The following is a 53,006-nucleotide window of genomic DNA, read 5'->3' on the forward strand; positions in this document are numbered from 1 at the left end:
TCGAGTCTGGGATCAACAGGGCAAAGAGTATGTTGATTTCGCGGGCGGCATTGCAGTTACTGCACTAGGGCATTGCCATCCGGCCCTGGTGGAGGCGTTAAAAACCCAGGGTGAAACCCTGTGGCATACCAGCAACGTTTTCACCAACGAACCGGCGTTGCGCCTGGGCCGTAAAATCATTGATGCGACCTTCGCCGAGCGCGTGCTGTTCATGAATTCGGGTACCGAAGCTAACGAAACCGCCTTTAAGCTGGCGCGCCACTATGCCTGCGTGCGCCATAGCCCGTTCAAAACCAAAATCATTGCCTTCCATAATGCGTTTCACGGTCGTTCGCTGTTTACCGTGTCCGTCGGCGGGCAGCCGAAATACTCTGACGGCTTTGGACCAAAACCAGCGGATATCATCCATGTACCGTTTAACGATCTGCATGCGGTCAAAGCGGTGATGGACGATCACACCTGTGCGGTGGTGGTTGAGCCTATTCAGGGGGAAGGTGGCGTCACTGCGGCAACGCCGGAATTCCTGCAAGGTTTGCGTGAACTTTGCGACCAACACCAGGCGCTATTGGTATTGGATGAAGTGCAGAGCGGGATGGGCCGTACCGGCGATCTGTTTGCCTATATGCACTACGGCGTGACGCCGGATATCCTCACCAGCGCGAAGGCTCTCGGCGGCGGCTTCCCGGTGAGCGCGGTGCTGACCACCCAAGAGATTGCCTCCGCATTTCACGTGGGTTCGCATGGTTCCACTTACGGTGGCAATCCGCTGGCCTGCGCAGTTGCGGGGGCCGCGTTTGATATCATCAACACGCCGGAAGTGTTGGAAGGTATTCAGGCTAAACGTCAGACGTTTGTCCAACATTTGCACAAAATTGATCAACAGTTCGACATTTTCAGCGATATTCGCGGGATGGGGCTGCTGATTGGCGCCGAGCTGAAGCCGCAGTTTAAAGGCCGGGCGCGCGATTTCCTGTATGCTGCCGCGCACGAAGGGGTGATGGTACTCAACGCCGGACCGGACGTGATGCGTTTCGCGCCGTCGCTAGTAGTTGAGCAGGCGGATATCGATGAAGGGATGCAGCGTTTCGCACAAGCGGTAGCGAAAGTCGTTGCCTGATTACCTGTTGCCGGATAAGCACAGCGCATCCGGCAGTCGATCTTAACCTTTCATGTCCCGCAGACGGCGGCTCAGCCAGATTCCGTGGTGCGGTCGCTGACGCCATGCTACCGACGAAATGGTGTGCATGGTGTTCAGATGCCCCAGTATCCGTTGCAGATGCTGCTCAAGGGTGCTTAACGGACCGTGGGACAGCATCTCTGGCGCTTCGAGAATATTCACATCGCCTGAGCTTCCCGGTCCGTCATATTCCAGCCGCTGCTGACAGCGCTGGAGCGCAATTTCACAGGATTCCAGATACCGCTGCGCTAAATCCGGCGTCAGCATTGTGTGTTCCCTTGCCAGTGTGGTCATCGCGTTGATGTGCTCGACGATGAACTGGCTGTGCGTGACCCACAGTTTCATGTCCGCCAGGTAGTGCGAGTTGAATCCTGGCTCCTGCATCGCCTGGTTCAGTGAGTTGAACAACGTGTTATGCGCCTGATTGACCCGCATGCGTTGATACGCCAGCGGCGTGGCCTGCGGATCGTTGCTGAGGATCAGGCGAATGGCTTCCTGATCGGCTTCTAACGCATCATGGGCGTTCTTACGCAGCAGGCCGCTCTGCCACTGCGGCCACAGCCAGAGTGTACCGCCAAAGGCGATTAAGCAGCCAATAACCGTATCGACAAACCGCGGCACGATAAACTGTTCTCCGTTCAGCGTCAGCAGTTGCAGGGTGTATACCGCCGTGACCGTAAAGCCGACGGTAGCCCAGCCGTAGTTTTTGCGCATGATCAGATAGCTACCCAGGGTAATCAGCAGCATGCCTGCCAGCGTGTAACCTTCCTGAATATGAAAGTGCAGGGTGACCCCGGCAATGACCAGTCCAACGAGCGTTCCTGCTGAACGGTGTAAAATACGTACCCGGGTTGCTCCGTAGCCATTTTGCGTGACGAACAGGATCGTCATCAAAATCCAGTAAGGCTTTGGCAGGTGTAAAGCGCTGCCCATCAGGCTGGCGATACTCAGCATGACGCTGATGCGCCCGGCATTACGCAGCGCCGGTGATTTCAACGACAGATAGTTTTTCAGGGCCGGGATCAGCGGCAACCGACGCTGCTTGTCCGCCATTAAATCTCGGGCGTACAGCGGTCGCTGGGTGCGTAGCACGCGGGCAATACGGCTGAAGTGCCAGTAGCAAAATTGTCCCACCGGATTGTCCGGATGCTGGTTGGCGATTTTCTCCAGCGTGCCAATCTGCTTGTCCATCGAGAAACGGGTCGGCAAACGGTGATACAAAATATCATCGGCCAGTACCCGAAGGCGTTCGGCGACGGTGCGCGCATTCCAGCGAATCACCTGTTCGGCGTGGCTGCGTTCGACCAGCTTTTGCACCTCTTCCGGCTGGTGAAGGCTGACGGAAATATGCTCCTGCAAGTCCAGCGCCTCCTGAAAGGCACGCAGCAGGCGCTTGTAATCGTTGTTGCGATGCGCCGACAGCATATGCATTTGCTGGTAGCACTGGGTAATCAGATCCACCGCTTTCTGCTGGCGAACCAGCAGGGGAGGCAGCGCTTTTTCCGGATCGGCATGCTGGGTCAGCAGGCTGTACTTGGCCTCACAGTAATCGGCTAATTCACGGTACAACAAGCTGAGCGATTCACGGAGCGGCTGCTCGCGCCACATCCAGAACCAGAACCAGTTGAACAGGCCGTACCATAACGTGCCCAGCGCATAGATCAGCAACGGTTCCCAGACGGGCATGTTCCCGACCAGGCTTAGCGTGAAAATCGCGGCGATAAGTGAGGCCGGTAACAGTCGGGCATGCAGAGGGCTGAGCTCGGCGGTTACGCCAAGAATTAGCGTCAGTCCGGTGAGGATAAGCGGCAGCGGTATGGCCTGTGCCAGCAGCAACTGCATGATCAGACTGCAACCGGCAAACAAAGACGCGCCAATAGCTAAACGTTTGAAAAAGCGCTTGTGCGGGGTATCAAGGCCGGCAATGTTGCAACAGGCAGGGACCAGGGAGAAGAGGAGTCCCAAATGAAGCTGACCGATGATCAGACCAACAGCCACAGGTAAACATAGCACCAGCGTCTGCCGTAGTGCGTAGTTGATCTCTGGGTGGTATATCAGTCTTCGCCACATCGGTGTAAACAAAAGTGGCGCATCACTGAGTAACGCGCCACTTCGATGGGGTTAACGGGTGCCGTAGACGACGATGGTCTTACCGTGTGCGGAGATCAGGTTCTGATCTTCCAGCATCTTCAGAATACGACCAACGGTCTCACGGGAGCAGCCAACGATCTGGCCGATTTCCTGACGGGTGATTTTAATCTGCATGCCGTCCGGGTGGGTCATCGCATCAGGCTGTTTCGCCAGATTCAGCAGAGTCTGCGCGATACGACCCGTTACGTCGAGGAAGGCAAGGTTGCCGACTTTTTCAGACGTGACCTGCAGGCGACGAGCCATCTGTGAAGACAGGCGCATCAGAATATCCGGGTTGACCTGGATTAATTGGCGAAATTTTTTGTATGAAATTTCAGCGACTTCACATGCGGTTTTGGCACGTACCCAGGCGCTACGTTCCTGACCTTCTTCGAAGAGGCCTAATTCACCAATAAAATCGCCCTGATTCAGATAAGAAAGGATCATTTCTTTCCCTTCTTCATCTTTGATCAGCACTGCCACTGAGCCTTTAACGATGTAATACAACGTTTCCGCTTTTTCACCCTGGTGAATCAGCGTGCTCTTCGATGGGTACTTATGAATATGGCAATGAGACAAGAACCATTCGAGAGTCGGGTCTGTTTGCGGTTTGCCAAGCACCATGCGCGGTTATCCTCTGTTATAAGCTGTCTCCAGAGCCAGAAAACGACGCTGCCTCTGGGTTTGCAAAAATATGCTTCCCGCTACCTGGGAAAGGGGCTGTCAAAAATTAACTGCAGCCTGTAATGTGATGTCCTCTGCATACATGCAGTACGTCAATGTATTACTGTAGCATCCTGACTGTTTTAGCATAGCTTTCGCCGTGTGTCTCCTGGTGTCTCGCTTCAGCATGACGCAGGTCGCCTTCCGTTGCGAGAATTGTTATGTACGCGTAATCTGTCAGGAAAATTGAAACATTGGAGTTACGAAATATGCAAGCGCGTGTAAAGTGGGTTGAGGGGTTAACCTTCCTCGGTGAGTCCGCCTCTGGTCACCAAATTTTGATGGACGGTAACTCCGGTGATAAAGCGCCGAGTCCGATGGAAATGGTATTAATGGCTGCGGGCGGTTGCAGCGCAATTGATGTGGTTTCGATCCTGCAAAAAGGTCGTCAGGATGTGACCAACTGCGAAGTGAAACTGACCTCAGAGCGTCGTGATGAAGCGCCGCGCCTGTTTACCCACATTAACCTGCATTTCATCGTAACGGGTAACGATCTGAAAGATGCGTCCGTTTCGCGCGCAGTCGATCTCTCTGCGGAAAAATATTGCTCCGTGGCGCTGATGCTGGAAAAGGCGGTGAACATTACCCACTCCTATGAAGTGGTTGCTGCTTCGTGATGTGATGCCTGATGGCGTTTCACTTATCAGGCCTACAGGATATAAACGCGTAGGCCGGATAAGGCATCAGCCGCCATCCGGCAAAATAACACCCTACTCAATCTTTTTGCCTTCCATCAGTCGCTGGACCAGCGGCAGCATAATCAATTCCATCGCCAGACCCATTTTCCCGCCCGGAACAACCAACGTATTGATATGGGAAATGAATGATCCCTGCAGCATGGCCAGTAGCCACGGGAAGTCGATCCCTTCCAGGTTCCGAAAATGAATCACGACAAAGCTTTCATCCAGTGATGGAATACTTTTGGCGGCAAAGGGGTTGGAGGTATCAACGGTCGGTACGCGCTGGAAGTTAATATGCGTACGGGAAAACTGCGGCGTAATGTAATTGATGTAATCGTCCATTGAGCGCACCACCGAGTCCATCACCGCTTCGCGCGAGTGTCCCCGTTCGCTGGTATCGCGGGTCAGCTTCTGAATCCATTCCAGGTTCACGATCGGCACTACGCCAACCAGCAGATCGACATGCCGGGCCACGTTTTGCTGTGGGGTTACGACGCCGCCGTGCAGTCCTTCATAGAACAGGACATCCGTCGGTTCAGGCAGCGGCTGCCAGGGCGTAAATGTACCCGGAACCTGATTCCACGGTACGGCCTCATCGTAGGTGTGCAGATATTTTCGCGACTGACCTTTGCCCGTCTGGCCGTATTCGATGAAGGTTTGCTCCAGCAGACCGAAGTCATTAGCTTCGGGGCCGAAATAGCTGATATGCCGCCCGGCATCGCGCGCTTTGCGAATCGCCATGTCCATTTCCGGACGGGTATAACGATGAAAACTGTCACCTTCCACCTCGGCGGCGCGCAGATTTAACTGCGCGAAAATTTTACGAAACGCGAGGCTGGTGGTGGTGGTCCCCGCGCCGCTGGACCCTGTTACCGCAATCACCGGATGTTTGGCAGACATAACAACTCCATGAATAGGTTGAATTTTTATTATAGTCGGCCGTCGGTTACGGATTACTCGTGAATCTGCTTCCTCGGCATAATGTTGACCGTTTCATGCAGTTCGGACCATACCAGCACAGCTTCACCAGATTGTAGTTGGCGTTTGACGTCGGCGACTTTTTGTTCGAGTGAGCGTTCATGTTCACCATAATCGGTGCCTTCGCGCAAGACAAAGCTTTCAATCAGATTGTCCAGCGCGTCCGGGGAGAGATCTTGCCAGGGGATGATCATGATGATGCCTCCAGATACGTTGTCAGCCAGTCCGGGATTCTGGATTCCAGCCACATCTCAGGATGGCGCAGCGTGCCGCCAATGAATCCGACGTGGCCGCCGTGTTCCGTCAGTTGATACTCTACCTGTGAGGGCAGATTTTCCGGTTTAGGGATCACGTGATGATCCATAAACGGATCGTCCTTAGCATGGATAATCAGCGTGGGTTTGGCGATCTGATTGAGCAACGGCATGGCGCTACACTGACGGTAATAGTCTATAGCATCGGCGAAACCGTGGATTTTGGCGGTGATCAGATCGTCAAAGTCGCGAATGCGACGCAGAGATTTCAACTGGCCCAGACTCACCGGCAGCGAGCCCGGATACGCCTCTAGCTTACGCGAGGCATTGGCTTTCAACAGGTTTAGCAAGTAGCGCTGATAAACCCGGGAGAATCCCTTGTCCATATGGTAACTACAGGCTTCCAGCACGAAAGGCGCGGAAACGATAACCGCGGCATCAATTGGAATCTCAGTACCTTCTTTTGCCAGCAGACAGGCCAGCATGTTTCCACCGAGCGAATAGCCTACCGCCGCGGTCGGCACGCGACCGAACTCACGTGCCAGCCAGTGTAAAAACCAGGTGCCATCTTCAGTCTCACCGGAGTGATAAATACGGTTCAGACGATTGGGTTCGCCGCTGCAGCCGCGAAAATGCATCACCACGCCCAGCCAGCCGCGCTTTTGCGCTGCTTCAATCAGGCCATGTGCGTACGGGCTGTTCAGACTGCCTTCCAGACCGTGAAAAACCACCAGGCGCGGTTTATGTTTCGCCTGTTGCGGATCTTCACTCCATGCCAGATCGACAAAATCACCGTCGGGCAATTCAAGACGCTGCCAGTGGGCGTCGAACTTCACCTTGCGGCGAATTAAACGCGGCAGCATCGTCTGCAGATGGCGGTTACTGATACCGCGCATCGGACGGAATTCTCGAGAATCGTCGGTAGGTGGAGTTATTTCTGTGGACGTGATTTCAACCATAACACCAGAGCAATTAATAATCGGAAAGAATAACTATACCGCGCACAGCGCGTGCGGGTTAGCCAATATGTGATTTTGTCGCGAGTCAGTCAGCAGGCAATCATCGGCTATAGTGCCGGATGGCGGCTTCGCCTTATCCGGCACTCATGATTACTCGGCCAGCATCTGCTCAAGCTGTTCCTGAGCCTCCAGCCAGGCCATCTCGCACTCTTCCAGTCCGGATTTCGCACTGGCCTGCTGCTGCAAGCATGCTGTGAGTTCGGCTTTGCGGCTTTGGTCGTACAGTTCGCTATCGCCGAGTTTTTCTTCCGCCTGCGCCAGCTGTGCGTGCAGTTTCTCCATCTCTTTTTCCAGACGGGTAATCTCTTTACGTAGCGGTTGCGTCAGGGTGCGTAGTTCAGCTTCGCGACGCTTCTGGTCTTTACGTGCCTGGGCGCTGTTAACGCTCTCTTTTACCGGTTCGTCGCTCTGGTTTTCCTGTTTTTGCACATCGCTCAGCCACTGCTGATAATCCTCAAGATCGCCATCAAACGGCTCGACTTTCTTGTCGTGCACCAGATAGAGGTCATCGGTAGTAGAGCGAATCAGGTGACGGTCGTGCGAGACCACAACCAGTGCGCCTTCGAAATCGATCAGCGCTTCGGTCAGCGCCTGACGCATATCCAAATCCAGGTGGTTGGTCGGTTCATCAAGCAGCAGCAGGTTCGGGCGCTGCCAGACGATCAATGCCAGCACCAGACGCGCTTTTTCACCTCCGGAGAAGCGGCGAGTCTCTTCGCTGACTTTATCGCCCTGGAAGCCGAATCCGCCGAGGTAGTCTCGCAGTTTCTGCTCCAGCTCCTGCGGCGCCATGCGCGCAAGGTGCTGAATCGGTGATTCATCGGCGCGTAAAAACTCCAGCTGGTGCTGTGCGAAGTAACCCAGCTTGATGCCTTTTGCCAGGCCAATCTCGCCGCTGATGGGAGCCAGTTCGCCGGCCAGCAGCTTAATCAGCGTAGATTTACCCGCGCCGTTGCGTCCGAGCAGGCCGATGCGAGACCCCGGCACCAGATTCAGTTTGATCGAATCGAGAATGACGCGGTCGCCGTAGCCGGCGCTGACCTTTTCCATCTTTAACAGCGGGTTCGGCAGGCTTTCCGGCTCGCGGAAGCTGAAGTGGAACGGGTTGTCCACGTGCGCAGGGGCAATCAGCTCCATGCGTTCCAGCATTTTGATACGGCTCTGCGCCTGCTTTGCTTTGGTGGCTTTAGCGCGGAAACGATCGATATAGCTTTGCAGATGCGCTACGCGCTCCTGCTGGCTTTCGTACATTGCCTGTTGCTGTGCGAGGCGGGTCGCTCGCTGGATTTCAAACGCGCTGTAGTTGCCGGTGTACTCGAACATCGTTTGCTGTTCGATATGAATAATTTTATCCACCACCGGGTCGAGGAAGTCGCGGTCGTGGGAGATCAAAATCAGCGTGCCCTGATAGCTTTTCAGCCATCTTTCCAGCCAGATCACCGCGTCGAGATCGAGGTGGTTGGTCGGTTCATCGAGCAGCAGCAGGTCTGAACGGCAAATCAGCGCCTGAGCCAGGTTGAGACGCATACGCCAGCCACCGGAGAAATCGCTGACGGGACGTTCAAGCTGTTCGTTGGAGAAGCCGAGGCCATGCAGCAGGCTGGCGGCGCGTGAGCGCACAGTCCAGGCGTCAATGGCATCCAGCTTGCCATGGACGGTGGCAATGGCATGTCCATCGTTACGTTCGTTGGCATCGTTCAACTGTGCTTCCAGTTGACGATACTCGCGGTCGCCGTCAATCACATACTCCAACGCCGGCTGTGGCAACGCAGGCGTTTCCTGATTAACCCACGCGAGCTGCCAGTTTCCCGGATAGGTAAATCCTCCGGCGTCGGCGCTGAGTTCATTTTTCAGCAATGCCAGCAGGGTAGATTTACCGCAGCCATTTTTACCTACCAGGCCAACTTTCTGCCCTGGATTAATGGTGGCCGTGGCATTTTCCAGCAAGACGCGCACGCCGCGACGAATTTGTAACGATGAGAAAACAATCATAAGGCGCCGTATGTTCAGACTATGTTAATTTATCATTATGATAATGTAATGTGTGGGCCATTTGCCGCACCGAGGCGCAATGGTAGCCCAAAACGTCGAAAATAGACAAAAGACAAAACCGGGAGGGGGATGATGTTCCAGCCAGCGAAAGTCTTGCTGCTGTATGCCCATCCGGAATCTCAGGACTCGGTCGCGAACCGGGTACTGCTTAAACCGGCCATGCAGCTCAGCAATGTTACCGTGCACGACCTGTACGCGCACTATCCTGACTTTTTTATCGACATTCCGCATGAGCAGGCGCTGCTGCGCGAGCATGATGTGATTGTTTTTCAGCATCCGCTCTACACCTATAGCTGCCCGGCGTTGTTAAAGGAGTGGCTTGACCGTGTACTGAGCCGAGGATTTGCCAGCGGCCCCGGGGGGAATCAACTGGCGGGAAAGTACTGGCGGAGCGTTATCACTACCGGCGAGCCGGAAAGCGCCTACCGCTATGACGCGCTAAACCGTTATCCAATGAGCGATGTACTGCGCCCTTTTGAGCTAACGGCCGGTATGTGCCGCATGCACTGGATGAGCCCTATCATTGTCTACTGGGCCAGACGGCAAACGAAGCAGGAGCTGGACAGCCATGCGAAAGCGTATGGTGACTGGCTGGCGAATCCGATCCCTGTGGGAGGCCGCTGATGGAAGGTTCTGATTTATTGACAGCCGGCGTGTTGTTCCTCTTCGCGGCGGTGGCTGCCGTTCCTCTGGCCTCAAAACTGGGTATCGGTCCGGTGCTGGGTTACTTGCTAGCGGGGATTGCTATTGGCCCATGGGGATTAGGGTTCATCAGCGATGTGGATGAAATCTTACACTTTTCCGAACTGGGCGTAGTTTTTCTGATGTTCATCATTGGGCTGGAACTTAATCCAGCCAAACTGTGGCAATTGCGGCGTTCAATTTTTGGCGTCGGCGCCGCGCAAGTGATGCTAAGCGCGGTCGTGCTGGCAGGGCTACTGATGCTTACAGCGTTCTCCTGGCAGGCAGCAGTGGTTGGCGGCATTGGTCTGGCGATGTCATCGACCGCTATGGCGCTACAGTTGATGCGCGAAAAAGGCATGAATCGCAGTGAATCCGGACAACTGGGCTTTTCGGTGCTGCTATTTCAGGATCTGGCGGTGATCCCCGCGTTGGCGCTGGTTCCGCTGCTGGCGGGGTCTGCTGACGAACATTTTGACTGGATCAAAGTGGGGATGAAGGTGCTGGCCTTTGCCGGCATGCTGATAGGTGGGCGTTATTTGCTGCGTCCGGTTTTCCGCTTTATTGCGGATTCTGGCGTGCGGGAAGTGTTCACCGCTGCCACGCTGCTGTTAGTGCTGGGTTCTGCTTTATTTATGGATGCGCTGGGTTTGTCGATGGCGCTGGGGACTTTTATCGCGGGCGTTCTGCTGGCGGAAAGCGAATACCGACATGAGCTGGAAACGGCAATCGATCCGTTTAAAGGCCTGTTGCTTGGCCTGTTTTTTATCTCCGTAGGTATGTCGCTTAACCTTGGCGTGCTCTATACCCATATTTTATGGGTAGCGGCGAGCGTGATGGTGCTGGTGGTCGTAAAAATGCTGGTGTTGTATGTACTGGCGCGTCTTAACGGCATGAGAAGCTCAGAACGGATGCAGTTTGCCGGGGTTTTAAGTCAGGGCGGTGAATTCGCTTTCGTGCTGTTTTCAACGGCCTCTTCCCAACGGCTGTTTCAGGGTGACCAAATGGCGCTGTTGTTGGTGACCGTCACGCTATCGATGATGACCACGCCGCTGGTGATGAAGTTGATTGATAAATGGCTCTCCCGCCAGTTTAACGGCACGGATGAAGAAGATGAAAAACCCTGGGTGGAAGATGATAAACCGCAGGTGATTGTGGTGGGTTTCGGGCGCTTTGGTCAGGTTATTGGTCGTCTGTTGATGGCCAATAAAATGCGTATTACCGTCCTGGAAAGAGATATCAGCGCAGTGAATTTAATGCGCAAATATGGCTATAAGGTCTATTACGGTGATGCCACGCAGGTGGATCTGTTGCGTTCCGCGGGTGCAGAAGCCGCACAGTCTATTGTTATTACCTGTAATGAACCTGAAGACACTATGAAGCTGGTGGAGCTATGCCAACAGTATTTTCCGCATTTGCATATTCTTGCGCGTGCGCGCGGACGTGTAGAGGCGCATGAGTTATTACAGGCTGGTGTGACGCAGTTTTCCCGCGAAACATTTTCCAGTGCGCTGGAGTTAGGGCGAAAAACGCTGGTTACGCTAGGGATGCATCCGCACCAGGCTCAGCGCGCTCAGCTGCATTTTCGGCGGCTGGATATGCGCATGTTGCGGGAACTGATCCCCATGCACACGGATACGGTACAAATCTCCCGAGCCAGGGAAGCCCGGCGCGAGCTTGAGGAGATTTTCCAACGAGAGATGCAGCAAGAGCGACGTCAGCTGGATGGCTGGGATGAATTTGAGTAGAGGTAACCATGGCAATTCGTAAACGTTTTATCGCAGGCGCAAAATGTCCGTCCTGCCAGGCGCAGGATACGCTAGCGATGTGGCGCGAAAATAATATCGATATTGTTGAGTGTGTTAAGTGCGGTCATCAGATGCGGGAAGCGGATAAAGAGGCGCGCGAGCACGTTCGCAAAGAAGAGCAAGTGATCGGGATTTTTCATCCGGACTAGCGATATGGCGCAGCTTTTTTTAAGCTAGAGGGTACACGGGTGCAGAATTCCGCTACAATCTGCGCCACTATTCTTTCCATGCTCAGGAGATATCATGAAAGTAGCAAAGGACCTGGTGGTCAGCCTGGCCTATCAGGTACGTACAGAAGACGGTGTGTTGGTTGATGAGTCTCCGGTGAGTGCACCGCTGGACTACCTGCATGGTCACGGTTCCCTGATTTCTGGCCTGGAAACAGCGCTGGACGGTCATGAAGTTGGCGACAAATTCGATGTTGCTGTTGGCGCAAACGACGCATACGGTCAGTACGACGAAAACCTGGTGCAGCGCGTTCCTAAAGACGTCTTCATGGGCGTTGACGAACTGCAGGTTGGCATGCGTTTCCTGGCTGAAACTGACCAGGGTCCAGTACCGGTAGAAATTACCGAAGTGGAAGACGACCACGTTGTGGTTGACGGTAACCACATGCTGGCTGGCCAGAACCTGAAATTCAACGTAGAAGTTGTCGCTATCCGCGAAGCGACCGAAGAAGAGCTGGCTCACGGCCACGTTCACGGTGCGCACGGTCACGACCACGATCATGACCACGGTCATGACGGTTGCTGCGGTGGTCACGGTCACGACCATGGTCACGAGCACGGTGGTGAAGGCTGCTGCGGCGGTGGCGGTAAAGGTAACGGCGGCGGTTGCGGTTGCCACTAATCGTTATACGGCATAAAAAAAAAGCGGGAATATCCCGCTTTTTTTATGTCTCAATAATGTGGCGGCGGGGTCTCTTCAGACTGCGACGCGATGTGGGACGGCTGCGTTGCCTTGAGCTTCTCCGTCAATAAACGCAGATGGTCGCGGAGTTTTGCCATTTCCAGTTCATGCGCGGTCACCGTCACGTTGAGCTCTTCAATGGTTATCTCCTGAAATGCCAGGCGACTTTCCAGTTCAGCCAGGCGAGTTTCCATTGTTGTATCCTGCATGATTCACCTCTTTCTTTTTTTCTCCGGCAGATCGCGGACTGCGGCGAATTCTACTTAACTTTGCCTGTTTGCACAGCACTCAATCTTCGGTCACGAAACTAATTTAAACAAAAAGAGTCTGAAAAGTGGTGATAATAGGGCGTGCCCGTATGTTGATTTGTTCTGCAACGCTTTATAGTACATTTTTATGTTAGCTAACCTTGGGGTGAGATGCCCCGGCCCTGGAGATATGGATGAAATCACTGTTTAAAGTAACGCTGCTGGCGACCACAATGGCTGTTGCTCTGTATGCCCCGATCACCTTCGCTGCTGACGCTGCGAAACCAGCCGCTACTGCTGACAGCAAAGCAGCATTCAAGAATGACGACCAAAAAGCCGCTTACGCGCTGGGCGCGTCCCTGGGTCGTTATATGGAAAACTCTCTGAAAGAGCAGGAAAAACTGGGCATCAAACTGGATAAAGATCAGCTGATCGCTGGCGTTCAGGATGCGTTTGCAGACAAGAGCAAACTGTCTGACCAGGAAATCGAACAAACTCTGCAGGCGTTTGAAGCACGCGTGAAGAGCTCCGCTCAGGCGAAAATGGAAAAAGACGCGGCTGACAATGAAGCCAAAGGTAAAGTTTACCGCGAGAAATTTGCTAAAGAGAAGGGCGTTAAAACCTCTTCTACTGGCCTGGTCTATAAAGTAGAGAAAGAAGGTACCGGCGCTGCACCGAAAGATAGCGATACCGTGGTAGTCAACTACAAAGGTACACTGATTGATGGTAAAGAGTTTGATAACTCTTATACCCGCGGTGAGCCGCTCTCTTTCCGTCTTGACGGTGTGATCCCTGGCTGGACCGAAGGCCTGAAAAACATCAAGAAAGGCGGCAAAATCCAGCTGGTTATCCCGCCGGATCTGGCTTACGGCAAAACCGGCGTACCGGGCATTCCGGCTAACTCTACGCTGGTCTTTGATGTTGAACTGTTAGACATCAAACCGGCACCGAAAGCCGATGCGCAGCCAGATGCTGCACCGGCAGCTAAAGCTGCGGACAGCAGCAAAAAGTAAGTAACCAGATACCGCCGCCCACAGGGCGGCGGTTTTTTATTATCGACAGGATATAATTAATACTGGAAAGCGCCTTGTGCGCTGTATTACTTTAGATGCCCCTATAATAGTGATGAGCCTGCCCTGACAACATAACGACAGGCTCCTGAAAAGGAGTGCTTTTTTTCATGTCCAGGTCGCTTTTAACCAACGAAACCAGTGAGCTAGATTTACTGGATCAACGTCCTTTCGATCAAACCGATTTCGATATCCTCAAATCCTACGAAGCGGTTGTGGACGGGTTGGCGATGCTCATTGGTTCCCATTGTGAAATCGTATTGCACTCTTTGCAGGATTTGAAATGCTCGGCCATCCGCATTGCTAACGGTGAACACACGGGCCGCAAAATTGGCTCGCCGATTACTGACCTTGCGTTGCGTATGCTGCATGATATGACGGGTGCGGATAGCAGCGTGTCGAAGTGTTACTTCACACGTGCGAAAAGCGGTGTCTTGATGAAGTCGGTGACGATTGCCATTCGTAACCGTGAGCATCGCGTGATTGGTCTGCTGTGCATCAACATGAACCTTGATGTTCCATTCTCGCAGATAATGAATACCTTTATCCCACCGGAAACCCCGGAAGTGGGTTCTGCCGTTAACTTCGCTTCTTCGGTGGAAGACCTGGTTACCCAAACGTTGGAATTCACGATTGAAGAAGTGAATGCCGATCGTAATGTTTCCAACAATGCCAAGAATCGCCAGATTGTCCTGAATCTGTATGAGAAAGGTATCTTCGATATTAAAGATGCCATTAACCAAGTCGCCGATCGGCTGAACATCTCCAAGCACACGGTTTACCTCTATATTCGTCAGTTCAAAAGCGGCGATTTCCAGGGGCAAGACAAGTAATGCGTTTTGCCATTATGGTGACGGGGCCAGCTTATGGCACGCAGCAGGCGAGCAGCGCGTTGCAATTTGCTCACGCGTTACTCAAAGAAGGGCATGAGCTATGCAGCGTCTTTTTCTATCGTGAAGGTGTGTATAACGCCAACTTCCTGACTTCACCAGCCAGTGATGAATATGATCTGGTGCGGGCCTGGCAACAGCTGAACCAGCTGCATGGCGTGACGCTGAATATCTGCGTAGCTGCGGCGCTGCGTCGCGGCGTCGTTGATGAAACAGAAGCGAAGCGACTGGGACTGGCAGGGGCTAATTTACAATCAGGTTTTAACCTCAGCGGGCTGGGTTCGCTGGCTGAGGCATCCCTGACCTGCGATCGCGTGGTGCAGTTTTAATGAAACGTGTTGCTTTTGTCTTTTCTACCGTGCCGCATGGCAGTTCGTCTGGCCGCGAAGGGTTAGATGCCTTACTGGCGACATCGGCGTTAACGGAAGACCTCGGCGTATTTTTTATCGGCGATGGCGTTTTTCAAATCCTCCAGGGACAACAACCGGATGTCGTGCTGGCTCGCGACTATATCGCAACCTTCAAGCTGTTAGGGTTGTACGATATCGATCAATGTTGGCTTTGTGCCGCCTCATTGCGCGAGCGAGGCCTCCAACAGGGGGATAATTTTGTGGTCGATGCGACAGCGTTGGAACCGGAAGATTTACGCCGTGAGCTAGGCAACTATGACGTCATTTTAAGGTTTTGAGATACTCATGCTGCACACATTACATCGTTCCGCGTGGCTTACCGATTTCTCCTCTCTTCTTCGCCTGATTGATAAAGACGATGAACTTTTATTGCTTCAGGATGGCGTGACCGCGGCAATAGAAGGAAGCCGTTTCCTTGAAAGTCTGCAAAATGCCTCCATTAAGGTCTATGTACTGGAAGAAGACATTAAAGCTCGCGGCTTAGGTGGTCAAATTTCAGACAGTGTCGTCAGGGTTAGCTATACTGACTTCGTCAGACTTACGGTGAAGCATCCCAGCCAGATGTCCTGGTAATTGTGGGATCGTTGTATATTTCTTGACACCTTTTCGACACCGACCTAAAATTCTGCGTCCTCATATTGTATGAGGTCGTTTTATTACGTGTTTACGAAGCGAAAGCTACAACCAGGAGCTATTTAATGGCAACAGTTAACCAGCTGGTACGCAAACCACGCGCACGCAAAGTTGCAAAGAGCAACGTGCCTGCACTGGAAGCATGCCCGCAGAAACGTGGCGTATGTACTCGTGTATATACTACCACTCCTAAAAAACCAAACTCCGCACTGCGTAAAGTATGCCGTGTGCGTTTGACTAACGGTTTTGAAGTGACTTCCTACATCGGTGGTGAAGGTCACAACCTGCAGGAGCACTCCGTGATCCTGATCCGTGGCGGTCGTGTAAAAGACCTCCCGGGTGTTCGTTACCACACCGTTCGCGGTGCGCTTGACTGCTCCGGCGTTAAAGACCGTAAGCAATCACGCTCCAAGTATGGCGTGAAACGTCCTAAGGCTTAATGGTTCTCCGTTAAGTAAGGCCAAACGTTTTATATTAATGTCAAACTAAACTCGTAGAGTTTTGGACAATCCTGAATTAACAACGGAGTATTCCCATGCCACGTCGTCGCGTCATTGGTCAGCGTAAAATTCTGCCGGATCCTAAGTTCGGATCAGAGCTGCTGGCTAAATTTGTAAATATCCTGATGGTAGATGGTAAAAAATCTACTGCAGAAACCATCGTATACAGCGCGCTGGAGACCCTGGCTCAGCGTTCTGGTAAAGATGGCCTGGAAGCTTTTGAAGTAGCCCTTGAAAACGTGCGTCCGACTGTCGAAGTTAAGTCTCGCCGCGTTGGTGGTTCTACTTATCAGGTTCCAGTTGAAGTCCGTCCGGTTCGCCGTAATGCCCTGGCAATGCGTTGGATCGTTGAAGCTGCTCGTAAACGCGGTGATAAATCCATGGCTCTGCGCCTGGCGAACGAACTTTCTGATGCTGCAGAAAACAAAGGTACTGCAGTTAAGAAACGTGAAGACGTTCACCGTATGGCAGAAGCCAACAAGGCGTTCGCACACTACCGTTGGTAATCCCTTCGGAGTTTTAGTCACCAGGCGGGCGCTTCTAGTAAGCAGCCCGCTTTGGGCTACTTAAATTGAACGCCTAAAAGATAAACGAGGAATCAAATGGCTCGTACAACACCCATCGCGCGCTACCGTAACATCGGTATCAGTGCGCACATCGACGCCGGTAAAACCACTACTACCGAACGTATTCTGTTCTACACCGGTGTAAACCATAAAATCGGTGAAGTTCACGACGGCGCAGCCACCATGGACTGGATGGAACAGGAGCAGGAGCGTGGTATTACTATCACCTCCGCAGCGACTACTGCATTCTGGTCTGGTATGGCTAAGCAGTATGAACCGCATCGCGTAAACATCATCGACACCCCGGGGCACGTTGACTTCACTATCGAAGTAGAACGTTCCATGCGTGTGCTTGATGGTGCAGTAATGGTTTACTGCGCAGTTGGTGGTGTTCAGCCTCAGTCTGAAACCGTATGGCGTCAGGCAAACAAATATAAAGTTCCACGCATTGCGTTCGTTAACAAAATGGACCGTATGGGTGCGAACTTCCTGAAAGTTGTTGGTCAGATCAAAACCCGTCTGGGCGCGAACCCTGTTCCGCTGCAGTTGGCGATTGGCGCTGAAGAAGCGTTCACCGGTGTTGTTGACCTGGTGAAAATGAAAGCCATCAACTGGAACGAAGAAGATGCAGGCGTAACCTTCACTTATGAAGATATCCCGGCTGACATGCAGGAACTGGCTGAAGAATGGCACCAGAACCTGATCGAGTCCGCTGCGGAAGCTTCAGAAGAGCTGATGGAGAAATACCTGGGTGGTGAAGAACTGACTGAAGAAGAGATCAAAAAAGCTCTGCGTCAGCGCGTTCTGAACAACGAAATCATCCTGGTAACCTGTGGTTCTGCGTTCAAGAACAAAGGTGTTCAGGCGATGCTGGATGCGGTAATTGATTACCTGCCATCCCCAGTCGACGTACCTGCGATCAACGGTATTCTGGACGACGGTAAAGATACTCCGGCTGAGCGTCATGCTAGCGATGAAGAGCCGTTTGCTGCTCTGGCATTCAAAATCGCTACCGACCCGTTCGTGGGTAACCTGACCTTCTTCCGCGTGTACTCTGGTGTGGTTAACTCCGGTGACACCATCCTGAACTCAGTGAAAACTGCACGCGAGCGTTTTGGCCGTATCGTACAGATGCACGCTAACAAACGTGAAGAGATCAAAGAAGTTCGCGCGGGCGATATCGCTGCTGCTATCGGTCTGAAAGACGTGACCACTGGTGACACTCTGTGTGACCCGGATCACCCGATCATTCTGGAGCGTATGGAATTCCCTGAGCCGGTAATCTCCATCGCGGTAGAACCGAAAACCAAAGCTGACCAGGAAAAAATGGGTCTGGCTCTGGGCCGTCTGGCTAAAGAAGACCCGTCATTCCGCGTTTGGACTGACGAAGAATCTAACCAGACCATTATCGCCGGTATGGGTGAGCTGCACCTCGACATCATCGTTGACCGTATGAAGCGTGAATTCAACGTTGAAGCGAACGTCGGTAAACCTCAGGTTGCTTACCGTGAAGCGATTCGCGCGAAAGTTACCGATATCGAAGGTAAACACGCTAAGCAGTCTGGTGGTCGCGGTCAGTACGGTCATGTTGTTATCGACATGTACCCGCTGGAGCCGGGTTCAAACCCGAAAGGCTACGAGTTCATCAACGACATCAAAGGTGGTGTAATTCCTGGCGAATACATCCCGGCCGTTGATAAAGGCATCCAGGAACAGCTGAAATCTGGCCCGCTGGCTGGTTACCCGGTTGTTGATCTGGGCGTGCGTCTGCACTTCGGTTCTTACCATGACGTTGACTCCTCTGAGCTGGCGTTTAAACTGGCCGCTTCTATCGCCTTCAAAGATGGCTTTAAGAAAGCGAAACCAGTTCTGCTTGAGCCTATCATGAAGGTTGAAGTAGAGACTCCGGAAGAGAACACCGGTGACGTAATCGGTGACTTGAGCCGCCGTCGTGGTATGCTTCGTGGTCAGGAATCCAACGTCACTGGCGTTGTTATCCATGCTGAAGTTCCGCTGTCTGAAATGTTCGGATATGCAACCCAGCTGCGTTCTCTGACCAAAGGCCGTGCTTCTTACTCCATGGAGTTCCTGAAGTACGACGATGCGCCGAACAACGTTGCTCAGGCCGTTATTGAAGCCCGTGGTAAATAAGCCACAGGATTAAAACCTAAGTCCCGTGCTCTCTCCCCAGGGGAGAGCACTATAGTAAGGAATATAGCCGTGTCTAAAGAAAAATTTGAACGTACAAAACCGCACGTTAACGTCGGCACCATCGGCCACGTTGACCACGGTAAAACTACCCTGACCGCTGCAATCACCACCGTACTGGCTAAAACCTACGGCGGTGCTGCTCGTGCATTCGACCAGATCGATAACGCGCCGGAAGAAAAAGCTCGTGGTATCACCATCAACACTTCTCACGTTGAATATGACACCCCGACTCGCCACTACGCACACGTAGACTGCCCGGGCCACGCCGACTATGTTAAAAACATGATCACCGGTGCTGCGCAGATGGACGGCGCGATCCTGGTTGTTGCTGCGACTGACGGCCCGATGCCGCAGACTCGTGAGCACATCCTGCTGGGTCGTCAGGTAGGCGTTCCGTACATCATCGTGTTCCTGAACAAATGCGACATGGTTGATGACGAAGAGCTGCTGGAACTGGTAGAAATGGAAGTTCGTGAACTTCTGTCTCAGTACGATTTCCCGGGCGACGACACCCCGATCGTTCGTGGTTCTGCTCTGAAAGCGCTGGAAGGCGAAGCAGAGTGGGAAGCGAAAATCATCGAACTGGCTGGTTTCCTGGATTCTTACATCCCAGAACCAGAGCGTGCGATTGACAAGCCGTTCCTGCTGCCTATCGAAGACGTATTCTCCATCTCCGGTCGTGGTACCGTTGTTACCGGTCGTGTAGAGCGCGGTATCATCAAAGTTGGTGAAGAAGTTGAAATCGTTGGTATCAAAGAGACTGCTAAGTCTACCTGTACTGGCGTTGAAATGTTCCGCAAACTGCTGGACGAAGGCCGTGCTGGTGAGAACGTTGGTGTTCTGCTGCGTGGTATCAAACGTGAAGAAATCGAACGTGGTCAGGTACTGGCTAAGCCGGGCTCTATCAAGCCGCACACCAAGTTCGAATCTGAAGTGTACATTCTGTCCAAAGACGAAGGCGGCCGTCATACTCCGTTCTTCAAAGGCTACCGTCCGCAGTTCTACTTCCGTACTACTGACGTGACTGGTACCATCGAACTGCCGGAAGGCGTTGAGATGGTAATGCCGGGCGACAACATCAAAATGGTTGTTACCCTGATCCACCCAATCGCGATGGACGACGGTCTGCGTTTCGCAATCCGTGAAGGCGGCCGTACTGTTGGTGCGGGCGTTGTTGCTAAAGTAATGAGCTAATTATTGATTAATTAGCTTTGAGCTTAAAAAGGGCGCTTCGGCGCCCTTTTTGCTGTCCGCGATTTAGCAGTTGTCATATTTATTCGCATTTTTCATTCATTCTCCCGCTGCGTAAATAGCGTTGTGCTATTGTAATCATAACTATTCTCATTTACACTTTGCGCAGAAATTGAACGGGAGCGATCATGTACGTTTGTTTGTGTAATGCGATAAGTGATAAAAAAATACGTCAGGCTGTTCGCCAGTTTCATCCTCAGTCCTTTCAGCAATTGCGTAAATTTATTCCTGTTGGAAATCAATGTGGTAAGTGCATTCGTGCTGCCCGCGAAGTCATGCAGGATGAATTAACGCAAATGCCAGAATTTAAAGAGATCGCCTAAGTCACACTCTTTTTTTTGACATCCCTGTAGCCCCATCTACGCTCTAAGAGTGGAAGCGGAGGGACTATAAAATGAAAGGTGATGTTAAAATCATAAATTATCTCAATAAACTATTGGGAAATGAGCTTGTCGCAATCAACCAGTATTTTCTCCATGCTCGTATGTTCAAAAACTGGGGACTGACTCGCCTCAATGATGTTGAGTACCATGAATCTATCGATGAGATGAAACACGCTGATAAATATATCGAGCGTATTTTATTCTTAGAAGGGCTCCCAAACTTACAGGATCTTGGTAAGTTGGGTATAGGCGAAGATGTTGAAGAGATGCTGCAATCCGATCTTCGACTCGAACTCGATGGGGCAAAAGATTTACGTGAAGCCATTGCCTATGCCGACAGCGTCCATGACTACGTTAGCCGGGATATGATGATCGAAATCCTTGCTGATGAAGAAGGTCACATTGACTGGCTGGAAACGGAACTGGATCTGCTCCAGAAGATGGGACTCCAGAACTATCTTCAGGCACAGATTCGCGAAGCGTAGACGCAAACTTTGCAGAGCGGCAGGCCTGCCGCTCCTTTCAGTACCCGATAACACCTGAACTTTGCGCGCTGAAAATCAACCAACCTGCCAGTCCAAGCCACGGACCGAACGCGATAAGCGGTATCGACGTCCTTCGGGTAAGGCGTAGGATCAGCCACCAGACAATGCCCAGCAATGATGCAGCGAGTAAAATGGGCGGTAGCGCTGGCCATCCACACCAGGCCCCCATCGCCGCCAGTAGCTTAGCGTCACCCAGGCCGATGCCCTCTTTTCCCGCGAGTATTTTGCATCCCCACCAGACCAGCCATAGCGTCAGATAGCCAGCGACAGCGCCGTACAGCGCGTCGGGTAACATCTCTCTGTCGTAAACGCTGTGATATAGCAGACCGAGCCAGAGCAGCGGCTGCGTCAGCACATCCGGCAGCAGGTACGTCCGGAGATCAATTTGCGCCAGGGCGAAAATAAACCAGAACAGCGTCATGATGGCAATCGCATCTGACATTGAAGAGACAAACGCGGTGCTAAGCGCAAAAACACAAGAACACGCCAGTTCAGTCAGTGGGTAACGCCATGAAATGGGCTGCGCGCAGTCCTGGCAACGCCCCCGCTGCCACAGCCAACTGAATAGTGGAATAGTGTTACGCACCGATAGCCTGTGCTGGCAGTGCGGACAGTGCGACGGAGGCCAGGCGATATTCCATGTTTCGCTGTGCCGATGCTCAATCATGATCGGCAGTCGATAAACCACTACATTCATAAAGCTGCCGACTATCAGCCCGACAAGCGCCATTGCTGCAATGTTAATGAGTTCCGTCATTTTCCCACCGGATAGAGTTCAAGGGCTTCCACCGCAATCTCCCCGGCGACCGGGCGGGCGCTAAACGTGAGTTGCGAAACCTGTATTCCCTCATTTTGTAGGGTATTAAGCCACGCAAATAATGGTTCGTTTTTGACAACGGGAAGCGAGATCGCAAAATGATCGGGAGTGGATGTCACAACGCTGATATTCAGACCTGCCTGCTGCGCGCTATGTTGTATCAGTGCCGGATCGGTCTTTGTGCCCGGTCTACTGGCAACTAATCCGCGACGCTGAATCGCCTCATTTACCCACAGGATCTCACTCCTGAGACGATCATTTTCCTGCCTCTGCTGTGCAATAGCGTTATCCAGGGGCTGAACCACGCCGTACCAGAATCCCGCCAGCAGACAGAAAACGGCGAGGAATATCAGACTGCGTTGCTCTCTGCCGTTTTTTTCGCTCCACCAGCTATTCATATTCATTTGCGCTCCTTCAGGGTCAGCCGGACGCTACCTGTAGTCCCTTCTGGCGGTTGAGTCAGGATAAATTCGTCGTTTATCTGCACCATAAAGCGGCGAAGATGTTCCGGATCGCGAACGTTGAGCGTCAAGGTAAAAAGGCGTTGTTCGAGCCGGTAGTTGACCTCGCGGATGGTAAGCCCCGGCAATGTGCTTAATCGGGTCTGAAGCTGAGTCAGTAACGTCAGCACATCCGGATAGCGATCCCTCGCAGACGATTCGAAGAAATATTTAAAATTGCTGTTGCGGTTATCACCTGGGAAATAGCGGTTCCACAGGATGGCACCTTCCGCTGAGAGCGCCTGTTTCTGTTGATGAAGCTGCCAGAGCATCACCCCTTTCAGCCCTGAGAAGAGCGCTATCGCCAGGGCAAATGTTGCTATGGCGGCATATTTCAGCAGACGTGGGGTCGGTTGTGTCGGGGGTAAAGGGCGGAAGCTGCCGTGTAATACGTTAATGTCCTGAATATTATCACCATTGCAGGCGCACGCCAGAGGTGGCTGCCAGTCAAGGTATTCGACATAAGCGTGAGGCACAGGAAGCGCGCTGGCGCTGATGATTTTCTGCTCTGTATGGCTGGCGAGTAAATGCATGAGCAGTGCCTCACTCAGCACGCCTGTTTTCCACGTGTCGTAACGGATTAACCATCGCTCATCTTGTTTTAGCAGACTCCAGCTATCCGTGACATACGGCAGCCAGAAACCATCCGGAACGATATACGTCAACGTCACGCCAGCTGTGCGGAAAGTCGTCAATAGATCGTTCAGCGTAGTCCTGGCGATCCCGGCCAGATGGAGCGTGTTTTCTTCTCTGGCGAGAACCGTCCAGTGCAGGCTATCTGTATCACCGACAACGGCGTCCTCCACCAGCCAGCCCAGCGTTTGTTCACTGATTTTGTAGTTTTCCGTCGGTAATTCGACGCGACGAAAACAGAAATAATCAGGTGACAGGAACAGGCAGGCGTTACCGGCATCCGGCAGGTCGGCCAGCGCGTTCGGCTGGAGGTAAGCCGCCTGTTCAACAATAACCGGAGGCTGTGCCTCGTTGGGGCAGCACCATTCCAGTTTTCCCGGCAGCGGACGTAGCAGTAATGTGTCTGGCATCATTTAGTTCCCTTTAATGGTCGCGCGCCACGCTTTTGCGGGCTGTAATAAACAGAGCCTTTCTTTTGGGATCGTATTCCAGCTGGCTGATGGTGCTCCCGGCGCTATCGCCCTGTTCGATAGTCGTTTCAAGGCGGAAGTAACGACTGGTCGCCACCGCAATGCTTTTGAATGTGGACTGCGACAGCTTATGAGCTGGATTATCCTTATCGAATGTCTTTAACAGCGTCTCAATGCTGATTTTTCGTCCTTTGCGCGGGGTATCAAAAAAGCGCTCAATCTCGCGTGGCGGGACAGCATTATTGAGCATCGCCGCAAGCAACGGTGCATCCCGGCGTGTCAGGGTGTTGATGTTGATTTTTAGCTCATCATCAGGCAGCGCGCAGAGTAGCGGGGAGATTTGCTGGTAAAGAGAAAGCGTCATCCCTTTGATTTGTTTGAGCTCACTGATTGACCAGATACGTCGTCCGCCAATGGTGTGGGGGGCGTTACTTGTTTGGTAATACTCATTTTCGGCACCGGAGGCGCGTGGGATATCGTCGTTATCGATGTAGTCGGCGATAGCATCAACCAGCGCCTCAGCCTGGGCATGGGTGACGCCAACGTTGTCCAGCAGCGCGAGAAAGACGCTCACACTGGCGGGCGGCTCTTTCATTCGATCGATCGGGGCGTTAATCAGCGCATTAATGTTGTAACAGGCCTGCTCGTCAGATATCTGCCAGCTAACAACATCGCCGCTGGCGAGCTGAATACGCTGCGGCTGCGCCCAGAGCTGCTCGTGACTGAGGTATTTCTCATTATCCCGCAGGTCCTGTTCAAGAATACGCATGGCCTGGCTTTCAGCCAGCTCTGCCAGCCAGTTTTGCTGTAGCCGCATCCGGGTGTAGCTGGTGCGTTTGAGGTTGATCTGGTAGCGCACGGTCATTTCGCTGGCCAGCGCCGCCATAATTGCCAGGATCATCAGCACTACCAGCAGCGCCACGCCCTTTTGCCGGGTCATTGCTGTTCTCCTGGCTGGCGGTTCTCTGGCAACAGCGTCAGACGAGTTATCGTGCCGGAATCAGCAAGTTTGAGAGTGACTTCCATCGCGCCAGGAGATGGAATTTTCGCCGTGTCCGTCCACGCTTTCTCTTTACCGTTGTAATAACGCAACGTGAAGGCGTTCACACCATTGAGCATCGGCTGAGTGATGGCCGGGGTTCTATCTTCCGGGTAGCGCCAGAGCGTGCGGTATAAAGTATGATCCTGCAGATACCACTGAACTCGCTGGATATCGGGCGCGCAGCAGGCGCCAGGATAACGGTTACTGCTGGCTGTCGTCAGCATCAGAGTCTCTTTTTCGCCCTGCAATTCGGTTACCGGCACCCGCTGTCGGATATCTTTATCCAGCAAATTGACGGTACGCACGATGGCGGAAAAACGCTGCTGATGCTTTTTGGTCTGCTCGTTACTGTCAATTGTCGTCGTCAGCATCTGCGCCGTCAGCAGGCTGAGCGTGGCGAACAGGGCAATAGCCAGTAAAACTTCCAGCAGGGTAAAGCCGCGCTGTTTCTCAGGGCGGGGAGACATTTTGCGGTCCTCCTTGCGGCGAGGGGATAAAGCGCTGCAGGCGGATCTGCTGTTTGTCCTCAAGAGCGACGTCTGCTGTCCAGGTGCTGAGGCCAGAAGCATCGGCGGGTGAGACTGTCAACGACCAGGCCCAGCGGCGTTTACCCATTATGCTGCTGCCCGTGGCGGTTTTAGCGGGGCTCTGCCCGGCCAGTTGATAGGTTTTGAGCACATTATCCGCTACCCAACCGGCAAGCACCTGTTCTTCCATTTTTGCGGTGGCGCTAACCTGACCGTGCAGGCTGTTGAGTAGCGCGAGGGAGCAGGTGGCGAAAATGAATATCGCCAGCAGCACTTCCAGAAGCGTCATTCCTGATTGCCTTTGGCTCATCGGCTTTCGCCTCGGGTGAGCACCAGCGGCAGCCCGCCGGTGCTGGCGAGCGTGAACAGCAGCCTGTTATTTTTACGGCTGCGGATGTGTAGCGTAAACGGCGTAATTTCACCGTCCGGGTGAATCAGAATTTGCGGCGTGCCGACGGATTGCCTGGCGAGCGACGCCGGGAACAGAGCCACCTGCCAGTCATTTTCCCACTTGCCCTCGGTCGCCAGGCGATAGAACCGGGTTGGCGTCTGCCAGCGATTGCCAATCGGTGTGACGATGCGCCAGCCTTGTTCGCGGATCTCAATACCGGTACTGCGGTCCTCCATCGTTGACCAGTCAGCGGCATATTCAGTCAGCGCCGCCAGCTGTTCGGCTGCAGTAATCGCTTTCGCGGTATCATTTTGTCGCCCGTAGGTCATCATCACCAGCGAGGCGCCAAGCGCGATAATCGTCAGCACCAGAATGACTTCCAGTAGCGTGAATCCCTTCTGCCTCATTCCGATTATTTCGCTTTACCCAGTTCCCAGTTAGTAATGTCGTCAGCGGTGCCGGGTTCACCGTCCTGACCTGCGGAGAGAATATCGTAATCGCCGTGTTCACCAGGGCTAACCAGCAGATACTCATTACCCCAGGGATCCTGTGGCAGACGCTTGATATATCCCTTTGCGTTGTAATTTTCCGGGATTGGGCTGGCGGTCGGTTTTTCGACCAGCGCCTTTAGCCCCTGCGCCGTCAGCGGATAGCGATAGTTATCCAGTTTGTACATATCCAGCGCATTCTCCAGCGCCACGATGTCGCTGACGGCTTTCTGGTGATCGGCTTTGTCTTTATTGCCCATTAAACTGGGGACGACCAGGCTTGCGAGGATGCCCAAAATAACCAGCACCACCATCATCTCGAGCAGCGTAAATCCTCGCTGCTTATGTGCATCACTATTCACGTTTTGTCCTTAACTTACCAATGAGTTGAGTTGCAAAATGGGTTGCAGAACCGAGACGATGATGAACAGCACAATCATCGCCATCGTAATAATCAGCGCGGGTTCAAACAGTGTCAGCGTCAGCGCAATGCGGTTTTGTAGCAGTGTTTCCTGCTGGTCGGCGGCGCGCGCCATCAGCTCGCTGAGCTGGCCGCTTTTTTCCCCGGAGGCAATCATGTAGAGCATCATCGGCGGGAAGAGATCGCATTTTTCCAGGGCGAGATGAAAGCCTGAACCCTGGCGCACGCGCTCTGCAGCCTGACCCAGCCGCTGACTAATTTCTCGGTTACCGATGCCTTCGGTTGCCAGCGTCATCCCTTCCAGCAGCGGAACGCCGCTGATATTGAGAATGCTCAGGGTGCGCAAATAACGGGCGCAGTGGATAGCGCGCAGCAGGGCGCGACTGAGTTTGAAATCAAGAAGCCAGCGGTCAAGCAGATGCCGTTTGCCGGAGCGGGTGAGCCAGTGGCGAAACAGGAAACAGGCAATCAGCAGCAATGCGATTACCCACAATCCGTAGTGGCGCATGGCACCACTGATTGCCAGCAACACGCGCGTGGACATCGGCAGCGCTTCTTTCATATGCAGAAACTGCTCTACGATTTTGGGCACTACGGTGGTGAGCAGGATAGCGACGACGGCGAGCGCCACGCTGGTCAGCAGGGAAGGATAAATCAGTGACTGGATGAGTTTACTGCGTGTTGCCTGTCGTAACTCATTGTAGTCAGCCAGCTGTTCCAGCACACAGCCGAGCTGTCCGCTTTTTTCGCCGGCTTTCACCAGCGTGCGGTAAACGGAATCGAAGATCCGCGGCCAGGCGGCCAGCGATTCGGAAAGCGTATGTCCGGCGAGGATCCGTTCGCGCAGGTCGTGTAGCACCAGCCCCAGTTTATTATTTTTGTTCTGCCGGCCAATAACGAACAGCGCCTCTTCAAGCGGTAGCGAAGCGTTGGCCAGTGTGGCGAGCTGGCGGGTGAACAGCGCCAGTTCACTGCCGCTAAGCCGTAAACGAGGCGTTTTTTTTACCGTCCGGAACAGCGAAATGACCTTTTTCTCATTTAACACCAGCGGGTGCAGACCCTGGGCGCGCAGCGCCTCGCGCGCCTCTTTGCTGCTGGCGGCATCCAGCATTCCATGGTGAGTCGTGCCGCTGTCATCCATTGCCTGCCACTGATATTTCATCGCGTATCCTCTTGCGCAGAGGTGACGCGCATGACTTCCTCAAGCGTGGTTTCGCCTGCCAGCACGCGCAGCAGGCCGTTCTCCTGCAGGCTCCGACTTTGCTGGCGCAGGCACTGTTCCAGGGCGTGTTCATCAGCGTCGCGATGGATGATGCTGCGCATAGTTTTATCCACCAGCATAATTTCATGAATCGCCAGTCGCCCCTGATAGCCTGTTCCCCGACATTCGCCGCATCCGCAAGCCTGCCAGATTGTCTGAGCGGTGGGATCGAGCGCGTGCAGGGGGGATTTCTGAGAGTCAGGAATGGGAGCATGCGCGCGGCAGGCCGGACAGAGGCGACGCACCAGGCGTTGGGCGATAACGCCGCTTAGCGATGATGAGAGCAGGAAAGGTTCAACGCCCATGTCCCGTAATCGGGTGATCGCACCGCAGGCGCTGTTAGTGTGCAGGGTGGAAAGCACCAGATGTCCGGTGAGCGATGCCTGAACCGCTATCTGCGCGGTTTCGGCGTCACGAATTTCGCCGACCATGACGATGTCCGGATCCTGGCGCAGGATGGCGCGCAGTCCCCTGGCGAAAGACATATCCACCCGGCTGTTTACCTGGGTTTGTCCGACGCCTTCCAGCTCGTACTCGATGGGATCTTCGACGGTCAGGATATTACGCTGGGGGGAATTCAGCTCGGCGAGAATCGCATACAGCGTGGTGCTTTTTCCCGAACCTGTCGGGCCGGTGACGAGAATGATGCCGTGTGGCTGCTGTACTAAACCCTTCAGCCGCAGGCTATCCACCGCCGATAGCCCCATATTCTCCAGCGTCAGGCGCAGACTGTTTTTATCCAGCAGACGCAATACAGCTCTTTCGCCGTACTGCGAGGGCAACGTCGAAACGCGGACGTCAATATTTTTGCGTCCAAGGCGCAGGGAAATACGCCCATCCTGCGGCAGTCGTTTTTCGGCAATATCCAGCCGCGCCATTACTTTGATACGTGAAATCAGCAGCGGCGCCAGTTTTTTAGCGGGCTGAAGGACTGGCTTGAGGACACCATCGATACGATAACGCACCACCAGCGATTTTTCGAAGGTTTCGATATGCACATCCGACGCGCCTTCCCTCACGGCTTCATGAAGAACCGCGTTGATCAGGCGGATAACCGGTGCGTCGTTTTCATCACTGAGCAGATCGGCGTTGTCGGGTAACTCCTCGCTCAGCGCCGTCAGGTCGATCTCCTGATCGATATCCAGGGCAATCTGCCGGGACTCTCCGGCGCCGTGCTGGAAAAGTTGCTCCAGGTGGTCGTCAAATTGCGCTGGCGTCAGGCGGCTGAAGCGCTGACAGGCAACGCTGGCCTCGAGCACGTTTTCCAGCGGCGTGTCGGTGCGGTAGAACAATTCATCCACCGCGACCGCGATACCAAATTTTTGCCCCTGTGCGTAATTAAGCGGCAGAGGATGCTGGGGAGGAATGCGCGTCCATAAGTCAGTCATGTTGGATCATTCCCGGAAGGGATTGCGCGATGGCTGGCTGTTGGGCGCGTCGGTCGGCACATCGAAATTCAGCTCTTTAAGCATCGGGCGTTCTTCGTCCTTCACGCCGACCAATCCACTGGATTGCTTATCAATACGCTGCTGCTGTAAATCACGAAATCGGGTGTACTTATCCTTTGAGAGCGAACGATAAACCTCGTCGTCGCGAATAATGGTCGGCCTGATAAAGACCATCAAATTACGCTTCGCATTTTCCGTTGAGGTGTAGCGGAATAGCTGTCCGAGAACAGGGATATCGCCCAGCAGCGGTACTTTGGAAACCTGCTCTTTGCTTGAATCATCCAGCAGGCCACCCAGCACCACGGTTTCGCCGCTTTTGACCAGCACGGCATTCTGGATAGTACGGGTGTTGAATGTCGGACCGAGATCGCTGGCGTTACCTGAAGCGGTATCGACGCTCGACACCTCCTGCTCGATCTCCATCAGCACCGCGTCGCCTTCGTTGATTTGCGGTGTGACCTTCAGTTTGGTGCCGACGGTTTTACGTTCGACCGTATTAAAAACGTTGTCGCCGGAGGTTGTTTGCGAGCCGGACAGCACTGGCACATCCTGGCCGACATTAAACGACGCTTCTTTGTTATCCAGCGTCACAATGCTGGGGGTGGCGAGGATATCGTTTTTGTTGTCGGAGGAGATCGCGGTGAGCAGGACGCTCCAGTCCCCCTCAAAGAAGCCCGTCGCCAGGCCGTTAAAACTGCTTAACGCGCTGGCGATAGGGTTGTCGCTGGTCATCGAACCATTTTTATCAAACTGGCGCGCGCCTCTTGATGCGTCGAAAATCGGCAGCCCCGTTTTGGTAAACTGCTGACCGCCGACGTTGCTGTTGGCCCACTGCACGCCAAGATTCAGGCCGTTGCCATCCTGGACTTCCACAATGATGGCTTCAACCAGTACCTGTGCGCGGCGAATATCCAGACGAGCGATGACTTTTTCCAGCTCCTGCATGGTGCTCTGGTCTGCGGTAATGACCACCGAGTTGGTTTGTTCATCGGCGTTAATCGAGACATCCCGGGAAGGGGTAGCCACGCTCTGCGAAGACGACTGCTTGTCTTCCGTCAGTTTGGTTGACACGCCGGTCAGCACTTCAACGATTTTAGTGGCTTTGGCGTATTTCAAATAGAACACGCGAGTATTGCCCTGCGTGGTCTGTTCGATATCCAGTTTAGCGATTAAAGATTTCATCCGCTGGCGCACATTGTCCGGCCCGCTGATAAGAAGGGCGTTGGTGCGCTTGTCGGCGACAATTTTAGGCAGCAGGATCTGCGTTGGGTTTTCCTTTGACTCTTCGCGAATCAGGCTGTTAATTACGTCAGATAAATCAACTGCCGAGGCGTAGCGCAGTTTGATAAGCTCACGTTCCTGAGTACCGATAACATCGACCTTTTTCACAACCTCAAGGATGCGATTGACTATATTGGCTTTACCGGTGATCAACAGCGCATTAGAAGGATCATAGTGTACGACGTTGCCAATGCCGCCGCTGTCCATCATCTGGCGTAATAGCGGAGCCAGATCGCGTACCGGGACATTTTTCAGCGCCACGACGCGGGTGATAAATTCATCGCCGACCGCCGGTTGCGACTGTGCCAATACTTTTCCTGGCGCGGTCTTAAGCGTTGCGGAGCGAACAACCTTCAGCAGGCCGTTATCCAGGGTGATAACCGAGTAGCCGTAGATATCGAGAACGCTGAGAAAAAACTGGTAGTATTCCTCCTCGTTGAAACTGTCAAAGCTGCGAACGGAGATTTTTCCCTGGACGGACGGATCGATCAGAATGGTTTTGCCCATTTGCTTACTGACCGAGGTAATAAACTCCCGGAGATCCGCATCCTGGAAGTTTGCCGAATATTGCGCTGACATGGTTTGAAATGGAAAGGAGCAAAACTGTAGCGCCAGTATCCATGCAGCCGTTTTTTTAATTCCTTTGCACAATTTTGTCGTCCTTAAGGTTAATCTTTCTCAGTAACGGATACATTCACCAGCGCTTCCTGACCGTTTCGTATTACGGTGAACTGGGCAGAGTTTAAGGTAACAAATTCCTGTAGTGCCGCTTTTGCTGATGCTTCCTGAGTTAGCGGATGGTTGTTCATTTTGATCGCAATATCGCCAGGCCGGAGTCCGGTTGCTATAAAACGTTTAATCGGACCACGGGCGTTTAATCTGACGCCCTGTAGCGCTTCCTGCTGATAGATAAAGTTAGTAATAATAATGTCGCTGAGGGAATGTGGCGCGCTGTCATGTGGCAGCGATGGTGCCGGTGCTCTGGAGGATATATCAGGCTCATCAATAAAAGCGATGCGTTGCCGGGAGCCATTGTTATCAATCGTCACGCTATTATTATCAATATCCGTAATTTTTACGTCAGGGAGATCGTCAAGCTTATCTCCGGTACTGTAAAATCTTGCTTTCTCATTAATGGTGATAATAGCCTGTGAACGTGTTTTTAGCGTGCTCGCAATAATGCCATTTAGCTGGAGATTGAGCATCGAATTTTTAATTGAAACATCTTCCTTATTGTTAGTCGCATTTTTCCTACTATTTTTTGGTAAATTCATTGGCAGCCTGAGGGCAGCGGACGTTATTGAGTGACTGGTTTTGTTTTTCGTATTGGTCGAATCAATAAATAATCTATAGGCATATAACGAATGAATAATAACAATGGCACCGACAAAAAACATAACGCAGTACAGCACATCGTTACGCTTTCTCTTAAATATAAAGGTAAATTGCTTTGCGATAACATCCATTGTTAATAGCATGCCTGTTCTTTTCGGGAGAAGCATGATATAGGCTTACTTTCAGGTTTTCAATTTAATCGTCGGAACATGTCGTTTAATTCAAATATAAAAAATTGATAATATTTACCTGACATATAATGAGTTAAATGCCCGCATCAATTACTGGAACTTATCGATGACTGAACGCGAATTACCGTATGCAATTTACTCTTTTTCGCAACATACCCTTATCAAGAATATCTTTATTCATGAGCTGGGCGCTGGCGATGTGGGCGTATTATGCGGCAAACCGGGGTGTGGTAAATCGACGCTTATTTATCAGTTAGGTAAGAATTTTCCCGGCAGGGTAGTGGTGTTTACCGCCACTGGTTTCTCTGGTTTCTGTCAATTGACACACACGGCGTGTACGCACGGAAAACTCCAGCCAGACTGGCGAGATGTGAGAATTAACCGTTTCTGGTCAACGCTGATGCCTGCCCTTAGTCCGGCAGCGCAACCAATAATAATTGTCATTGATAATGCTGACGCACTCGCCAGACACCTTCCGGCATTTGTCGATAATTTCCGTCATCTGGCGGCTTCATTTGACGCTGGCGCCAGCTTGCTACTGGTGGGGGGCGAAGCGCTCAGGCGTAACCGACGACTTAAACGGCGTGTTACGCTATCGGCGATCATCGCTGCGTCGACGGACGATGAATATCTTGATTTTATGCATCAACAGCAACTGTGTGAGGCGGATGGCGAGCCTGTGCGGATGCGTCATGAATTTGTGCGCAAAGCGGTTCGGGCAGTGCAGGGAAACCTGGCGTTGCTGAGGCGCATCGCCCGGGCGGCGAGAAAAATGGCAACGGACAGGCAAGCGGATGTGTTAACCGCTCAACAGGAAAAATTGTTGCTGGAAACATTTACTATCCGCTCTTGCGTATTGCGCAAGGGAATATTGCCCGGACTTTACGCTGCGCTGGCTTTGACGTTCGGCTGGCTGGCGGTCGATGTTTTTCCCCTTCAACTTCCTGTGCCTGCCGGGTTAACGGTGGCGATGACGCAAAAAAAGGAAAACCTGCCGGATATTAGCGATGCACGGGGAGGATTACGCGACGCCATGCAGCAATTATTCAGCGTCTGGGGATTCGACACAGCGCATGACGAGGCATGGTGTGACCAGGCCGATCGCGCTGAGTTGGTGTGCGAAAGCGGCAAGGAACGTTTAGATAACCTCATCAGGCGCGGGTTGCCGTGGATCGCGCATTTGAATATCGATAAACAACCGGTCTACGGTGTTGTGATGCGTGTATCAGGAAACGAGCTGGATCTTATCATTGATAATAAAACCTGGATCATCAGTCAGGAGTGGCTGGCGAAGCACTGGCAGGGAAATTATACCCTGATACTCAATTTAACGCCTGACAGGAAAATGCAGATCGGTGACAAGAGTCCGGCGGAAACCATCATCTGGTTTGATACGATGCTGAGCCGCGCGCTGGGTGTTCCCGGCGATAAATCAGGCTCATGGACGCCATGGTTAATCGAAAAGGTCAAAGCATTCCAGCAGCGGGAGAATTTGCCTGTGGATGGTAAGCCGGGAAAAGAGACGCTGATAAGGCTACGTCAGAGTCTTGGAGACGCGCCGGTATTAATCAATGAGGTGCTCACACATGTGTCATCTAAGGAGCGTGTGTGATGATGCACATCTATCAACCCATTGATGCGAAAACAGTGTTGAGTTGCCGCTGGCGGCAGGCGCTGCATTCCTGTTGCTGGCTGTTGTGGGTCAGCCTGATGCTAATGTGCGGCTACTACGGACATTATGTCTGGTTGGTGCGCCATCCGACAACCACCACGCAGGGAGTGCCCGATTCTCAGGCGTATCGACTCTCGGATGTGCATTACATTTTTAAGCGGAAACCTCTGCCGATACGCATCGATTTACCCACCCAGAACGAAGAGGGTGGCAGTATGTTGGAAGAGATACCCTATGATGAAGCATCCGGGCAGGAAGCGCCGGATGGCGAAGTATTGCGCTCACGTGTGCAACAAGCGCTGAGAGAAATCGATGGCAAATAGCCATAATCACTTGCATCCGTACCGGCTATACGTATAATACGCCAGCCTGTCAAATCTGACGGGTAGTTCGATATGAACTGTGGCGGTTTACCGTCAACAACGCTCCCAATCAGGGGGCTACGTAAGAACGGTTACACTCTCCCATCAATCGTAATGGGTTTGAGGAGTAACTATTTCGTCTATAAAATAATTGGAGCTCTGGTCTCATGCAGAACCAAAGAATCCGTATCCGTTTGAAAGCGTTTGATCATCGTCTGATCGATCAATCAACCGCGGAAATCGTCGAGACTGCCAAGCGCACTGGTGCGCAGGTTCGTGGTCCGATCCCGCTGCCGACCCGCAAAGAGCGTTTCACCGTTCTGATCTCCCCGCACGTCAACAAAGACGCGCGTGATCAGTACGAGATCCGTACTCACAAGCGTCTGGTTGACATCGTTGAGCCAACTGAAAAAACCGTTGATGCTCTGATGCGTCTGGACCTGGCTGCCGGTGTAGACGTGCAGATCAGCCTGGGTTAATCAGGTCATCGAGCGATTGAGAGGTTGATACAATGATTGGTTTAGTCGGTAAAAAAGTGGGTATGACCCGCATCTTCACTGAAGATGGCGTATCTATCCCAGTAACCGTTATCGAAGTTGAAGCAAACCGCGTTACTCAGGTTAAAGATCTGGCTAACGATGGCTATCGCGCTGTTCAGGTTACCACCGGTGCTAAAAAAGCTAACCGCGTAACTAAGCCGGAAGCTGGTCACTTTGCTAAAGCTGGCGTAGAAGCTGGCCGCGGCCTGTGGGAGTTCCGCCTGGCAGATGGTGAAGAATACACCGTTGGTCAGAACATTAGCGTTGAACTGTTTGCTGACGTTAAAAAAGTTGACGTAACCGGTACCTCTAAAGGTAAAGGTTTCGCTGGTACCGTTAAGCGCTGGAACTTCCGTACCCAGGACGCTACTCACGGTAACTCCTTGTCCCACCGCGTTCCGGGTTCTATCGGTCAGAACCAGACTCCGGGCAAAGTGTTTAAAGGCAAGAAAATGGCAGGTCAGCTGGGCAACGAACGTGTAACCGTTCAGAGCCTGGACGTAGTACGTGTTGACGCTGAGCGCAACCTGCTGCTGGTTAAAGGTGGTGTTCCGGGTGCGACCGGTTGCGACCTGATCGTTAAACCAGCTGTGAAGGCGTAAGGGGATAGCAATGGAATTAGTATTGAAAGACGCGCAGAGCGCGCTGACTGTTTCCGAAACTACCTTCGGTCGTGATTTCAACGAAGCGCTGGTTCACCAGGTTGTTGTTGCTTATGCAGCTGGTGCTCGTCAGGGTACTCGTGCTCAGAAGACTCGTGCTGAAGTAACTGGTTCAGGCAAAAAGCCGTGGCGCCAGAAAGGTACCGGCCGTGCGCGTTCAGGTTCTATCAAGAGCCCGATCTGGCGTTCAGGTGGCGTGACCTTCGCTGCTCGTCCACAGGACCACAGTCAAAAAGTTAACAAAAAGATGTACCGCGGCGCGCTGAAAAGCATTCTGTCCGAACTGGTACGTCAGGATCGTCTGATCGTTGTCGAATCATTCTCTGTAGAAGCGCCTAAAACTAAGCTGCTGGCACAGAAACTGAAAGACATGGCTCTGGAAGATGTGCTGATCATCACCGGTGAGCTGGACGAAAACCTGTTCCTGGCTGCGCGCAACCTGCACAAGGTTGACGTACGCGATGCAACTGGTATCGACCCGGTTAGCCTGATCGCCTTCGACAAAGTCGTAATGACTGCTGATGCTGTTAAGCAAGTTGAGGAGATGCTGGCATGATTCGTGAAGAACGTCTGCTGAAAGTGCTGCGCGCACCGCACGTTTCTGAAAAAGCGTCTACTGCGATGGAAAAAACTAACACCATCGTTCTCAAAGTTGCTAAAGACGCGACCAAAGCAGAAATCAAAGCTGCTGTGCAGAAACTGTTTGAAGTCGAAGTCGAAGTCGTTAACACCCTGGTAGTTAAAGGGAAAGTTAAACGTCACGGACAGCGTATCGGTCGTCGTAGCGACTGGAAAAAAGCTTACGTCACCCTGAAGGAAGGCCAGAATCTGGACTTCGTCGGCGGCGCTGAGTAAGTCGGAGGAGTAATACAATGGCAGTTGTTAAATGTAAACCGACATCTCCGGGTCGTCGCCACGTTGTTAAAGTGGTCAACCCAGAGCTGCACAAGGGCAAACCTTTTGCTCCGCTGGTTGAAAAAAACAGCAAATCCGGTGGTCGTAACAACAATGGCCGCATCACCACTCGTCACATCGGTGGTGGTCACAAGCAGGCTTATCGTATTGTTGACTTCAAACGCAACAAAGACGGTATCCCGGCAGTTGTTGAACGTCTTGAGTACGATCCGAACCGCTCCGCGAACATCGCGCTGGTTCTGTACAAAGACGGTGAACGCCGTTACATCCTGGCCCCTAAAGGCCTGAAAGCTGGCGACCAGGTTCAATCTGGCGTTGATGCTGCAATCAAAGCAGGTAACACCCTGCCGATGCGCAATATCCCGGTTGGTTCTACCGTTCATAACGTAGAAATGAAACCAGGTAAAGGCGGTCAGCTGGCACGTTCCGCTGGTACTTACGTTCAGATCGTTGCTCGCGATGGTGCTTATGTCACCCTGCGTCTGCGTTCTGGTGAAATGCGTAAAGTCGAAGCAGACTGCCGTGCAACTCTGGGCGAAGTTGGCAATGCTGAGCATATGCTGCGCGTTCTGGGTAAAGCAGGTGCTGCACGCTGGCGTGGTGTTCGTCCTACCGTTCGCGGTACTGCGATGAACCCAGTCGACCACCCACATGGTGGTGGTGAAGGTCGTAACTTTGGTAAGCACCCGGTAACTCCGTGGGGCGTTCAGACCAAAGGTAAGAAGACCCGCAGCAACAAGCGTACTGATAAATTCATCGTACGTCGCCGTAGCAAATAATTTTAGAGGATAAGCCATGCCACGTTCTCTCAAGAAAGGTCCTTTTATTGACCTGCACTTGCTGAAGAAGGTAGAGAAAGCGGTGGAAAGCGGAGACAAGAAGCCCCTGCGCACTTGGTCCCGTCGTTCAACGATCTTTCCTAACATGATCGGTTTGACCATCGCTGTCCATAATGGTCGTCAGCACGTTCCGGTATTTGTTTCCGACGAAATGGTCGGTCACAAACTGGGTGAATTCGCACCGACTCGTACTTATCGCGGCCATGCTGCTGATAAAAAAGCGAAGAAGAAATAAGGTAGGAGGAAGAGATGGAAACTTTAGCTCAACATCGCCATGCTCGTTCTTCTGCTCAGAAGGTTCGCCTTGTTGCAGACCTGATTCGCGGTAAGAAAGTGTCGCAGGCTCTGGATATTCTGACCTACACCAATAAGAAAGCGGCTGTACTGGTCAAGAAAGTCCTGGAATCTGCCATTGCTAACGCTGAACACAACGATGGCGCTGACATTGACGATCTGAAAGTTACGAAAATTTTCGTAGACGAAGGCCCGAGCATGAAGCGCATTATGCCGCGTGCAAAAGGTCGTGCAGATCGCATCCTGAAGCGCACCAGCCACATTACTGTGGTTGTGTCCGATCGCTGAGACTCTGGAGACTAGCAATGGGTCAGAAAGTACATCCTAATGGTATTCGCCTGGGTATTGTAAAACCATGGAACTCAACCTGGTTTGCGAACACCAAAGAATTCGCTGACAACCTGGACAGCGATTTTAAAGTACGTCAGTACCTGACTAAGGAACTGGCTAAAGCGTCTGTATCTCGTATCGTTATCGAGCGTCCGGCTAAGAGCATCCGTGTGACCATTCACACCGCTCGCCCGGGTATCGTTATTGGTAAGAAAGGTGAAGACGTAGAAAAACTGCGCAAAGTCGTAGCGGATATTGCTGGCGTTCCTGCTCAGATCAATATCGCCGAAGTGCGTAAACCTGAACTGGATGCAAAATTGGTTGCTGACAGCATCACTTCTCAGCTGGAACGTCGTGTTATGTTCCGTCGTGCTATGAAGCGTGCTGTACAGAACGCAATGCGTCTGGGCGCTAAAGGTATTAAAGTTGAAGTTAGCGGCCGTCTGGGCGGCGCGGAAATCGCACGTACCGAATGGTACCGCGAAGGTCGCGTACCTCTGCACACTCTGCGTGCTGACATCGACTACAACACCTCTGAAGCGCACACCACTTACGGTGTAATCGGCGTTAAAGTGTGGATCTTCAAAGGCGAGATCCTGGGTGGTATGGCTGCTGTTGAACAACCGGAAAAACCGGCTGCGCAACCTAAAAAGCAGCAGCGTAAAGGCCGTAAATAAGGAGCGTCGCTGATGTTACAACCAAAGCGTACAAAATTCCGTAAAATGCACAAAGGCCGTAACCGCGGTCTGGCGCAGGGTACGGATGTTAGCTTCGGCAGCTTCGGTCTGAAAGCTGTTGGCCGTGGTCGTCTGACTGCCCGTCAGATCGAAGCAGCACGTCGTGCTATGACCCGTGCAGTTAAGCGTCAAGGTAAGATCTGGATCCGTGTATTCCCGGACAAACCGATCACTGAAAAGCCGCTGGCAGTGCGTATGGGTAAAGGTAAAGGTAACGTGGAGTATTGGGTTGCCTTGATTCAGCCGGGTAAAGTCCTGTATGAAATGGACGGCGTACCGGAAGAGCTGGCCCGTGAAGCATTCAAGCTGGCAGCAGCGAAACTGCCGATTAAAACCACCTTTGTAACTAAGACGGTGATGTAATGAAAGCAAAAGAGCTGCGTGAGAAGAGTGTTGAAGAGCTGAACACCGAGCTGCTGAATCTGCTGCGTGAGCAGTTCAACCTGCGTATGCAGGCTGCAAGTGGCCAGCTGCAACAGTCTCACCTGTTGAAGCAAGTGCGTCGTGATGTCGCACGCGTTAAGACTTTACTGACTGAGAAGGCGGGTGCGTAATGACCGATAAAATCCGTACTCTGCAAGGTCGCGTTGTTAGCGATAAAATGGAGAAATCCATCGTTGTTGCTATCGAACGTTTTGTGAAACACCCGATCTACGGTAAATTCATTAAGCGTACGACCAAACTGCACGTACATGACGAGAACAACGAATGCGGTACTGGTGACGTGGTTGAAATCCGCGAATGCCGTCCGCTGTCCAAGACTAAGTCCTGGACGCTGGTTCGCGTTGTAGAGAAAGCCGTTCTGTAATACAGTAGGCATTCTCAACGAATAAACGGCTCAGCGATGAGCCGTTTATTTTTTCTACCCATATCGTTGAAGCGGTGTTATAATGCCGCGCCCCCGATATGGGGCTTTTTTAACGACCTGATTTTCGGGTCTCAGTAGTAGTTGACATTAGCGGAGCACTAAAATGATCCAAGAACAGACTATGCTGAACGTCGCCGACAACTCCGGTGCACGTCGCGTAATGTGTATCAAGGTTCTGGGTGGCTCGCACCGTCGCTACGCAGGCGTCGGCGATATCATCAAGATCACCATCAAGGAAGCAATTCCGCGTGGTAAGGTCAAAAAAGGTGATGTGCTGAAGGCGGTAGTGGTGCGCACCAAGAAGGGTGTTCGTCGCCCGGACGGTTCTGTCATTCGCTTCGATGGTAATGCATGCGTTATTTTAAACAATAACAGCGAGCAACCTATCGGTACGCGTATTTTTGGGCCGGTAACTCGTGAACTTCGTAACGAGAAGTTCATGAAAATTATCTCTCTGGCACCAGAAGTACTCTAAGGAGCGAATCATGGCAGCGAAGATCCGTCGTGATGACGAAGTTATCGTGTTAACCGGTAAAGATAAAGGTAAACGCGGTAAAGTTAAGAATGTCCTGTCTTCCGGCAAGGTCATTGTTGAAGGTATCAACCTGGTTAAGAAACATCAGAAGCCGGTTCCGGCCCTGAACCAACCAGGCGGCATTGTAGAGAAAGAAGCAGCTATTCAGATCTCTAACCTTGCTATCTTCAACGCGGCAACCGGCAAGGCTGACCGTGTAGGCTTTAGATTCGAAGACGGCAAAAAAGTCCGTTTCTTTAAATCTAACAGCGAAACTATCAAGTAATTTGGAGTAGTACGATGGCGAAACTGCATGATTACTACAAAGACGAAGTAGTCGCTAAACTCATGACTGAGTTTAACTACAATTCTGTCATGCAAGTCCCTCGGGTCGAGAAGATCACCCTGAACATGGGTGTTGGTGAAGCGATCGCTGACAAGAAACTGCTGGATAACGCAGCAGCTGACCTGACAGCAATCTCCGGTCAAAAACCGCTGATCACCAAAGCACGCAAATCAGTTGCAGGCTTCAAAATCCGTCAGGGCTATCCGATCGGCTGTAAAGTAACTCTGCGTGGCGAACGCATGTGGGAGTTCTTTGAGCGCCTGATCACTATTGCTGTTCCACGTATCCGTGACTTCCGTGGCTTGTCCGCTAAGTCTTTCGACGGTCGTGGTAACTACAGCATGGGTGTCCGTGAGCAGATCATCTTCCCAGAAATCGACTACGATAAAGTCGACCGCGTGCGTGGTTTGGATATTACCATTACCACTACTGCGAAATCTGATGAAGAAGGCCGTGCTCTGCTGGCTGCCTTTGACTTCCCGTTCCGCAAGTAAGGTAGGGTTACTGAATGGCTAAGCAATCAATGAAAGCACGCGAAGTAAAGCGCGTAGCTTTAGCTGATAAGTACTTCGCAAAACGCGCTGAACTGAAAGCTATTATCTCTGATGTGAACGCGACCGACGAAGATCGTTGGAACGCAGTTCTCAAGCTGCAGTCTCTGCCGCGTGATTCCAGCCCGTCCCGTCAGCGTAACCGCTGCCGTCAAACAGGTCGTCCGCATGGCTATGTGGGCAAGTTCGGGTTGAGCCGTATCAAACTGCGTGAAGCCGCTATGCGCGGTGAAGTACCAGGCTTGAAAAAGGCTAGCTGGTAATTACCAATTGAATCACGGGAGTAAAGACAGATGAGCATGCAAGATCCGATCGCGGATATGCTGACCCGTATCCGTAACGGTCAGGCCGCGAATAAAGCTGCGGTCACCATGCCTTCCTCCAAGCTGAAAGTGGCAATTGCCAACGTGCTGAAGGAAGAAGGTTTTATTGAAGATTTTAAAGTTGAAGGCGACACCAAGCCGGAACTGGAACTTACTCTTAAGTATTTCCAGGGTAAAGCTGTTGTAGAAAGCATTCAGCGTGTCAGTCGCCCAGGTCTGCGCATTTATAAGCGTAAAGACGAGCTGCCGAAAGTTATGGCTGGCATGGGTATCGCAGTTGTTTCTACCTCTAAAGGTGTTATGACTGATCGTGCAGCGCGCCAGGCTGGTCTTGGTGGCGAAATTATCTGCTACGTAGCCTAATCGGAGGAAAAAATGTCTCGTGTTGCTAAAGCACCGGTCGTTATTCCTGCCGGCGTTGACGTAAAAATCAACGGTCAGGTTATTACGATCAAAGGTAAAAACGGCGAGCTGACTCGTACTCTCAACGATGCTGTTGCAGTAAATCATGCAGATAATGCACTGACCTTCGGTCCGCGTGATGGTTACGCAGATGGATGGGCTCAGGCTGGTACCGCGCGTGCCCTGCTGAATGCAATGGTTGTCGGTGTTACCGAAGGCTTCACTAAGAAGCTACAGCTGGTTGGTGTAGGTTATCGTGCAGCGGTTAAAGGGAATGTAGTAAACCTGGCTTTAGGTTTCTCTCACCCTGTTGACCATCAGCTGCCTGCGGGTATTACTGCAGAATGTCCGTCTCAGACTGAAATCGTGCTGAAAGGCGCTGATAAACAGCTGATCGGTCAGGTTGCAGCAGATCTGCGCGCCTACCGTCGTCCTGAGCCTTATAAAGGCAAGGGTGTTCGTTACGCCGACGAAGTCGTGCGTACCAAAGAGGCTAAGAAGAAGTAAGGTAACACTATGGATAAGAAATCTGCTCGTATCCGTCGTGCGACCCGCGCACGCCGCAAGCTCCAGGAGCTGGGCGCAACTCGCCTGGTGGTACATCGTACCCCGCGTCATATTTACGCACAGGTAATTGCACCGAACGGTTCTGAAGTTCTGGTAGCTGCTTCTACTGTAGAAAAAGCTATCGCTGAACAATTGAAGTACACCGGTAACAAAGACGCTGCTGCAGCTGTAGGTAAAGCTGTTGCTGAACGCGCTCTGGAAAAAGGCATCAAAGATGTTTCTTTTGACCGTTCCGGGTTCCAATATCATGGTCGTGTCCAGGCACTGGCAGATGCTGCCCGTGAAGCTGGCCTTCAGTTCTAAGGTAGAGGTGTAAGATGGCTCACATCGAAAAACAAGCTGGCGAACTGCAGGAAAAGCTGATCGCGGTTAACCGCGTATCTAAAACCGTTAAAGGTGGTCGTATTTTCTCCTTCACAGCTCTGACTGTAGTTGGTGATGGTAACGGTCGCGTTGGTTTTGGTTACGGTAAAGCGCGTGAAGTTCCAGCAGCGATCCAGAAAGCGATGGAAAAAGCCCGTCGCAATATGATTAACGTCGCGCTGAACCACGGCACCCTGCAGCACCCGGTTAAGGGTACTCACACGGGTTCTCGTGTATTCATGCAGCCGGCTTCCGAAGGTACCGGTATCATCGCCGGTGGTGCAATGCGCGCCGTTCTGGAAGTCGCTGGAGTTCGTAACGTTCTGGCTAAAGCGTATGGTTCTACTAACCCGATTAACGTGGTTCGTGCAACTATCGATGGCCTGGAAAATATGAAATCTCCGGAAATGGTCGCTGCCAAGCGTGGTAAATCCGTTGAAGAAATTCTGGGGAAATAAACCATGGCAAAGACTATTAAAATTACTCAAACCCGCAGTGCAATCGGTCGTCTGCCGAAACATAAGGCAACGCTGCTTGGCCTGGGTCTGCGTCGTATTGGTCACACCGTAGAGCGCGAGGATACTCCTGCTGTTCGTGGTATGGTCAACGCGGTTTCCTTCATGGTTAAAGTTGAGGAGTAAGAGATGCGTTTAAATACTCTGTCTCCGGCCGAAGGCTCTAAAAAAGCGGCTCGCCGCCTGGGTCGTGGTATCGGTTCTGGCCTCGGTAAAACCGGTGGTCGTGGTCACAAAGGTCAGAAGTCTCGTTCTGGCGGTGGCGTACGTCGCGGTTTCGAGGGTGGTCAGATGCCTCTGTACCGTCGTCTGCCGAAATTCGGCTTCACTTCACGTAAAGCAGCGATTACAGCCGAAGTTCGTCTGTCTGATCTGGCTAAAGTTGAAGGCGGTGTTGTAGACCTGAACACGCTGAAAGCAGCTAACATTATCGGTATCCAGATCGAGTTCGCGAAAGTGATTCTGGCTGGTGAAGTCACTACTCCGGTAACTGTTCGTGGCCTGCGTGTTACTAAAGGCGCTCGTGCTGCTATCGAAGCTGCTGGCGGTAAAATCGAGGAATAAGTAGCAGATGGCTAAACAACCGGGATTAGATTTTCAAAGTGCCAAAGGTGGCTTAGGCGAGCTGAAACGCAGACTGCTGTTTGTAATCGGCGCGCTGATTGTGTTCCGTATTGGCTCTTTCATTCCGATCCCTGGTATTGATGCCGCTGTACTTGCCAAACTGCTTGAGCAACAGCGAGGCACCATCATTGAAATGTTTAACATGTTCTCTGGTGGTGCTCTCAGCCGTGCTTCTATCTTTGCTCTGGGGATCATGCCGTATATTTCGGCGTCGATTATTATCCAGCTGCTGACGGTGGTTCATCCAACGCTGGCAGAAATTAAGAAAGAAGGGGAGTCTGGTCGTCGTAAGATCAGCCAGTACACCCGCTACGGTACTCTGGTGCTGGCAATATTCCAGTCGATCGGTATTGCTACCGGTCTGCCGAATATGCCTGGTATGCAGGGCCTGGTAATGAATCCAGGCTTTGCATTCTATTTCACCGCTGTTGTAAGTCTGGTTACAGGGACGATGTTCCTGATGTGGTTGGGCGAACAGATTACTGAACGTGGTATCGGCAACGGTATCTCAATCATTATCTTCGCCGGTATTGTCGCGGGACTCCCGCCAGCCATTGCCCATACTATCGAGCAAGCGCGTCAAGGCGACCTGCACTTCCTCGTGTTGCTGTTGGTTGCAGTATTAGTATTTGCAGTGACGTTCTTTGTTGTATTTGTTGAGCGTGGTCAACGCCGCATTGTGGTAAACTACGCGAAACGTCAGCAAGGTCGTCGTGTCTATGCTGCACAGAGCACACATTTACCGCTGAAAGTGAATATGGCGGGGGTAATCCCGGCAATCTTCGCTTCCAGTATTATTCTGTTCCCAGCGACCATCGCGTCATGGTTCGGGGGCGGGACTGGTTGGAACTGGCTGACAACAATTTCGCTGTATTTGCAGCCTGGGCAACCGCTTTATGTGTTACTCTATGCGTCTGCAATCATATTCTTCTGTTTCTTCTACACGGCGTTGGTTTTCAACCCGCGTGAAACAGCAGATAACCTGAAGAAGTCCGGTGCATTTGTACCAGGAATTCGTCCGGGAGAGCAAACGGCGAAGTATATCGATAAAGTAATGACCCGCCTGACTCTGGTTGGTGCGCTCTACATTACCTTTATCTGCCTGATCCCGGAGTTCATGCGTGATGCAATGAAAGTACCGTTCTACTTCGGTGGGACCTCACTGCTTATCGTTGTTGTCGTGATTATGGACTTTATGGCTCAAGTGCAAACTCTGATGATGTCAAGTCAGTACGAGTCTGCATTGAAGAAGGCGAATCTGAAAGGCTACGGCCGTTAACAGTCGCCCGAGAAGTTACGGAGAGTAAAAATGAAAGTTCGTGCTTCCGTCAAGAAATTATGCCGTAACTGCAAAATCGTTAAGCGTGATGGTGTCATCCGTGTGATTTGCAGTGCCGAGCCGAAGCATAAACAGCGCCAAGGCTGATTTATTCGCATATTTTTCTTGCAAAGTTGGGTTGAGCTGGCTAGATTAGCCAGCCAATCTTTTGTATGTCTGTGCGTTTCCATTTGAGTATCCTGAAAACGGGCTTTTCAGCATGGTGCGTACATATTAAATAGTAGGAGTGCATAGTGGCCCGTATAGCAGGCATTAACATTCCTGATCAGAAACATGCTGTGATCGCATTAACTTCGATCTACGGCGTCGGCAAGACCCGTTCTAAAGCCATTCTGGCTGCCGCGGGTATCGCTGAAGATGTTAAGATCAGTGAGCTGTCTGAAGAACAAATCGACACGCTGCGTGACGAAGTTGCCAAATTTGTCGTTGAAGGTGATCTGCGCCGTGAAGTTAGCATGAGCATCAAGCGCCTTATGGACCTTGGTTGCTATCGCGGTTTGCGTCATCGTCGTGGTCTCCCGGTTCGCGGTCAGCGTACCAAGACCAACGCACGTACCCGTAAGGGTCCGCGCAAACCGATCAAGAAATAATCGGGGTGATTGAATAATGGCAAAGGCACCAATTCGTGCACGTAAACGTGTAAGAAAACAAGTCTCTGACGGCGTGGCTCATATCCATGCTTCTTTTAACAACACCATCGTTACCATTACTGATCGTCAGGGTAACGCACTGGGTTGGGCAACAGCCGGTGGTTCCGGTTTCCGTGGTTCTCGCAAATCCACTCCGTTTGCAGCTCAGGTTGCAGCAGAGCGTTGCGCTGAAGCTGTAAAAGAATACGGTATCAAGAATCTGGAAGTTATGGTCAAAGGACCGGGTCCAGGTCGCGAATCTACTGTTCGTGCTCTGAACGCCGCTGGTTTCCGCATCACTAATATTACTGATGTGACTCCGATCCCTCATAACGGTTGTCGTCCGCCGAAAAAACGTCGCGTATAACGCTGTCGTTTCTAGGATTGTTGGAGAAAGAAAATGGCAAGATATTTGGGTCCTAAGCTCAAGCTGAGCCGTCGTGAGGGCACTGACTTATTCCTTAAGTCTGGCGTTCGCGCGATCGATACCAAGTGTAAAATTGAACAAGCTCCTGGCCAGCACGGTGCGCGTAAACCGCGTCTGTCTGACTATGGTGTGCAGTTGCGTGAAAAGCAAAAAGTTCGCCGTATCTACGGTGTGCTGGAGCGTCAGTTCCGTAACTACTACAAAGAAGCAGCACGTCTGAAAGGCAACACCGGTGAAAACCTGTTGGGTCTGCTGGAAGGTCGTCTGGACAACGTTGTATACCGTATGGGCTTCGGTGCCACTCGTGCAGAAGCACGTCAGCTGGTCAGCCATAAAGCAATTATGGTAAACGGTCGTGTTGTTAACATCGCTTCTTATCAGGTTAGTCCGAATGACGTTGTTAGCATTCGTGAGAAAGCGAAGAAGCAGTCTCGCGTGAAAGCCGCTCTGGAGCTGGCTGAGCAGCGTGAAAAGCCAACCTGGCTGGAAGTTGATGCTGGCAAGATGGAAGGTACGTTCAAGCGTAAGCCGGAGCGTTCTGATCTGTCTGCGGACATTAACGAACACCTGATCGTCGAGCTTTACTCCAAGTAAAGCTTAGTACCAAAGAGAGGACACAATGCAGGGTTCTGTGACAGAGTTTCTAAAACCGCGCCTGGTAGATATCGAGCAAGTGAGTTCGACGCACGCCAAGGTGACCCTTGAGCCTTTAGAGCGTGGCTTTGGCCATACTTTGGGTAACGCACTGCGCCGTATTCTGCTCTCATCGATGCCGGGTTGCGCGGTGACCGAGGTTGAGATTGATGGTGTACTACATGAGTACAGCACCAAAGAAGGCGTTCAGGAAGATATCCTGGAAATCCTGCTCAACCTGAAAGGGCTGGCGGTGAGAGTTCAGGGTAAAGATGACGTTATTCTTACCTTGAATAAATCTGGCATTGGCCCTGTGACTGCAGCCGACATTACCCATGATGGTGATGTCGAAATCGTCAAGCCACAGCACGTGATCTGCCACCTGACCGATGAGAATGCATCTATTAGCATGCGTATCAAAGTTCAGCGCGGTCGTGGTTATGTGCCGGCTTCTACCCGAATTCATTCGGAAGAAGATGAGCGCCCAATCGGCCGTCTGCTGGTCGACGCATGCTACAGCCCTGTAGAGCGTATTGCCTACAATGTTGAAGCAGCGCGTGTAGAACAGCGTACCGACCTGGACAAGCTGGTCATCGAAATGGAAACCAACGGCACAATCGATCCTGAAGAGGCGATTCGTCGTGCGGCAACCATTCTGGCTGAACAACTTGAAGCTTTCGTTGACTTACGTGATGTACGTCAGCCGGAAGTTAAAGAAGAGAAACCAGAATTCGATCCGATCCTGCTGCGCCCTGTTGACGATCTGGAATTGACTGTCCGCTCTGCTAACTGCCTCAAAGCAGAAGCTATCCACTATATCGGTGATCTGGTACAGCGTACTGAGGTTGAGCTTCTTAAGACGCCTAACCTTGGTAAAAAATCTCTTACTGAGATTAAAGACGTGCTGGCTTCCCGTGGACTGTCTCTGGGCATGCGCCTGGAAAACTGGCCACCGGCAAGCATCGCTGACGAGTAACCGGATCACAGGTTAAGGTTTTACTGAGAAGGATAAGGTCATGCGCCATCGTAAGAGTGGTCGTCAACTGAACCGCAACAGCAGCCATCGCCAGGCTATGTTCCGCAATATGGCAGGTTCACTGGTTCGTCATGAAATCATCAAGACGACTCTGCCGAAAGCGAAAGAGTTGCGTCGCGTAGTTGAGCCGCTGATTACTCTTGCCAAGACTGATAGCGTAGCTAATCGTCGTCTGGCATTCGCCCGTACTCGTGATAACGAGATCGTGGCAAAACTGTTTAACGAACTGGGCCCGCGTTTCGCGAGCCGCGCCGGTGGTTACACTCGCATTCTGAAGTGTGGCTTCCGTGCAGGCGACAACGCGCCGATGGCATACATCGAGCTGGTTGATCGTTCAGAGAAAACAGAAGCTGCTGCAGAGTAATCTGTAGTAACGTAAAAAAACCCGCCTCGGCGGGTTTTTTTATATCCGTCATATCCCCACTTACCTACAATATCTGTACTCTTTTTGTTCATCACTGGAGTGTTGTATGTGGTTACTGGACCAGTGGGCAGAGCGCCATATTATTGATGCACAGTCTAAAGGTGAGTTTGATGGTTTGCCTGGTACAGGAGAACCGTTGGTTCTTGATGATGATTCCCACATTCCGCCTGAACTTCGAGCCGGATTCCGTTTATTAAAAAATGCTGGATGTCTTCCTGCTGAGCTAGAGCAGCGCAGAGAGGCAATACAGCTGCTTGAAATACTTGCAGGGATCCGCAAAGATGATCCCCATTATCAGGAAGTGAGTCGAAGACTGTCACTACTGGAACTGAAACTTCGGCAAGCTGGACTCAGCACCGAGTTTTTACACGGTGAATACGCAGATAAGCTGCTACAGAAGATCAACGACGAATAGCGGAGATAGCATGTACCGTATTGGTGAATTAGCGAAACTGGCTGACGTGACGCCTGATACTATCCGCTACTATGAAAAGCAGCAGATGATGGAACATGAAATACGTACAGAAGGCGGGTTTCGTCTCTATACGGAAAGCGATCTTCAGCGTCTAAAGTTTATTCGCTATGCCCGTCAGCTTGGTTTCACTCTGGAATCGATCCGCGAACTGCTTTCGATCCGCATCGATCCCGAACACCATACCTGCCAGGAATCAAAAGGGATCGTCCAGGAAAGATTGCAGGAAGTGGAAGCGAGAATAGCTGAGCTTCAGGCGATGCAACGGTCGCTGCAGCGATTGAATGACGCGTGTTGTGGCAAGGCACACAGCAGCGTGTACTGCTCTATCCTTGAAGCACTTGAGCAAGGCGCCAGTGGATCACCATCATGCTGTTGATTTATTGAACGGTCAGGTCTACACTCGCGGCGTAAATTACGACAACTGGAGGTATTATGAGTCGTTATCAGCACACTAAAGGGCAGATAAAAGATAACGCCATTGAGGCGCTTCTACATGACCCACTGTTCAGGCAGCGCGTTGAGAAAAATAAGAAAGGGAAAGGAAGTTATCTACGTAAAGGTAAACATGGTAACCGGGGTAACTGGGAGGCCAGTGGCAAGAAAGTCATTCACTTTTTTACCACTGGCCTTCTTGTTTCAGTGAGTGCTTAAGAGCGGTTATTCTGTTCTTTCAGCAGGTCACGAATTTCACTCAGCAATACTTCTTCTTTCGATGGCGCCGGCGGTGCTGCTGGCTCTTCCGCTTTTTTACGGTTCAGTTTGTTGATCAGCTTGATTGCCATAAAGATAGCAAACGCAACAATAACGAAATCAAAGATATTCTGAATAAATACACCGTAATGCATAACGACTGCAGGGATATCTCCCTGTGCATCACGTAGTGTTAAAGCAAACTGTTTAAAATCAATTCCACCAATTAACAACCCCAGCGGCGGCATGATGATATCGGCAACCAGTGATGAAACAATCTTCCCAAATGCCGCACCAATAATGACACCCACTGCCAAATCGACAACATTCCCGCGCATCGCGAATTCGCGAAATTCTTTAATAATGCTCATCTTATTCTCCCTATGCAGCTGACGTTTATAAGTTTAACAAATGTTTAGGCAATTTCCATTTATGTATTACCTAAATAGAAATTTATTAAACCATGAAAAATAAAGGGAAATAACTTAGGCGCAGTTTCAGCGCCCAAATTATTACAGGAAGAACGGACTTGGCTGGAATAGTCGCTCGACGTCGGTAATAAACTTTTTATCTGTCAGGAACATAATTACGTGATCGCCCTGTTCAATACGCAGGTTATCATTGGCAATCATCACATCGTTACCACGCACAACGGCGCCAATAATGGTTCCTGGTGGAAGTTTAATTTCATCAATTGAGCGACCCACAACCCGTGACGTCGTTTCATCACCGTGTGCAACGGCTTCAATGGCTTCCGCGACGCCACGGCGCAGTGAAGATACACCAACAATATCCGCTTTACGCACATGACTGAGCAGCGCAGAGATGGTTGCCTGCTGCGGTGAAATCGCAATATCGATCACGCTGCCTTGTACCAGATCGACGTATGCTCTGCGTTGGATCAACACCATCACTTTCTTGGCGCCCATCCGTTTCGCAAGCATCGCCGACATGATATTCGCTTCATCATCGTTGGTTACCGCAATGAACAGATCAACTTGATCGATATGTTCTTCCGCCAGCAGCTCTTGATCCGAGGCATCACCAAAAAAGACGATCGTATTTTGCAGTTTCTCTGCAAGCTCGGATGCACGCTGTTGATTACGTTCAATCAGTTTAACGCTGTAATCTTTTTCCAGCCGCCGTGCCAGCCCGGCTCCAATATTACCACCGCCCACTAACATAATGCGTTTGTAAGGCTTTTCCAGACGCTGTAATTCGCTCATTACGGCGCGAATATGCTGCGAGGCCGCGATGAAGAAAACTTCATCACCCGCTTCAACAATGGTAGAACCTTGCGGACGGATCGGTCGGTCATGACGGAAAATCGCCGCAACGCGGGTATCGATGTGTGGCATGTGCTCACGCATTGTCGACAGCGCATTACCAATCAGCGGCCCACCGTAATAGGCTTTCACCACGGCCAGGCTGACTTTTCCTTCGGCAAAATTCACTACCTGCAATGCGCCTGGATATTCAATCAGGCGATAAATGCTATCGATAACCAGTTGCTCAGGCGCAATCAGGTGATCGATAGGCACCGCATCAGATTGAAATAGCTTGTCCGCATCACGAACGTAATCCGGTGAACGAATACGAGCGATGCGATTAGGCGTGTTAAACAGTGAATAAGCTACCTGACAGGCAACCATATTTGTTTCATCTGAGCTGGTTACGGCAACCAGCATATCGGCATCGTCGGCACCGGCTTCACGTAGAACGCGGGGATGCGAACCATGCCCTTGCACGACACGGAGATCAAACTTGTCCTGCAGGCTACGCAGGCGCTCACCATTGGTATCGACTACCGTGATATCGTTGTTCTCTCCGACCAGGTTTTCAGCCAGCGTACCGCCAACTTGCCCTGCGCCCAGAATGATAATTTTCATCAGTCGCGACCCGTTATCTCATCACTTTTTGATTAGCTTAGCGTAAAAGAAGCCATCACCATCTTCCGCACTCGGTAAATTCTGACGTCCAGGTTTTTCCGGCGTACCGGTTACGCTTAATACCGCATCTGGCGTGCGCGCAAGGAAGGCGGCAATTTGCTGTTGGTTTTCTTCTGGCAGGATAGAGCAGGTTGCATAAACCAGCGTGCCGCCAGTTTTAAGATGTGGCCAGGTTGCATTCAGGATTTCAGCCTGCAGCTGGGCAAGTTCAGCAATATCCCGGTCGCGACGCAGCCATTTGATATCCGGATGGCGACGGATCACTCCGGTGGCAGAGCACGGAGCGTCCAGCAAAATACGGTCAAACTGTTGTTCACCGCACCACTGCTGTGGATAGCGGCCATCCCCCTGTTTTACGGTTGCCTTCATACCCAGACGTTTTAGATTGTCGAAAACGCGCGATAAGCGTTTTTCATCAACATCGACAGCCATTACGTTAGCGTGCGGAGCAACTTCCAGAATGTGAGTGGTTTTGCCCCCCGGCGCACAGCATAGGTCGAGGATCTGTTCACCGTCCTCCGGCAACAGATAGTTTATGCATCCTTGAGCGGAAGCATCCTGGACGGTTACCCAGCCTTCATCAAAACCTGGGAGGGCGTGCACAGGAGCTGGCGTTTCCAGACGCACTGCATCCGGGTAATCTGGATGCGGGAAACCGGTTAATCCCGATTCGGTCAGCAGGTCCAGCCAGGCATCGCGCGTATGATGGTTACGATTGACACGTAACCACATCGGCGGTCGCTGGTTATTGGCTTCAAGAATGGCTTCCCACTGCTGCGGATAAGCGGTCTTAATACGTTTCACCAGCCAGGAGGGGTGTAAGAAACGTAAATCGCTTTGAGAGAATTCAGCCAGTAGCTCTTCTTGACGGCGCTGAAACTGGCGCAGCACGCCGTTGATCAGCCCTTTAAGCTGCGGACGCTTAATAACGACTGCACCTTCTACGGTCTCTGCCAAAGCAGCATGCGGTGGAATACGAGTATGCAGCAGTTGGTAGAAGCCCACCATGATCAGATAGTGAACAGTGCGCTGTTTGCCCGTCATTGGACGTTCCATCAACTGCTGGATCATCCACTCCAGTTGGGAGAGTGTACGCAACACGCCGAAGCAAAGCTCCTGCAACAGTGCTTTGTCTTTATCGGCAACTTTTTGCTGCATGGCGGGCAGCACGTTGCTTAATGATTGTCCCTTTTCGACAACCTGTTCGACGGCCTGGGCCGCCATACTGCGTAAATTAAGATGTTTTTTCATAAGCGCAAAAATAAAAATGCCCGGAGATACCGGGCTTAAAGAGATGAACCGTCATACCAGACGGTTACCGGGAACAAACCATTCCCGGCGCGAATTAAGCAGATCCTGCGCGCTCATGGCTTTTTTACCGGCAGGTTGCAAAGAGACGAGATTCAGGATGCCGTCGCCCGTTGCGACCTGGATACCCTGTTTTGTCGCCTCAAGAATAGTGCCTGGTGCGGCCTGTGTGTTCGCTGTAATAACCGTAGCTTGCCAGACTTTCACTGGCTGGCCGTCGATTTCAAGCCAACTCATTGGCCACGGGTTAAAGGCGCGGATGCAGCGTTCCAACTGAGCGGCTGAAAGCGACCAGTCGATACGGGCCTCTTCTTTGCTGAGTTTTTCTGCATGCGTAACCAGTGATTCATCTTGTACAACGGGTTTTATGGTGCCAGTCGCCAGCTGTTTTAGCGTTTCAATCAGCCCCTGAGGTCCTAAATCTGCCAGCTTATCGTATAACGAACCGCTGGTATCTTCTGCAGTTATCGGGCAGGACAGCTTAAGCAGCATATCACCGGTGTCGAGGCCAACATCCATCTGCATGATGGTCACACCAGTTTCGGCGTCGCCTGCCCACAGTGAGCGCTGGATTGGGGCTGCGCCACGCCAGCGTGGAAGCAGGGAACCGTGAACGTTGATACAACCCAGACGCGGCATTTCCAGTACGGCTTTTGGCAGAATCAGACCATATGCTACCACCACCATCACGTCTGCGCGTAAATCAGCAACCAGCTGCTGGTTTTCCTGAGGACGAAGAGAGACTGGTTG

Annotated in this window: 72 protein-coding genes and 1 pseudogene (2 of these 73 cut by a window edge); 50 read left to right on the forward strand and 23 right to left on the reverse strand. The window is 52.0% G+C overall.

Features of this window, described 5'->3' with window-relative positions; all coding sequences use genetic code 11:
- Nucleotides 1–1,117, forward strand: partial view of a bifunctional acetylornithine/succinyldiaminopimelate transaminase gene (gene argD, locus HV314_RS01810; RefSeq protein ID WP_019078160.1) — the 3' portion only. 101 nt of this gene lie to the left of the window's left edge; only the last 1,117 of its 1,218 coding nucleotides appear in the window; its start codon lies beyond the left edge, outside the window; the stop codon is at nucleotides 1,115–1,117.
- A 42-nt stretch (nucleotides 1,118–1,159) separates the two neighbouring features.
- Here the strand turns inward: argD and HV314_RS01815 are convergent, their stop codons facing one another.
- Both HV314_RS01815 and crp read right to left on the reverse strand, forming a co-directional pair.
- Entirely contained in the window at nucleotides 1,160–3,247 is a 2,088-nt protein-coding gene (locus HV314_RS01815) for a YccS/YhfK family putative transporter (RefSeq protein ID WP_016154774.1), read from the reverse strand.
- Nucleotides 3,248–3,298: 51 nt separating this feature from the next.
- Complete coding sequence (crp, locus tag HV314_RS01820) at nucleotides 3,299–3,931, reverse strand: cAMP-activated global transcriptional regulator CRP (RefSeq protein ID WP_000242758.1); 633 nt, start codon at nucleotides 3,929–3,931, stop codon at nucleotides 3,299–3,301.
- Nucleotides 3,932–4,239: 308 nt separating this feature from the next.
- Between crp and HV314_RS01825 the strand changes: the two genes are divergently transcribed.
- Entirely contained in the window at nucleotides 4,240–4,647 is a 408-nt protein-coding gene (locus HV314_RS01825) for an OsmC family protein (protein WP_016154773.1), read from the forward strand.
- 93 nt (nucleotides 4,648–4,740) lie between these two features.
- On the opposite strand, the gene HV314_RS01830 is transcribed toward HV314_RS01825, so the two are convergent.
- From HV314_RS01830 to HV314_RS01845, 4 genes and pseudogenes are all read right to left on the reverse strand, one after another.
- Nucleotides 4,741–5,610, reverse strand: coding sequence for a phosphoribulokinase (locus HV314_RS01830; protein WP_003827751.1), 870 nt, complete (start codon nucleotides 5,608–5,610; stop codon nucleotides 4,741–4,743).
- Nucleotides 5,611–5,663: 53 nt separating this feature from the next.
- Nucleotides 5,664–5,882, reverse strand: a complete 219-nt coding sequence (locus tag HV314_RS01835; protein ID WP_114681393.1) for a YheU family protein — start codon at nucleotides 5,880–5,882, stop codon at nucleotides 5,664–5,666.
- A pseudogene (locus tag HV314_RS01840) lies at nucleotides 5,879–6,947 on the reverse strand (hydrolase). The gene HV314_RS01835 and the pseudogene HV314_RS01840 overlap by 4 nt, the downstream one beginning before the upstream one ends.
- A 104-nt stretch (nucleotides 6,948–7,051) precedes the next feature.
- The gene (locus tag HV314_RS01845) at nucleotides 7,052–8,953 is read right to left on the reverse strand and encodes an ABC transporter ATP-binding protein (RefSeq protein ID WP_016154771.1); all 1,902 of its coding nucleotides are present in this window, start codon (nucleotides 8,951–8,953) and stop codon (nucleotides 7,052–7,054) included.
- Nucleotides 8,954–9,085: 132 nt separating this feature from the next.
- On the opposite strand from HV314_RS01845, the gene kefG reads away from it, so the two are divergent.
- The 4 genes from kefG (at nucleotide 9,086) to slyD (ending at nucleotide 12,351) form a co-directional block, all read left to right on the forward strand.
- Nucleotides 9,086–9,637: a glutathione-regulated potassium-efflux system ancillary protein KefG gene (gene kefG, locus HV314_RS01850; protein WP_003023629.1), complete on the forward strand. Its 552-nt coding sequence runs from the start codon at nucleotides 9,086–9,088 to the stop codon at nucleotides 9,635–9,637.
- Nucleotides 9,637–11,442 (forward strand): glutathione-regulated potassium-efflux system protein KefB, encoded by a 1,806-nt coding sequence (kefB, locus tag HV314_RS01855; RefSeq protein WP_016154769.1) that lies wholly within the window; start codon nucleotides 9,637–9,639, stop codon nucleotides 11,440–11,442. Before kefG ends, kefB begins: the two co-directional genes overlap by 1 nt.
- 8 nt (nucleotides 11,443–11,450) lie before the next feature.
- On the forward strand, nucleotides 11,451–11,651 hold the full coding sequence (locus tag HV314_RS01860) for a YheV family putative zinc ribbon protein (protein ID WP_016154768.1): 201 nt from the start codon (nucleotides 11,451–11,453) through the stop codon (nucleotides 11,649–11,651).
- A gap of 94 nt (nucleotides 11,652–11,745) precedes the next feature.
- Nucleotides 11,746–12,351, forward strand: coding sequence for a peptidylprolyl isomerase (slyD, locus tag HV314_RS01865; protein WP_003023634.1), 606 nt, complete (start codon nucleotides 11,746–11,748; stop codon nucleotides 12,349–12,351).
- 50 nt (nucleotides 12,352–12,401) lie between these two features.
- Here the strand turns inward: slyD and HV314_RS01870 are convergent, their stop codons facing one another.
- A complete protein-coding gene (locus HV314_RS01870; RefSeq protein ID WP_003023639.1) occupies nucleotides 12,402–12,620 on the reverse strand; it encodes a protein SlyX in 219 nt (72 codons plus the stop codon).
- Nucleotides 12,621–12,853: 233 nt separating this feature from the next.
- On the opposite strand from HV314_RS01870, the gene fkpA reads away from it, so the two are divergent.
- The 11 genes from fkpA to bfr all read left to right on the forward strand — a co-directional run bounded on the left by fkpA (nucleotide 12,854) and on the right by bfr (nucleotide 21,058).
- Complete coding sequence (gene fkpA / locus HV314_RS01875) at nucleotides 12,854–13,672, forward strand: FKBP-type peptidyl-prolyl cis-trans isomerase (protein ID WP_181547198.1); 819 nt, start codon at nucleotides 12,854–12,856, stop codon at nucleotides 13,670–13,672.
- Nucleotides 13,673–13,839: 167 nt separating this feature from the next.
- Nucleotides 13,840–14,562 (forward strand): helix-turn-helix transcriptional regulator, encoded by a 723-nt coding sequence (locus HV314_RS01880; RefSeq protein ID WP_003023643.1) that lies wholly within the window; start codon nucleotides 13,840–13,842, stop codon nucleotides 14,560–14,562.
- A complete protein-coding gene (tusD, locus tag HV314_RS01885) occupies nucleotides 14,562–14,948 on the forward strand; it encodes a sulfurtransferase complex subunit TusD (RefSeq protein ID WP_181547200.1) in 387 nt (128 codons plus the stop codon). Before HV314_RS01880 ends, tusD begins: the two co-directional genes overlap by 1 nt.
- Complete coding sequence (gene tusC / locus HV314_RS01890) at nucleotides 14,948–15,307, forward strand: sulfurtransferase complex subunit TusC (protein WP_016154765.1); 360 nt, start codon at nucleotides 14,948–14,950, stop codon at nucleotides 15,305–15,307. Before tusD ends, tusC begins: the two co-directional genes overlap by 1 nt.
- A 7-nt stretch (nucleotides 15,308–15,314) precedes the next feature.
- Complete coding sequence (gene tusB / locus HV314_RS01895; protein ID WP_016157620.1) at nucleotides 15,315–15,602, forward strand: sulfurtransferase complex subunit TusB; 288 nt, start codon at nucleotides 15,315–15,317, stop codon at nucleotides 15,600–15,602.
- A gap of 125 nt (nucleotides 15,603–15,727) precedes the next feature.
- On the forward strand, nucleotides 15,728–16,102 hold the full coding sequence (gene rpsL, locus HV314_RS01900) for a 30S ribosomal protein S12 (RefSeq protein ID WP_003023654.1): 375 nt from the start codon (nucleotides 15,728–15,730) through the stop codon (nucleotides 16,100–16,102).
- A gap of 95 nt (nucleotides 16,103–16,197) precedes the next feature.
- A complete protein-coding gene (gene rpsG, locus HV314_RS01905) occupies nucleotides 16,198–16,668 on the forward strand; it encodes a 30S ribosomal protein S7 (RefSeq protein ID WP_016154763.1) in 471 nt (156 codons plus the stop codon).
- A 96-nt stretch (nucleotides 16,669–16,764) separates the two neighbouring features.
- The gene (gene fusA / locus HV314_RS01910; protein WP_016154762.1) at nucleotides 16,765–18,879 is read left to right on the forward strand and encodes an elongation factor G; all 2,115 of its coding nucleotides are present in this window, start codon (nucleotides 16,765–16,767) and stop codon (nucleotides 18,877–18,879) included.
- 69 nt (nucleotides 18,880–18,948) lie between these two features.
- The gene (gene tuf, locus HV314_RS01915) at nucleotides 18,949–20,133 is read left to right on the forward strand and encodes an elongation factor Tu (RefSeq protein WP_003031109.1); all 1,185 of its coding nucleotides are present in this window, start codon (nucleotides 18,949–18,951) and stop codon (nucleotides 20,131–20,133) included.
- Between the two features lie 185 nt (nucleotides 20,134–20,318).
- Nucleotides 20,319–20,513 carry a bacterioferritin-associated ferredoxin gene (gene bfd / locus HV314_RS01920; RefSeq protein ID WP_003031111.1) on the forward strand — a complete coding sequence of 65 codons (195 nt, stop codon included), beginning with the start codon at nucleotides 20,319–20,321 and terminating at the stop codon, nucleotides 20,511–20,513.
- Between the two features lie 71 nt (nucleotides 20,514–20,584).
- The gene (bfr, locus tag HV314_RS01925) at nucleotides 20,585–21,058 is read left to right on the forward strand and encodes a bacterioferritin (protein ID WP_016154761.1); all 474 of its coding nucleotides are present in this window, start codon (nucleotides 20,585–20,587) and stop codon (nucleotides 21,056–21,058) included.
- A 37-nt stretch (nucleotides 21,059–21,095) separates the two neighbouring features.
- On the opposite strand, the gene HV314_RS01930 is transcribed toward bfr, so the two are convergent.
- The 12 genes from HV314_RS01930 to gspC are packed head-to-tail and all read right to left on the reverse strand — an operon-like array spanning nucleotide 21,096 to nucleotide 31,863.
- Nucleotides 21,096–21,875 (reverse strand): prepilin peptidase, encoded by a 780-nt coding sequence (locus HV314_RS01930; protein WP_181547201.1) that lies wholly within the window; start codon nucleotides 21,873–21,875, stop codon nucleotides 21,096–21,098.
- Complete coding sequence (gene gspM / locus HV314_RS01935; protein WP_181547203.1) at nucleotides 21,872–22,339, reverse strand: type II secretion system protein GspM; 468 nt, start codon at nucleotides 22,337–22,339, stop codon at nucleotides 21,872–21,874. Before gspM ends, HV314_RS01930 begins: the two co-directional genes overlap by 4 nt.
- Nucleotides 22,336–23,481, reverse strand: a complete 1,146-nt coding sequence (gene gspL, locus HV314_RS01940) for a type II secretion system protein GspL (RefSeq protein WP_181547206.1) — start codon at nucleotides 23,479–23,481, stop codon at nucleotides 22,336–22,338. The genes gspM and gspL overlap by 4 nt, the downstream gene beginning before the upstream one ends.
- A gap of 10 nt (nucleotides 23,482–23,491) precedes the next feature.
- Nucleotides 23,492–24,478, reverse strand: a complete 987-nt coding sequence (gene gspK, locus HV314_RS01945; RefSeq protein ID WP_181547207.1) for a type II secretion system minor pseudopilin GspK — start codon at nucleotides 24,476–24,478, stop codon at nucleotides 23,492–23,494.
- Nucleotides 24,475–25,047 (reverse strand): type II secretion system protein GspJ, encoded by a 573-nt coding sequence (locus tag HV314_RS01950; protein WP_053388942.1) that lies wholly within the window; start codon nucleotides 25,045–25,047, stop codon nucleotides 24,475–24,477. The genes gspK and HV314_RS01950 overlap by 4 nt, the downstream gene beginning before the upstream one ends.
- On the reverse strand, nucleotides 25,031–25,417 hold the full coding sequence (gene gspI / locus HV314_RS01955; RefSeq protein WP_016154755.1) for a type II secretion system minor pseudopilin GspI: 387 nt from the start codon (nucleotides 25,415–25,417) through the stop codon (nucleotides 25,031–25,033). The genes HV314_RS01950 and gspI overlap by 17 nt, the downstream gene beginning before the upstream one ends.
- Nucleotides 25,414–25,905 (reverse strand): type II secretion system minor pseudopilin GspH, encoded by a 492-nt coding sequence (gene gspH, locus HV314_RS01960; RefSeq protein ID WP_046274613.1) that lies wholly within the window; start codon nucleotides 25,903–25,905, stop codon nucleotides 25,414–25,416. The genes gspI and gspH overlap by 4 nt, the downstream gene beginning before the upstream one ends.
- Before the next feature lie 5 nt (nucleotides 25,906–25,910).
- Nucleotides 25,911–26,303: a type II secretion system major pseudopilin GspG gene (gene gspG / locus HV314_RS01965; RefSeq protein ID WP_047358922.1), complete on the reverse strand. Its 393-nt coding sequence runs from the start codon at nucleotides 26,301–26,303 to the stop codon at nucleotides 25,911–25,913.
- A 54-nt stretch (nucleotides 26,304–26,357) separates the two neighbouring features.
- Nucleotides 26,358–27,569 (reverse strand): type II secretion system inner membrane protein GspF, encoded by a 1,212-nt coding sequence (gene gspF, locus HV314_RS01970; RefSeq protein WP_181547209.1) that lies wholly within the window; start codon nucleotides 27,567–27,569, stop codon nucleotides 26,358–26,360.
- Nucleotides 27,566–29,056 carry a type II secretion system ATPase GspE gene (gene gspE / locus HV314_RS01975; RefSeq protein ID WP_181547211.1) on the reverse strand — a complete coding sequence of 497 codons (1,491 nt, stop codon included), beginning with the start codon at nucleotides 29,054–29,056 and terminating at the stop codon, nucleotides 27,566–27,568. Before gspE ends, gspF begins: the two co-directional genes overlap by 4 nt.
- 6 nt (nucleotides 29,057–29,062) lie before the next feature.
- The gene (gene gspD, locus HV314_RS01980; protein WP_181547213.1) at nucleotides 29,063–31,048 is read right to left on the reverse strand and encodes a type II secretion system secretin GspD; all 1,986 of its coding nucleotides are present in this window, start codon (nucleotides 31,046–31,048) and stop codon (nucleotides 29,063–29,065) included.
- A 17-nt stretch (nucleotides 31,049–31,065) separates the two neighbouring features.
- On the reverse strand, nucleotides 31,066–31,863 hold the full coding sequence (gspC, locus tag HV314_RS01985) for a type II secretion system protein GspC (protein ID WP_181547215.1): 798 nt from the start codon (nucleotides 31,861–31,863) through the stop codon (nucleotides 31,066–31,068).
- A 166-nt stretch (nucleotides 31,864–32,029) separates the two neighbouring features.
- Here gspC and HV314_RS01990 point away from each other — a divergent pair, with 166 nt between their 5' ends.
- The 33 genes from HV314_RS01990 to arfA all read left to right on the forward strand — a co-directional run bounded on the left by HV314_RS01990 (nucleotide 32,030) and on the right by arfA (nucleotide 48,960).
- On the forward strand, nucleotides 32,030–33,535 hold the full coding sequence (locus HV314_RS01990; protein WP_181547217.1) for a peptidoglycan-binding protein: 1,506 nt from the start codon (nucleotides 32,030–32,032) through the stop codon (nucleotides 33,533–33,535).
- Complete coding sequence (locus tag HV314_RS01995) at nucleotides 33,535–33,918, forward strand: hypothetical protein (RefSeq protein ID WP_181547219.1); 384 nt, start codon at nucleotides 33,535–33,537, stop codon at nucleotides 33,916–33,918. Before HV314_RS01990 ends, HV314_RS01995 begins: the two co-directional genes overlap by 1 nt.
- 206 nt (nucleotides 33,919–34,124) lie before the next feature.
- Nucleotides 34,125–34,436: a 30S ribosomal protein S10 gene (gene rpsJ, locus HV314_RS02000; RefSeq protein WP_001181005.1), complete on the forward strand. Its 312-nt coding sequence runs from the start codon at nucleotides 34,125–34,127 to the stop codon at nucleotides 34,434–34,436.
- 32 nt (nucleotides 34,437–34,468) lie between these two features.
- Nucleotides 34,469–35,098: a 50S ribosomal protein L3 gene (gene rplC / locus HV314_RS02005; protein ID WP_003031117.1), complete on the forward strand. Its 630-nt coding sequence runs from the start codon at nucleotides 34,469–34,471 to the stop codon at nucleotides 35,096–35,098.
- Nucleotides 35,099–35,108: 10 nt separating this feature from the next.
- Nucleotides 35,109–35,714, forward strand: coding sequence for a 50S ribosomal protein L4 (gene rplD, locus HV314_RS02010; RefSeq protein ID WP_003031119.1), 606 nt, complete (start codon nucleotides 35,109–35,111; stop codon nucleotides 35,712–35,714).
- A complete protein-coding gene (gene rplW / locus HV314_RS02015) occupies nucleotides 35,711–36,013 on the forward strand; it encodes a 50S ribosomal protein L23 (protein WP_000617546.1) in 303 nt (100 codons plus the stop codon). The genes rplD and rplW overlap by 4 nt, the downstream gene beginning before the upstream one ends.
- Nucleotides 36,014–36,030: 17 nt before the next feature.
- The gene (rplB, locus tag HV314_RS02020; protein ID WP_016154746.1) at nucleotides 36,031–36,852 is read left to right on the forward strand and encodes a 50S ribosomal protein L2; all 822 of its coding nucleotides are present in this window, start codon (nucleotides 36,031–36,033) and stop codon (nucleotides 36,850–36,852) included.
- A gap of 16 nt (nucleotides 36,853–36,868) precedes the next feature.
- Nucleotides 36,869–37,147, forward strand: coding sequence for a 30S ribosomal protein S19 (gene rpsS, locus HV314_RS02025; protein WP_001138115.1), 279 nt, complete (start codon nucleotides 36,869–36,871; stop codon nucleotides 37,145–37,147).
- Nucleotides 37,148–37,161: 14 nt separating this feature from the next.
- Nucleotides 37,162–37,494 carry a 50S ribosomal protein L22 gene (gene rplV, locus HV314_RS02030; RefSeq protein ID WP_000448832.1) on the forward strand — a complete coding sequence of 111 codons (333 nt, stop codon included), beginning with the start codon at nucleotides 37,162–37,164 and terminating at the stop codon, nucleotides 37,492–37,494.
- A gap of 17 nt (nucleotides 37,495–37,511) precedes the next feature.
- Nucleotides 37,512–38,213, forward strand: a complete 702-nt coding sequence (gene rpsC / locus HV314_RS02035) for a 30S ribosomal protein S3 (RefSeq protein WP_000529945.1) — start codon at nucleotides 37,512–37,514, stop codon at nucleotides 38,211–38,213.
- Between the two features lie 12 nt (nucleotides 38,214–38,225).
- The gene (gene rplP, locus HV314_RS02040; protein ID WP_000941212.1) at nucleotides 38,226–38,636 is read left to right on the forward strand and encodes a 50S ribosomal protein L16; all 411 of its coding nucleotides are present in this window, start codon (nucleotides 38,226–38,228) and stop codon (nucleotides 38,634–38,636) included.
- The gene (gene rpmC, locus HV314_RS02045; protein WP_000644742.1) at nucleotides 38,636–38,827 is read left to right on the forward strand and encodes a 50S ribosomal protein L29; all 192 of its coding nucleotides are present in this window, start codon (nucleotides 38,636–38,638) and stop codon (nucleotides 38,825–38,827) included. Before rplP ends, rpmC begins: the two co-directional genes overlap by 1 nt.
- On the forward strand, nucleotides 38,827–39,081 hold the full coding sequence (rpsQ, locus tag HV314_RS02050; RefSeq protein ID WP_003031120.1) for a 30S ribosomal protein S17: 255 nt from the start codon (nucleotides 38,827–38,829) through the stop codon (nucleotides 39,079–39,081). Before rpmC ends, rpsQ begins: the two co-directional genes overlap by 1 nt.
- A gap of 163 nt (nucleotides 39,082–39,244) precedes the next feature.
- Complete coding sequence (gene rplN, locus HV314_RS02055) at nucleotides 39,245–39,616, forward strand: 50S ribosomal protein L14 (protein WP_000613954.1); 372 nt, start codon at nucleotides 39,245–39,247, stop codon at nucleotides 39,614–39,616.
- 10 nt (nucleotides 39,617–39,626) lie between these two features.
- On the forward strand, nucleotides 39,627–39,941 hold the full coding sequence (gene rplX, locus HV314_RS02060) for a 50S ribosomal protein L24 (RefSeq protein WP_003031122.1): 315 nt from the start codon (nucleotides 39,627–39,629) through the stop codon (nucleotides 39,939–39,941).
- Between the two features lie 14 nt (nucleotides 39,942–39,955).
- Nucleotides 39,956–40,495, forward strand: a complete 540-nt coding sequence (gene rplE, locus HV314_RS02065; RefSeq protein ID WP_003031123.1) for a 50S ribosomal protein L5 — start codon at nucleotides 39,956–39,958, stop codon at nucleotides 40,493–40,495.
- 14 nt (nucleotides 40,496–40,509) lie between these two features.
- Nucleotides 40,510–40,815, forward strand: coding sequence for a 30S ribosomal protein S14 (gene rpsN, locus HV314_RS02070; RefSeq protein ID WP_003031125.1), 306 nt, complete (start codon nucleotides 40,510–40,512; stop codon nucleotides 40,813–40,815).
- A gap of 30 nt (nucleotides 40,816–40,845) precedes the next feature.
- Complete coding sequence (rpsH, locus tag HV314_RS02075; RefSeq protein WP_003031127.1) at nucleotides 40,846–41,238, forward strand: 30S ribosomal protein S8; 393 nt, start codon at nucleotides 40,846–40,848, stop codon at nucleotides 41,236–41,238.
- Nucleotides 41,239–41,250: 12 nt separating this feature from the next.
- On the forward strand, nucleotides 41,251–41,784 hold the full coding sequence (gene rplF, locus HV314_RS02080; protein ID WP_003031129.1) for a 50S ribosomal protein L6: 534 nt from the start codon (nucleotides 41,251–41,253) through the stop codon (nucleotides 41,782–41,784).
- Between the two features lie 9 nt (nucleotides 41,785–41,793).
- Entirely contained in the window at nucleotides 41,794–42,147 is a 354-nt protein-coding gene (gene rplR / locus HV314_RS02085) for a 50S ribosomal protein L18 (protein ID WP_000358960.1), read from the forward strand.
- A gap of 14 nt (nucleotides 42,148–42,161) precedes the next feature.
- Complete coding sequence (gene rpsE / locus HV314_RS02090) at nucleotides 42,162–42,665, forward strand: 30S ribosomal protein S5 (RefSeq protein WP_003031131.1); 504 nt, start codon at nucleotides 42,162–42,164, stop codon at nucleotides 42,663–42,665.
- Nucleotides 42,666–42,668: 3 nt separating this feature from the next.
- Nucleotides 42,669–42,848: a 50S ribosomal protein L30 gene (rpmD, locus tag HV314_RS02095; RefSeq protein WP_001140434.1), complete on the forward strand. Its 180-nt coding sequence runs from the start codon at nucleotides 42,669–42,671 to the stop codon at nucleotides 42,846–42,848.
- A gap of 3 nt (nucleotides 42,849–42,851) precedes the next feature.
- Nucleotides 42,852–43,286 (forward strand): 50S ribosomal protein L15, encoded by a 435-nt coding sequence (gene rplO / locus HV314_RS02100; protein ID WP_003031132.1) that lies wholly within the window; start codon nucleotides 42,852–42,854, stop codon nucleotides 43,284–43,286.
- Between the two features lie 7 nt (nucleotides 43,287–43,293).
- Nucleotides 43,294–44,625, forward strand: coding sequence for a preprotein translocase subunit SecY (secY, locus tag HV314_RS02105; RefSeq protein ID WP_001118864.1), 1,332 nt, complete (start codon nucleotides 43,294–43,296; stop codon nucleotides 44,623–44,625).
- Between the two features lie 30 nt (nucleotides 44,626–44,655).
- Complete coding sequence (gene rpmJ, locus HV314_RS02110; RefSeq protein ID WP_000868187.1) at nucleotides 44,656–44,772, forward strand: 50S ribosomal protein L36; 117 nt, start codon at nucleotides 44,656–44,658, stop codon at nucleotides 44,770–44,772.
- A gap of 146 nt (nucleotides 44,773–44,918) precedes the next feature.
- The gene (rpsM, locus tag HV314_RS02115; RefSeq protein WP_003031135.1) at nucleotides 44,919–45,275 is read left to right on the forward strand and encodes a 30S ribosomal protein S13; all 357 of its coding nucleotides are present in this window, start codon (nucleotides 44,919–44,921) and stop codon (nucleotides 45,273–45,275) included.
- A gap of 16 nt (nucleotides 45,276–45,291) precedes the next feature.
- On the forward strand, nucleotides 45,292–45,681 hold the full coding sequence (rpsK, locus tag HV314_RS02120) for a 30S ribosomal protein S11 (RefSeq protein ID WP_003031137.1): 390 nt from the start codon (nucleotides 45,292–45,294) through the stop codon (nucleotides 45,679–45,681).
- Nucleotides 45,682–45,714: 33 nt separating this feature from the next.
- Nucleotides 45,715–46,335: a 30S ribosomal protein S4 gene (gene rpsD, locus HV314_RS02125; RefSeq protein WP_003031138.1), complete on the forward strand. Its 621-nt coding sequence runs from the start codon at nucleotides 45,715–45,717 to the stop codon at nucleotides 46,333–46,335.
- Nucleotides 46,336–46,360: 25 nt separating this feature from the next.
- Complete coding sequence (locus tag HV314_RS02130; RefSeq protein WP_003031139.1) at nucleotides 46,361–47,350, forward strand: DNA-directed RNA polymerase subunit alpha; 990 nt, start codon at nucleotides 46,361–46,363, stop codon at nucleotides 47,348–47,350.
- 40 nt (nucleotides 47,351–47,390) lie between these two features.
- Nucleotides 47,391–47,774 carry a 50S ribosomal protein L17 gene (gene rplQ, locus HV314_RS02135; RefSeq protein WP_001216370.1) on the forward strand — a complete coding sequence of 128 codons (384 nt, stop codon included), beginning with the start codon at nucleotides 47,391–47,393 and terminating at the stop codon, nucleotides 47,772–47,774.
- Nucleotides 47,775–47,880: 106 nt separating this feature from the next.
- Nucleotides 47,881–48,249, forward strand: coding sequence for a DUF1992 domain-containing protein (locus HV314_RS02140; protein ID WP_047358917.1), 369 nt, complete (start codon nucleotides 47,881–47,883; stop codon nucleotides 48,247–48,249).
- Nucleotides 48,250–48,259: 10 nt separating this feature from the next.
- Complete coding sequence (zntR, locus tag HV314_RS02145) at nucleotides 48,260–48,685, forward strand: Zn(2+)-responsive transcriptional regulator (protein WP_181547221.1); 426 nt, start codon at nucleotides 48,260–48,262, stop codon at nucleotides 48,683–48,685.
- A gap of 56 nt (nucleotides 48,686–48,741) precedes the next feature.
- Nucleotides 48,742–48,960, forward strand: a complete 219-nt coding sequence (arfA, locus tag HV314_RS02150) for an alternative ribosome-rescue factor ArfA (protein WP_016157605.1) — start codon at nucleotides 48,742–48,744, stop codon at nucleotides 48,958–48,960.
- On the opposite strand, the gene mscL is transcribed toward arfA, so the two are convergent.
- From mscL to fmt, 4 genes are all read right to left on the reverse strand, one after another.
- The gene (mscL, locus tag HV314_RS02155; protein WP_016154742.1) at nucleotides 48,957–49,370 is read right to left on the reverse strand and encodes a large-conductance mechanosensitive channel protein MscL; all 414 of its coding nucleotides are present in this window, start codon (nucleotides 49,368–49,370) and stop codon (nucleotides 48,957–48,959) included. The genes arfA and mscL overlap by 4 nt on opposite strands.
- Nucleotides 49,371–49,511: 141 nt before the next feature.
- A complete protein-coding gene (gene trkA, locus HV314_RS02160; RefSeq protein WP_003031153.1) occupies nucleotides 49,512–50,888 on the reverse strand; it encodes a Trk system potassium transporter TrkA in 1,377 nt (458 codons plus the stop codon).
- Between the two features lie 21 nt (nucleotides 50,889–50,909).
- On the reverse strand, nucleotides 50,910–52,199 hold the full coding sequence (rsmB, locus tag HV314_RS02165) for a 16S rRNA (cytosine(967)-C(5))-methyltransferase RsmB (protein ID WP_181547223.1): 1,290 nt from the start codon (nucleotides 52,197–52,199) through the stop codon (nucleotides 50,910–50,912).
- A 51-nt stretch (nucleotides 52,200–52,250) separates the two neighbouring features.
- Nucleotides 52,251–53,006 carry the 3' portion of a methionyl-tRNA formyltransferase gene (fmt, locus tag HV314_RS02170; RefSeq protein WP_016154740.1) on the reverse strand. 192 nt of this gene lie beyond the right edge of the window, so only the last 756 of its 948 coding nucleotides appear in the window; its start codon lies off the right edge, out of view; the stop codon is at nucleotides 52,251–52,253.

This window comes from Citrobacter sp. RHBSTW-00887, assembly GCF_013728095.1.
GTDB lineage: Bacteria > Pseudomonadota > Gammaproteobacteria > Enterobacterales > Enterobacteriaceae > Citrobacter > Citrobacter braakii.

Coding starts and splice junctions, on each gene's coding strand:
- HV314_RS01950 (WP_053388942.1), bottom strand. CDS start 25,047: ATGTCTCCCCGCCCTGAGAAACAGCGCGGCTTTACCCTGCTGGAAGTT.
- HV314_RS01880 (WP_003023643.1), top strand. CDS start 13,840: ATGTCCAGGTCGCTTTTAACCAACGAAACCAGTGAGCTAGATTTACTG.
- tusC (WP_016154765.1), top strand. CDS start 14,948: ATGAAACGTGTTGCTTTTGTCTTTTCTACCGTGCCGCATGGCAGTTCG.
- rpsH (WP_003031127.1), top strand. CDS start 40,846: ATGAGCATGCAAGATCCGATCGCGGATATGCTGACCCGTATCCGTAAC.
- rpsK (WP_003031137.1), top strand. CDS start 45,292: ATGGCAAAGGCACCAATTCGTGCACGTAAACGTGTAAGAAAACAAGTC.
- rplC (WP_003031117.1), top strand. CDS start 34,469: ATGATTGGTTTAGTCGGTAAAAAAGTGGGTATGACCCGCATCTTCACT.
- fkpA (WP_181547198.1), top strand. CDS start 12,854: ATGAAATCACTGTTTAAAGTAACGCTGCTGGCGACCACAATGGCTGTT.
- kefB (WP_016154769.1), top strand. CDS start 9,637: ATGGAAGGTTCTGATTTATTGACAGCCGGCGTGTTGTTCCTCTTCGCG.
- gspE (WP_181547211.1), bottom strand. CDS start 29,056: ATGACTGACTTATGGACGCGCATTCCTCCCCAGCATCCTCTGCCGCTT.
- rpmJ (WP_000868187.1), top strand. CDS start 44,656: ATGAAAGTTCGTGCTTCCGTCAAGAAATTATGCCGTAACTGCAAAATC.
- rplW (WP_000617546.1), top strand. CDS start 35,711: ATGATTCGTGAAGAACGTCTGCTGAAAGTGCTGCGCGCACCGCACGTT.
- rpsG (WP_016154763.1), top strand. CDS start 16,198: ATGCCACGTCGTCGCGTCATTGGTCAGCGTAAAATTCTGCCGGATCCT.
- rplB (WP_016154746.1), top strand. CDS start 36,031: ATGGCAGTTGTTAAATGTAAACCGACATCTCCGGGTCGTCGCCACGTT.
- rpsJ (WP_001181005.1), top strand. CDS start 34,125: ATGCAGAACCAAAGAATCCGTATCCGTTTGAAAGCGTTTGATCATCGT.
- gspM (WP_181547203.1), bottom strand. CDS start 22,339: ATGAATATGAATAGCTGGTGGAGCGAAAAAAACGGCAGAGAGCAACGC.
- rplF (WP_003031129.1), top strand. CDS start 41,251: ATGTCTCGTGTTGCTAAAGCACCGGTCGTTATTCCTGCCGGCGTTGAC.
- tusB (WP_016157620.1), top strand. CDS start 15,315: ATGCTGCACACATTACATCGTTCCGCGTGGCTTACCGATTTCTCCTCT.
- rpsQ (WP_003031120.1), top strand. CDS start 38,827: ATGACCGATAAAATCCGTACTCTGCAAGGTCGCGTTGTTAGCGATAAA.
- rplX (WP_003031122.1), top strand. CDS start 39,627: ATGGCAGCGAAGATCCGTCGTGATGACGAAGTTATCGTGTTAACCGGT.
- arfA (WP_016157605.1), top strand. CDS start 48,742: ATGAGTCGTTATCAGCACACTAAAGGGCAGATAAAAGATAACGCCATT.
- rpsD (WP_003031138.1), top strand. CDS start 45,715: ATGGCAAGATATTTGGGTCCTAAGCTCAAGCTGAGCCGTCGTGAGGGC.
- rpsE (WP_003031131.1), top strand. CDS start 42,162: ATGGCTCACATCGAAAAACAAGCTGGCGAACTGCAGGAAAAGCTGATC.
- kefG (WP_003023629.1), top strand. CDS start 9,086: ATGTTCCAGCCAGCGAAAGTCTTGCTGCTGTATGCCCATCCGGAATCT.
- rplE (WP_003031123.1), top strand. CDS start 39,956: ATGGCGAAACTGCATGATTACTACAAAGACGAAGTAGTCGCTAAACTC.
- bfd (WP_003031111.1), top strand. CDS start 20,319: ATGTACGTTTGTTTGTGTAATGCGATAAGTGATAAAAAAATACGTCAG.
- rpsN (WP_003031125.1), top strand. CDS start 40,510: ATGGCTAAGCAATCAATGAAAGCACGCGAAGTAAAGCGCGTAGCTTTA.
- crp (WP_000242758.1), bottom strand. CDS start 3,931: ATGGTGCTTGGCAAACCGCAAACAGACCCGACTCTCGAATGGTTCTTG.
- HV314_RS01815 (WP_016154774.1), bottom strand. CDS start 3,247: ATGTGGCGAAGACTGATATACCACCCAGAGATCAACTACGCACTACGG.
- rpmC (WP_000644742.1), top strand. CDS start 38,636: ATGAAAGCAAAAGAGCTGCGTGAGAAGAGTGTTGAAGAGCTGAACACC.
- HV314_RS01930 (WP_181547201.1), bottom strand. CDS start 21,875: ATGACGGAACTCATTAACATTGCAGCAATGGCGCTTGTCGGGCTGATA.
- mscL (WP_016154742.1), bottom strand. CDS start 49,370: ATGAGCATTATTAAAGAATTTCGCGAATTCGCGATGCGCGGGAATGTT.
- rplO (WP_003031132.1), top strand. CDS start 42,852: ATGCGTTTAAATACTCTGTCTCCGGCCGAAGGCTCTAAAAAAGCGGCT.
- HV314_RS01830 (WP_003827751.1), bottom strand. CDS start 5,610: ATGTCTGCCAAACATCCGGTGATTGCGGTAACAGGGTCCAGCGGCGCG.
- slyD (WP_003023634.1), top strand. CDS start 11,746: ATGAAAGTAGCAAAGGACCTGGTGGTCAGCCTGGCCTATCAGGTACGT.
- rpsC (WP_000529945.1), top strand. CDS start 37,512: ATGGGTCAGAAAGTACATCCTAATGGTATTCGCCTGGGTATTGTAAAA.
- rpsL (WP_003023654.1), top strand. CDS start 15,728: ATGGCAACAGTTAACCAGCTGGTACGCAAACCACGCGCACGCAAAGTT.
- bfr (WP_016154761.1), top strand. CDS start 20,585: ATGAAAGGTGATGTTAAAATCATAAATTATCTCAATAAACTATTGGGA.
- secY (WP_001118864.1), top strand. CDS start 43,294: ATGGCTAAACAACCGGGATTAGATTTTCAAAGTGCCAAAGGTGGCTTA.
- rplD (WP_003031119.1), top strand. CDS start 35,109: ATGGAATTAGTATTGAAAGACGCGCAGAGCGCGCTGACTGTTTCCGAA.
- gspH (WP_046274613.1), bottom strand. CDS start 25,905: ATGAGGCAGAAGGGATTCACGCTACTGGAAGTCATTCTGGTGCTGACG.
- HV314_RS02130 (WP_003031139.1), top strand. CDS start 46,361: ATGCAGGGTTCTGTGACAGAGTTTCTAAAACCGCGCCTGGTAGATATC.
- gspL (WP_181547206.1), bottom strand. CDS start 23,481: ATGATGCCAGACACATTACTGCTACGTCCGCTGCCGGGAAAACTGGAA.
- rplQ (WP_001216370.1), top strand. CDS start 47,391: ATGCGCCATCGTAAGAGTGGTCGTCAACTGAACCGCAACAGCAGCCAT.
- rplR (WP_000358960.1), top strand. CDS start 41,794: ATGGATAAGAAATCTGCTCGTATCCGTCGTGCGACCCGCGCACGCCGC.
- HV314_RS01860 (WP_016154768.1), top strand. CDS start 11,451: ATGGCAATTCGTAAACGTTTTATCGCAGGCGCAAAATGTCCGTCCTGC.
- HV314_RS01870 (WP_003023639.1), bottom strand. CDS start 12,620: ATGCAGGATACAACAATGGAAACTCGCCTGGCTGAACTGGAAAGTCGC.
- HV314_RS01845 (WP_016154771.1), bottom strand. CDS start 8,953: ATGATTGTTTTCTCATCGTTACAAATTCGTCGCGGCGTGCGCGTCTTG.
- HV314_RS01825 (WP_016154773.1), top strand. CDS start 4,240: ATGCAAGCGCGTGTAAAGTGGGTTGAGGGGTTAACCTTCCTCGGTGAG.
- gspG (WP_047358922.1), bottom strand. CDS start 26,303: ATGATGGTGGTGCTGGTTATTTTGGGCATCCTCGCAAGCCTGGTCGTC.
- HV314_RS01835 (WP_114681393.1), bottom strand. CDS start 5,882: ATGATCATCCCCTGGCAAGATCTCTCCCCGGACGCGCTGGACAATCTG.
- HV314_RS02140 (WP_047358917.1), top strand. CDS start 47,881: ATGTGGTTACTGGACCAGTGGGCAGAGCGCCATATTATTGATGCACAG.
- gspK (WP_181547207.1), bottom strand. CDS start 24,478: ATGACCCGGCAAAAGGGCGTGGCGCTGCTGGTAGTGCTGATGATCCTG.
- rpsS (WP_001138115.1), top strand. CDS start 36,869: ATGCCACGTTCTCTCAAGAAAGGTCCTTTTATTGACCTGCACTTGCTG.
- rplN (WP_000613954.1), top strand. CDS start 39,245: ATGATCCAAGAACAGACTATGCTGAACGTCGCCGACAACTCCGGTGCA.
- trkA (WP_003031153.1), bottom strand. CDS start 50,888: ATGAAAATTATCATTCTGGGCGCAGGGCAAGTTGGCGGTACGCTGGCT.
- gspI (WP_016154755.1), bottom strand. CDS start 25,417: ATGAGCCAAAGGCAATCAGGAATGACGCTTCTGGAAGTGCTGCTGGCG.
- zntR (WP_181547221.1), top strand. CDS start 48,260: ATGTACCGTATTGGTGAATTAGCGAAACTGGCTGACGTGACGCCTGAT.
- HV314_RS01995 (WP_181547219.1), top strand. CDS start 33,535: ATGATGCACATCTATCAACCCATTGATGCGAAAACAGTGTTGAGTTGC.
- rsmB (WP_181547223.1), bottom strand. CDS start 52,199: ATGAAAAAACATCTTAATTTACGCAGTATGGCGGCCCAGGCCGTCGAA.
- fusA (WP_016154762.1), top strand. CDS start 16,765: ATGGCTCGTACAACACCCATCGCGCGCTACCGTAACATCGGTATCAGT.
- gspF (WP_181547209.1), bottom strand. CDS start 27,569: ATGAAATATCAGTGGCAGGCAATGGATGACAGCGGCACGACTCACCAT.
- rpmD (WP_001140434.1), top strand. CDS start 42,669: ATGGCAAAGACTATTAAAATTACTCAAACCCGCAGTGCAATCGGTCGT.
- rplV (WP_000448832.1), top strand. CDS start 37,162: ATGGAAACTTTAGCTCAACATCGCCATGCTCGTTCTTCTGCTCAGAAG.
- rplP (WP_000941212.1), top strand. CDS start 38,226: ATGTTACAACCAAAGCGTACAAAATTCCGTAAAATGCACAAAGGCCGT.
- gspC (WP_181547215.1), bottom strand. CDS start 31,863: ATGGATGTTATCGCAAAGCAATTTACCTTTATATTTAAGAGAAAGCGT.
- tusD (WP_181547200.1), top strand. CDS start 14,562: ATGCGTTTTGCCATTATGGTGACGGGGCCAGCTTATGGCACGCAGCAG.
- HV314_RS01990 (WP_181547217.1), top strand. CDS start 32,030: ATGACTGAACGCGAATTACCGTATGCAATTTACTCTTTTTCGCAACAT.